The following is a 57,671-nucleotide window of genomic DNA, read 5'->3' as shown; positions in this document are numbered from 1 at the left end:
CCGCTGCCCGAGGATCACGCCCGGCTTGTCCGCCATGATGAAGCTGTTCCGCACCTGTTTACTGTGGAAGGCACGGATATTGGCCGCCGCCTCCTCGAGCACCGCGATGAAGCCCGGCTCCACCTTCGCGAGACCGTCCCGTAAGCGCATGATCTCGTCATGCTTGAACTGGTAGCTTACCTTATTACAGATGAGGCGCGCACTGATCGGCACGACCTCCGTCAGCACCTCGAGGTCGTTCTCCCGAAGTGTGTTGCCCGTCTCGACGATATCGAAGATGACATCGCTGAGGCCCAGGATCGGCGCGATCTCGATCGAACCGTTCAGCTTGATGATGTCGATGTCGCGACCGATGGACTCGTAGTAGCGGCTCGCCACATGCGCAAACTTCGTCGCGACCCGGAGCGTCCGCTCCTCGTTATCATAGAAATCCTTCGGGCCCGCCACGCACATGCGGCACTTGCCGAAGCCGAGGTCCAGCAGCTCGTACACATCCGGCTCGTACTCGAGGAGGATGTCCGCACCGCAGACGCCGATGTCTGCCGCGCCACGCTCGACGTAGATCTCGACATCCGACGGCTTCACCCAGAAGTAGCGGATGCCCTTCTCCGGATTCTCGAAGGTGAGCTTCCGGTTCTTCTCGAGGATCGCCGGACAGTCGAAGCCGGCCTTCGCCATCATCGAGTAAGTCTTATCGCCGAGGCGGCCTTTCGCCAGTGCTACATTGATCATTTTAAGCCGCTCCCTTCTCCGATGTGGTTTTTCATTTCACCGGTCCGCATGGTCGATGCTTCCACGCCCGGCACAGCATCACATGCTGCGCCTAAGACCGCGCCATCCGAAACTGTATCCTCGCGCGTCGCCAGCACCTCCGCGTCACTGAGGCGCAGTGTCTGCCGCGCGGTGATCTTATGCTCGACGCGCGCCTGCTCCTCTATCCGGAGACTCCGCACCCGGAGGCCGCGCGCACTGAGCGCCCGCATGACCGCCGCCACCCGCGTCGCTTCGTCGCCCGCCGCATAGAGCACGAGCACATCGACGTCGGCATCCCGGCGCTTTGGACTATAGTTTGCGACGGTATCAAGGTCGAGGGCGAAGCCGATCGCGCCGACCTTCTTCCCCATCTTCTCCGGGAGACGATCATAGCGTCCACCCGACAGCACGGTGAATGGGATCTCCTCGACCGCACCCTGGAAGATCAGTCCGTTGTAATAATCCATGGAGTTCACCAGGGAGAAATCGAGATAGACGTACTGGAGCACACCGAAGGCCTCGAGGATATCACAGAGCTTCGCGAGGTGATCTGCCATCTGGGCAGAAGCATTGGAAATCGCAAAGGAGTGAAGCTCGGCAGCCCCCTCCCGGAACGGCCGGTACAGATCCGCGAGCGACTTCAGCGTCCGCGCACTCGCCTCCGTGAGCTTCCCCTCGCGCACCAGCGCATCGAAGCCCGCCGTGTTCTTCATCGAGAAGAGACGCAGCGCCTCCGCGATGGTGCTGTCCGTGAGGCCCATCGTCGCGAACATCTCCTGCAGGAAGGCCGCATCCGACACGCGGATCACGAAGCGCTCCCCGATCAGCTTCAGCGACTCCGCCGCGAGCGCGATCACCTCGGCCTCCGAATACGCGTCGATCTGTCCGATGCACTCGATGCCCGACTGCAGGATCTCGCGGTAGTGACTGTCCTTCGGACGGTAGACCGTCTCGTTGTAGTAGACCTTTTCCTCCCCGCCGAGGTTCGACTTGATGATGCTGAGCGTCACATCCGGCTTCAGCGCCAGCAACGAACCATCGAGGTCCGTGAAGGTGATCAGCTGACTGGACTTCAGAAAATCCCGGTTGTCCGCGTAGAGATCATAAGGCTCAAATTTCGTCATCTTGAACTTCCGGTAGCCGAAGTGCTCGTAAAGCTCATTCAGTTTCTGTTCCGTCATCATGTTCATCCTTCCTGCACCGCCCCCATGCGTCCCCTGTGCAGTTGTATCGTGTGGCCAATGCCTCGTCCGCTGCGTAGTCATCGCCCTTGTATCGTGTGGCCAATGCCTCGCTCGCTACGCAGTCATCGCCCGGTCATCCAGTGCAGCGCAGCCATCACTTTGCCTCGATCACATCACTCCCCGGTCGGGCTCGCGAGTACGCCCTTCGTGCTCGGGATATCGTTTGCGAAGCGCGTGTCGATCTCGACCGCCTCCCGCAGCACATGCGCGAGGCCCTTGAAGCAGCCCTCCGCGATGTGATGGCTGTTCTCGCCCGCGAGCTCCCGAATATGCAGTGTGATACCGGCGTTCAGCGCGAAGGCCTGGAAGAACTCCACCACGAGCTCCGTATCGAAGCTGCCGATCTTCTCCGTCTTAAACGGAATTTCACCATAGAAGCCGCCACGGCCGCTGATGTCCACCGCCACGAGGATGAGCGCCTCATCCATCGGCAGCGTCATGCTCGCATAGCGCCGAATCCCCTTCCGGTCGCCGAGCGCCTCCGACATCGCCTGCCCGAGCGTGATGCCGATATCCTCCACACTATGATGATCGTCGACCCAGGTATCCCCCTCGCAGGTGAGATTCATCTGAATCCCCGAGTGCCGGCTGAACAGCGTCATCATATGATCGAAGAAACCGATCCCCGTCTTGATCTCCGACTCCTTGCCATCCCCATCGAGGTCCAGCCACAGCTGCACATCCGTCTCATTCGTCACCCGATTGATCTCTGCTACTCTCATAAGTACTCCCTATTCTTAATGGGGTCAGACCTCATTAAATTTTCTTAATAGGGTCAGACCCCATTAAATTTTTATAAACTCAGAACGTGAGGATGTCCCGCACGGTCTCGATAAACTGCGCCATCTCCTCCTCGTAGCCGATGCTGATGCGGTTGAAATTCGTGATCTTCGGATCATCGAAGTGGCGCACCAGCACGCCGTTATCCTTCAGGCGGAGGTAGAGCTCCTTACCGGAGATCGCCGGGCTCTCTGCGAAGAGGAAATTCGTCTGGCTCTCCAGCACATGGAAGCCGAGCTTCTCCAGCTCTGTCCGCGTCCATGCACGATTCGCCCGGATCTTCGCACAGTTCGCCTCGAAGTACGCCGTATCCCGGAGCGCCTCCACCGCACACTTCATCGAGATGCGGTTCACGTTGTACGGGTTGTTCGAATTCCGGAGCGTCTCCATGTCCTGAATCAGTGCCGCATCACCGATCGCGAAGCCGACCCGCGCGCCCGCCATGCTTCGGGACTTCGAGAAGGTCTGCGTCACGAGCAGGTTCTTATACTTCTTTGTGAGCGGCACCGCACTGATCGCCTGGTCCGCGAAATCCACATAGGCCTCGTCGATCATCACGACGTGGTCTGCATTCGCCTCACAGAGCGCAGCGATCGCGTCGAGTGAAATCGGAATTCCGGTCGGCGCGTTCGGGTTCGGGATCACGATGTTTTTCCCGATACCTGCATGACCCCCGTCCGGCGTCTCCGGCCCGAGATAATCCGCGAGGTCGATCGTGAAGTCCGCCCGCAGCGGCTTCACCTCCGTCGTCACCTGATTCAGCTGCGCGATCACCTTATAGAAGCTGTAGGTGATGTCCGGAAATGCGAAGCCGTCCTCGCCGAAGGCCATAAACGCGTAGTTCAGGCACTCATCCGAGCCGTTGCCAATGAATACATCAGACACGTCCACCTGAAAGCTTTCGCTGAGCTGCGCCTTCAGCGGCTTCAGCTCCGGGTCCGAGTAGAGCCGGAGGTCCATCGCCTCGGAGGCATTGACCGCCGCGATCACCCCCGGCGCCGGCGGAAACGGCGACTCGTTCGTGTTTAACTTGATGTACTTCTTATCCTGCGGCTGCTCGCCCGGCGTGTACGGCGTCAGCGTACGGTATGCACTGCTTAAAAATCTGGACATCTCGAACCTCCCGATGGTTTCCTATAAGTATACAACATGACCGAAAATCCCGATATAACAATTGATGATAGGAGTCGTCACTACACTTTATTATAGTAGCACAGTAAAGTGCCATAGTGAGATGATATAAAACGAAGCTACACATGTCAAGAAAAAAATGAGGACCGGCGTTCCCTCCGGCCCTGAACTTTATGGGGTCTGACCCCCTTACGATCGCCTTAAGACTTTCGTAATGATTTCTTAATGGGGTCAGACCCCATTAAATTTTTATAAACTCAGCTCACTTCGTCGCCTGCGCTGCCTTCAGCAGCTCCATCTTCATCTGGTAGTACGCCGGGCTCATGTCGAGGTAGTGCGTGTGCGGATTCTCGAGTCGCTGCTCCTCCGGCCAGATCTCCCGCTCGAGCTGCTGCTTCACGTAGCTCCGCACCTGCTCGATGGATGGGGACGGCTTCGTCCGCCGCCCGTCGACCATGACGGTCTCCTGCAGCTCGCGCACCGTGCAGTCCGTGAAAGCCATCGACTTCCACGGCTTCTCCGGATCCACATACGGGATCGGCTGCGATGGATCCGGCACCTCGTCCGCCATCGTGATCAGGTCCGCGACCGCGTAGCCATCTGGATTATAGACACGCCATACGCGCTTCTGCCCCGGATTCGTGATCTTCTCGAAGGTCTCGGACACCTTGATCTTCGGTAAGCAGACCTTATCCCTGTTCACCGCCACCAGCTTATACACCGCGCCGAACACCGGATCGCTCTTCGCCGTGATCAGCCGCTCGCCGACACCGAAGGAATCGATGCACGCGCCCTGCTCGAGCAGCGAGTGGATCGTAAACTCATCGAGGCTGTTCGACGCCACGATGATGCAGTCCTCGAGTCCCGCCGCGTCGAGCATCTTCCGTGCCTTCTTCGACAGGTACGCGAGGTCACCGGAATCGAGCCGGATGCCCTTCAGCCGCTTCCCCATCGGCATCAGCACCTCCTTCGCCACACGGATCGCATTCGGTACGCCGGACGCCAGCACATCGTAGGTGTCGACGAGCAGCACCGAATTATCCGGATAGATCTCCGCGAAGCGCTTAAACGCCGTGTACTCGTCATCGTGGTACATCACCCAGCTGTGCGCCATCGTCCCGCTCACCGGGATGCCGAACATCTCCCCGGCCAGCATCGTCGCCGTACTTGCGGCACCGCCAATGTAGGCGGCCCGGGCACCATACACCGCGGCGTCAACATTGTGCGCCCGACGCGCGCCGAAGTCCGCCACCAGCCGGCCCTCTGCCGAGCGGACGATGCGGTTCGTCTTCGTCGCGATGAGGGACTGGTGATTCACCTGCGCAAGAATCGCTGTCTCCACCAGCTGCGCGTCGATGAGCGGCGCCTCCACCGTGAGGATCGGCTCATTCGGATACATGATGCTGCCCTCCGGCAGCGCCCGCACGGTGCCACGGAAGCGAAAATCCCGCAGCCAGTCGAGGAAATCCTCCGCATAGATATGAAGCGAGCGAAGGTACGCGATATCCGCATCATCGAAGTGCATCCCCTCGAGGTAGTCCAGCACCTGCTCGAGCCCCGCGAAGATCGCGAAGCCCGCACCATCCGGATTCTTCCGGTAGAACACGTCGAAGGTCACCAGGTCCTCCGCCCCCGGATCCTGGAAATAACCGTTCGCCATCGTCATCTCATAGAGATCCATCATCATGGAAATATTCCGCTGATCACTCTGATTCATGTCAAATCCTTTCTCTTTGCCAGTTCAGCTCTGTCCTCATCATATAAAAACTGCCCCGTTTTTACAACAGTAGCCCTCCTCGTTTGCCCCGTTTTTCGCAAAAATATCGCCACATAGTGCCCCGTTTTTGCAACCGCAGTTCTCCCCGTTTGCCCCGTTTTTTGCAAAAATATCGCCACATAGTGCCCCGTTTTCATATTTACGGTATCAAAAAACCGGAGTGAACATCACCCCGGCTTCATAACTATAGAGGGAGTCCGTCCCCTTTCTTTCGTCTCAGCATCTCACAGTTTTTCACTGATTGCACAGCACCGTTTCTTACAGAAGGCGATCCCATACAGCCGGATACTCTTCCGATCATCATTCAGAAGATACTCCTGATAACGACGGTCCCGAATCTGATCAAGGGCCTTCTGAGACGCCGCCTTCAACTCGTCAAAGTTCTTCGTATACTTTAGTTCCACGACGATCCCCGCATCCGGATCATCCGTTTCCACGATGATATCTGCAAATCCTTCTCCAGCTTCAACGTTTGACTTCACAAGCCAGTCTGCATTTCCGGTAAGGATCCCGACGAGAAGGTTATGATAGGAGCTTTCCTTTTCTTCCTTTCTTGCTTTCGTATCGAAAACACTGATGGAATTACTGAGTATCCGGTTCAGGTACTGCTCGACACCTTCGGTATCTCCTTCTTCAAAAGCTTTCCAGAATGCAGTCAGGCGCTCTGTATTACTGAAGATGGATTTCTTAAACCATTCGTTGATTTGAAGTCTGAAGACTTCGCGCACTTCCCGATTCGGAATAATCAGGCGATAAGCGCCATCCTTCGGTCTTCCAGTTTGTGTTAAGTACCCCGTCGTAAAAAGTACACTCCAGAGATTCTCTATGCTCTGATCGATCTCTTCATACGTAAGTTCCAGGCGAAGCTCCTTTTCGATGGCTTCCCCGTTGATCAGACGTTCGATCTCACTCTTCGTTGTTTTATTCGCTTTATCGATAAAGCGCTTCACGAGGTCGTTTCCGCTCGTATTGATCCAGTACGCTTCCGGCCTTGCCTCTCGATCATCCTTCGCGCGGTCCACAAAGTTTACAACATCCCATGGACAGTAAACATCTGCATTTCCGAAGTGATAGCCGTCGTACCACTCCTTCACTTCTGCAAAACGATCTTCCATCTGATAATCAGAAAGTAACGTCCGCACCTCCGTATCTGTAAATCCAAATTGTTCATCGAAGCGTGTATCGGTGATCGATAGAATTTTAAAGTTGTTGAGACCGGTAAAGATACTTTCCTTCGAAACGCGGAGGCAACCTGTCAGGACAGCGAACGCAAGCGAGTCATTTGTTTTTAAGACTTCGCCTAACAGCCCACGTATAAAGTGGACCATTTCTCTGTAATAGCCATACTGAAATGCCTTATCGAGCGGTACATCGTACTCATCGATGAGAATGACCACCTTTTTACCGTACTGCTTATACAGGAGATCAGACAATGTTTTGATGGAGGATATGATGATATCCACCTCTTCAGGCTGGTCCTTCATTTCAAGAAGCTCACGGTACTTTTTTTTATCAATATCGAGCAGCCGCTGGCTGTCCTTCAACACATAGAATCGCTCTGCTTCTCTTTTGATCAACTGAATGCATCTCCGTCTGGCTTCCGAAAAACTTAAACCCTCCACGCCCTTTAAAGACAGGAAAATAACCGGGTACTGCCCCAGATGCTGTTTACACAGATCCTGATTTTTCGAAATATAGAGTCCATCAAACAGTGACGAATCCGTACCGATCTCGAAAAAACTCTTCAGCATACTCATATTCAGGGTCTTACCAAAGCGACGCGGACGCGTGAACAGACTTACCTTTCCGAGACTGTCAAACAGCTGCTCAATCAGTTTTGTTTTATCGATATAGTAATACTGGTTTCTTCGAATCTCTTCAAAATTTTCGATCCCCACCGGAAGTTTTAATCTATTTTCCATAAAATCCTCCCGTTTTCATGCCATCAGAACCTCTGTTTTCTTTTATTGTCTCATATTTTTTCTGAAAAATAAAGAGAAAGAAATATCCCCGGAAAAATTCATGGCCTGCCACCGGTCTCCCGACGCAGGCCATATCTCACAGCAACGTCTGCTCGTTAATGATGAGATGGAAATCCATCCCGAGGAAATTCGCCGCCTTCTTGCACAGCAGCATCCGCTCCATGAAAATCTCGAAGTACTCGCCGATCTCGCCATAGTGCGTGTCAATGCTCAGCTTCAGCTTGATCGCACTCTGCTCCTTGTTGATCTTCAGCTTCGAGTCCGTCACCGAGTAGTTCACCCGGTCATGGATGTCGAACTTATGCTCATCCGGCTCCTGCACACGGCTCCGCCGCACATCCGACTTATCCGCCAGGATCAGCGCCGCCGCGATCGCGCTCACGGGCTGTCCGTTACCCTCATCGTGGTTGCCGATCGCACAGATGATCGGGGCAATGTCTTCGGCCGCTACGTTCATGCGGTTCAGAATGCTAAACGCCATCAGCGCACCAGACTGCGAGTGATCCACTCGGTTAACGATATTTCCGAGATCATGCATCCACGCCGCGGTCAGCGCCAGATCCACCGTGTGCTCATCGAAGCCCAGCTTCTCCAGAATATACGCCGTCCGCTCACATACCACGCCCACATGCGCGAAGCTGTGCTCAGTGAAATGCAGCGCCTTCATCGACTTGTTCTGCTCCCCGATGTAGGTCGTCACAGCATGATCCGCCTTCACCTGGGAAAATAAAGGAAAATTTGTTGTGTCCATATACGTCTCCATTTTCATTAACAATGCAATACAACCACTCGTTCTTGATATTATGTTTACCTTTTGAAATTCGCCTATTTGCTTTGAAAAAATTGATTATATTCTTGATCTTGCATTTAAAAAATGTACTATTCACGAAACTAGTTCAAATGTAACCTTTTCATTAACATTGGTTATCTTATATGTGGTTCCTAAGCTATTTTTTATGAAAACAGCATTTCCATTTTTCAAGTCATCAAGTTTCAAATTTGTAAAGCGATAAACATAATAATCTCTTCCCCAATAGTGTAATATTGCTCCCTCCATCGGATCATTATTATTTCCTTCCGCAGTGAAAGACTGATAATTTTTACCATCGGTAGAAAAACTAAATACACTGTTTACAGCATTTCGATCCGTCAAGGTTGTAATAAGTCCAAAACCCTTTGATTCAATTTTCACATTGCTTCTTGACATATGGCCGATAAATGTATACCCATCATAACAAGTGAATTCTGCCTCCGCACTGTAATCATTGTCACGCTTGGTCCGCTTAAAATACATAAATTTTCCATCCAGACTTACAGATGGCCAGTCACCATAGTACGTAATCGGATTTCCTTCAACCTCCCAATCCGTCGTCCAGTTCTTATACGGATACGCATGACCATTCAGCGTTTCATCATAATTATACGTATGATCCGCAGTTGTCAGATCAGATGAATCCGCACTGCCAAGAATCCTTTCCGGAGTGTTAATGATGTTAGCAGTCTTGGGGTTCGATGGTTCTTTTCCGATAATATTTGTATTTTGGTCATTAAAGCAATTCAAATAATAAGCCGAATTAAATGTCACCTTATTAGATGAATCAATTTCGCCGATATATCCACCAGAGATTGTTCCAGCAACATGCCCCATAGAATAGCAATTATTCACCGTTATTTGAGTGCCAATGTTCCTTGCGTAACCAATAATCCCTCCCGCTTGATAGCCAGCCAGTACAGAACCTGTGCTAAAGCAGTACATGAAGTTTATGTTTACATCCATGGTGGATCCTACAAAACCTCCAGCCGATATAGCCCCCATTATATTCGCATAATCACTCATCTGGTCTGGATTTGAAACATCAAAAGATTTTTTCAAAACATATGAGCCATTCTGTGTTCGGCCTGCGTAATACGAATTCGATATCGTTACTGGCTTTGTATAGCTATATCCCGTAGCTTGCATGGCACCAATGAATCCGCCAGCATGCATTCCTCGCGATTGAATAGGTGCAGAAACTGCTGCATTTTTAATTGAAATATCAACATTGTCGAAAGTTCCACATACGCCAATCAAGCCTCCGGACTCATTACGTCCATCGATTATTGTATTCTTACCAATAACCTTTACATTTTGCAGATCTGTATTTCCGGCAGTAATACCAGCCAGACCACCTGCAGAATTCTCAGTTCCAGTTATTTGTGTATTTTCCACGACGCCTCTATCAACTTTGATTGATCCATCGGCACGGCCTATAAAGCCACCAACTTTATCATTCGTCGAAGTAATCATACTTTCTCGTACATTTGAATCCCGTACAGTAACTGTTCTATTTAAATCATTCGATTGATCATATTGACCAATAAAGCCTCCTGTACACCCATAACCAGTAATATTAGACTCCTTAATACTTGTATCTGTGATATTTGTAATCTGATTTGTATATCCTATTAAACCTCCCACAACGCTTTGCATCGACTTAATCGTGCTGGAATTTTGAACATTCGAGTTTTCTATCGTAACAGTTGCGTTTGAAACTCTTCCTATAAAACCTCCCGTAGCCTGAGAACCTGTTATCTCGCATTGATCAAGTGTTATCTGGTCTATGGTAATTGGAATATATTGCTCTACATTACCGATCAAACCACCTGCATAGCTTACACTTGATGTAATCTTCACCTGCTCTAGATTTACATTCTTGATTACTGCATCTTTTCCTGCATTTCCTATAATTCCTCCTGCAGCTTCATTACCTGCGACGATCATCTTATAAAGCTTTACACTATCATTTACTTTATTGGATTGATTCTCTTTGTCATTTACTTTAATCGTAACATATTCAGAAGAGCCAACTAAGCCACCGGCATAACCTTCGCTTGAAGCGATGATAGTGTTCACTGGAGCAAAATTTTCCAGCTCTACATTGCAAGCAGCATAACCGATAATACCACCTGCTGATTTCTTAGCATTGATATTTGCAGTGTACAGCTTCTGTGTAAGACTGTTTTTCTGTTCTTTTATGCCCGCTCCATAATACTGACAATCCTTGATGACAGGCTTTGCGCCCAAACCAGCAATATATCCAAAGAATCCTCCAGCTCCGCCTTTATCCTCCGTACTATCCGATGTCACAAAGGCCGTAACATTAACTGTATCAAGTGTTAAACCACCACACCCCTCCATATAGCCTATTAACCCACCGGCATTTTTCGCGGCAATAACTTCCGTATTCTGGCTTGCTACGGACACATTCCTTATAGTAAAGCTACTATTCTTCGAATACCCGACCAGTCCACCTGCATAATTTCCATCATTTCCATTTATTTCCTTTGAAATAACAGTAATATTGTCAATGTTCGAATTCGTTATGTTTGCCTCGTTTTCCAGGCGTCCAATTAATCCTCCGCTTTCCTCTTTTCCCTGAACTATTGTCTTTCCTGTAATATGAACATTATCAATAACTGTCTTTCCTTGTGCATAGCCAATTAAGACACCAGCTTTGAATTTTTGAGATGTAATTGAAGCATTCTCCATCGTGAGGTTTTTAATTGTCAGCTCATTTCCACGTTGGGCAAATAAGCCAGCGGCGATTTGATCTCCAGTTTCATTCACTTTCAATCCGCTGATTTTAAAATCACTGCCATTATAATATTTAAGTCCATCAAAATACGCAAATGGCTTAAAGCATGAATCAGTTGTTAATTGTCTACCATTACCCCAAATGGCAATATCCGAACTATTTTCTGGATGCAGTTCTTCCTGAATGCTCATTGTAAATGCATCTTTATTTAAAATGTCACCAGTCCAATAAATATTATCCGTTTGAATGGCGCCAGTGATCTTAATCTTGAATCCACTTGTCTCGCCAGAGACCTCTGAAGTCAGATTCTGTAAATGTCTAGAATTGTCTATCTGAGCATAGAATCCGCCATCACTGGCACCGGGAATAAGCCCCCATGAATTATCCTTCATGGCTAAAGCTGTGTTAACTTTATGAACAGCATCAATTTTTCTATTATTATGTTCATCATTCTTGTTCAGCGATGAAGGTACTGAAGAACCATAGATACTATTTGTTAACTGCTCGTTTTTCGCATCAAACTCCGCCACCCAATACGGGTTCTGGTATTGAATATGGATACACTTTGCCGGTGCCACATTCAGTGTGATATCTTCTCCAGGCCATAGACTATTAGTGCACACATTAAGAAAATTACCACCATTTTTCGTAATATCATCAAGACAAAATTCAAGAATCAAACTTTTAGAGCCATTGTTCTTTGAAGTCTTTAGAGTACACACTTCAGAAACAACTGGATTCCATTCATATACTTTTGCCTCATTAACTGATCTGCGAACGGTTACACTATTGTTTTTATTAATATATATTAAAAAGTAGGCATCTTGTTTTGAACTGTTTCCATGAACCTTTAATTCATAATACGTATCGTCCTGTATTTTTTCTATTCCTGTGTCAATATTTACCAGAAGGCGATTTCCGTTATCAACTTCAAATCCTGCTTCTCCTGCTTTCTGTACTACCCAATCCCCGACATGTTCTTTAATAAACCACGGGAGATCGGTATCATTCACGCTTGCATCCTCTTCACACAGGTTCCGTACAGTGCACAGTGGATAGCTGGTTTTATCCATTTTTGGATGCACTGTTTCTTTATTCTTGAGGACCAGTTTCCGGTCATATGGTGTGGCCTGGCGGTGCGCCTGGCCCTGCGCGAGCTCGGCACACACGAGTTCTTCCTTCGTAGCATCTACGCCATTATGCGGGCCAAGGGCATAATAATACTTCTTCGTACTGCCATCCTTTTCCGTCTTCGCTGGAATACTTAACGTTCCAGTTCCGGCGAATGATCCGGAACACTTATTACTATCAGAATAACTTGAAGAATACACTGACGTCGTCGCATAGACGTTATCCATTTGAACTTGATTTGTGGTTACTCCAATAAAGCCACCGGCATTGCCGCTCGCCTGAACATTATATCTTCCTGGGCCTTCAAGAACCGGCTTATTTGTTGTTGCATCCGTCGTGCTGTACGCGCCATCCCTGGTATGCCCACCGGCATAGCTCTGCACGATGGTGGAGTCAGCTGACGCGCCACTCACACTTCCGATGAATCCGCCGGCGGCACTTCCGCCTTTTACATAAACGGCGGCGGCTGAGTTCTTGACATCGAGCTTACCACCACTCACCAGACCGATGAGTCCACCGGCGTTCTCGCTTGCCGTTACTTCTACGCTCGAATCCTTGGTCTCATCATAGGTATCCTCGTGATAGTACGCGAGGACGCCATCCACGGTCAGGTTCTTCGCCGTCTCGCCGACCAGCATGCCCGCGTTCTTGACATTCGTCCCCGATACACGATTATTCCGCAGAATCAGATCACTGACGGACAGTGATGCATTCGCCGCACCGCTCGCCGGATCTGCAACCTGCCCAAAGATACCGGCAGCTGTATGATCTTGCTGAGCGCCAATGCTTACATCATGGATCTCATGCTGATTGCCGTGATAAACGAGCGGGTAGTTGACATCAATGGCTGCGAAGGTAGCTTCCTGCCCCATTCCATAAATTGCTGAACCACGAAGATTTTCGAAGTGATTTCCGCCCGCGGAGCCGCTCGTACTCATCGAGAACATCGTGATATCGTTTTTCTGTTCCGCGGTGATGTTCACTACCTTGGAGCTGCCACTCGTCGTTCCGTTTCCGAGCGTAGCTGTAAAGCCAGAGACATTGGCACCGAGGTTCTCGAGATGACGCAGATTTCGGATATAGACCGTCGTATTTCCAGCATCCTTCGTTTCGTTCACATCGCCGAACAGACTGCTGACGGTGTATTTCGCGGATTCCTTCGGTGTCGCGAAGCCCGTTGTGGAGCTGACACGTGCACTGATCTCGATGTTCTCACCCGGGATGAATGCAGTACCTGTAGTTGGCTTAAAGCGCCCAGACAAAATGATATTTACAAAGCGATATGAGCCATCATCCCCTGTGATATCGTCAAGGGTGACATCAAAGGTGCCGGTACCGGTATGTCTGCTACGTTCGAGTATGCGCTGTGCGACTGTACCACTCTGCACACCACGAATGATTAAAGTAACATTATCTGTACCTGCCGTTTTATCTGTATCACTCACGATAACATGCAGCTTATTCTCGTTCTTCACTTCCAGCTTCGGTGCTTCGAGTGTTTCGGTCGGGATGGCTGCGCTGCCTGCCGTACCGGTGTAGCAGCCGACGATAGCGGTGACGCCGCCCTTCTGATAGCTCTTGCGTGCCGATTTGTCATTGTACAATGTTGGAAGAGCTTTCACGTCGTCATCACCGAAATTGACCACCGCTGCATTGCCGAAGGAGGCATTGCCCGCGCCGGAATAGAGGACAGCGACGACGGAAGCGGATTTCAGCTCATAGACGATGGCATAGTTTCCGCCGGTGGCGACCGTTTCATCGAGCGCACCGAACGGCAGCATCATCTGAAGGATCGCACCACTGCCCGAGGGCGTACAGCTCTCGATGCCGCTCGTCACATTATGAATCACATAATAGTATTCACCGCTGGTGGTATCACCTGCATACGCCGAGACCAGGGATGGGTCCAGCTTCGTGCCGATCGTCGAGTCCGTCGTGTCGGTCGCACTCTTCGCTTTTTCCGCGAGGCGGTCGAGGTCCCCGGAGGCCTTCGCGACGCTGAGGTGATTCTGCGCGGCGATGAAGATTTCCTTCGCAGTGCCGTCCATCTCCATCAGTCGGAGATTCTTCTGGTACTGCACCACCGAAACGAAGGTGACACCCGCGAGGATGAGGAGGATCGCGACGGTGACCAGCACCTCCGCCAGCGTGAAGCCTTTTCTGTCAAGTCTTTTCTTTATTGCATTTGTCATTGAAGTCTGTTCCATTCCGTGTTTTATATTGAACGCATCGCAGTGATGCGGTCGCATACGTTTTCCACTTTATTTTAAGTTATTTTCTTCTAATTACAATCAAAAGAAGCCGAAATGCAAGATTTTACCAGAATTTCACTGATGCTTTACTTCCATAGAAAAAGGATGCCCGATTTCTTTCCTCCATCCTGCATCGGTCGTTTATCGCCATTAGAAAAGGATGCCTGATTTCATTCAGACATCCTGTATCGATTGTTTATAATTATTTGCCGTTCACGAGGAGAACCTTGAAGCTGGCGTGCGCCTGCACGGTATCGGTGCGTGTGTCCTTCGCGACGAGATTTGTCACGGTGATGACCTTCGTTGCCGGATCCCAGGAAAAGCCGCTGCCATCGCCATCAAAACATACACAGAGGTCGCTGGTGATCGCGCTGTCGCTGAGGAGCGGCAGGGTCGTGCTGCTGGTTCCGGTCCCGTCACCTGTGGTATAGGTCAATGTAAATCCCCGGTTCGCTGTACCCGTTCCGTTTGTGCCATTGCCCCCACCCGTCGTGCCGGCATCTGCTGCGCCCCCGGTCGTTCCATTCGTACCGCCGGCTGTTACATCGACTCCGGTCGTTCCATTCGTACCACCGGCTGCTGTGCTTGGGTCGATCGCCGCTGCGCCCGATGCGGTGCCCGGATTCAGCGTGATCGTCTGCTCGCCGCTGTTCAGATTCTTAAAAACGATCGTCTGGCTGTTTCCGAAACCTGTTCCTGTCTCAGAACCATTTCCTACGCTCTCCGGATCCGCAAACGCGAGCTGATCCTTCATCAGGGTGATGGTGGTGGTCAATGCTGTCTGCGCGTTGGCATGTGCGACGACTTTACGGTACACCCGCTGTACAGTTGCGGCACCGGTCGTGATGATGATGCCGACGAAGCCCATGATGAGCACCGTGGCGAGCATCTCCGTGAGCGAGAAGCCCTCCCGCTTATTCAGTTTATGAAGGAGTTTCTGCTTCATCTGTTCTGCTCCATCCACTTCCATCAGTTCTGTGATTTGTATTCTGCGATCGCGAAACGCTCGATGCCGCTCGTGCTGGTGCCAGTGTTCGTCGGCTGATTTGTGGCATAATCAACATAGATCTGTCCATTTGCGTGCTTATAGCTAATACCATAAGACAGCTCACCATTTGCCGGCTTGATGGTTACCTTGTTGTCAGTTCCGCCTGTCGTACCACCGGTGGCCATCGCCTCTTCCATCTTCGTTTCGCCGTCATAATAGGCGTCCATGATACTCTCGCTCTTCTGCAGTATGCGCTGAGACGAGGTGATCATGCTGGCGAAGAGGATCATTGCAGCTGCGGCGATCAGAACGGATACCAGGGTTTCGGTGATGGTTTCACCCTTTTTACTTTTCAGTTTGTTCTTCAACTTACCAGACATCTTTACTCGTATCCTTCGTGATCTGCGGGTTTCCCCATGTGACATAGCTGTGACGCGTTACGGAAGTGCTTTCCGTGCTTTCCGTGCTTGTCGTTGTATCTCCTGCTGTGTTGCTTTCTGTGGTCGTGTTTTCAGTTCCTTCCTCGGATGTTCCGCTCGAGCTGTCTGCCTGTACAGCGCCTTCCTTCGCATCCAGTGTGAGCATTAGGCGATATTCATTGCCCTGCTTTTTCGCACCGGCGTCCAGGTGGTTTTTGATATAGGCCTTGATATTTCCCTGCCCGTTCATGACGATACGGACATCGACTGGAAGGGAGCTGGCGGCACTCTCTTCAAGAGTAAATCCCTCCAGCGATGCCGTCATGGTGAAGCTGTCGGTATACACACGATCGGTTCCATTCATCAGTGGCGATGCGAAGGCCTCCTGCGAATCTGAATACTCCTGAGCGGACTCACTCAGTTCCTTCTTCGAGATATAACTGTCGGAACCGTTCAGCGTTTTATAAACATTCGTGAGTGAACCGCTTCGTTTCTGCGCTGCACCCGCTTCATTCTTAGAAGTACACTTCAATGCAGCCAGAAGATATACGTTCCCTGTCGCATCTACAAATTCCAGCTTGTTCGTATGCTCGTCTTTTGTTCCATAAACAAATGTCGGATCGGAATAGGTATACGTGATTTTCGTTTCTTCGACGATCGTATCATCCGATGTGTCGTCTGGCGTGCCACCATTATCCGTCTTTGTCGTAACGGTCGTGGTTTTCATCTCCGTCTGCTTCACGCCGATCGTCTGTCCGTTGATTTCATCCCGGATCAGCTTCGCCGCTGAAACCACCGCGTAGTAGTTCTGGTCGCTGGCCTGTAGCTCACTTAAACGTCCGGTGCTGGTCGTGGCCGCGGCGAGGATGACGGAGCCGGCGGCTGCGCACATGATAAAGAAAAGGAGTGCAACGGTGAGGGTTGCGCCGCTTCGATCCTGTAATTTCCGCTGCACTGCTTTCATCGCTGCTCTCCTTTCTGTAAAGTTCTTCTGTTCACTTCTTCGATGCGCACACATTCCTTCACTTCTCCCGCCCGGCGATTTCTGTCCACCGACCGTCACCGAACACCTGAGCAGCACTTAGAATCCTGCGCCTGCGGCGATCGTATCTGCCGCATCACCGGCGAGGGACTCGGCCATGGTTTCCAGGCTGCTCTGTGCGAGGTCGAGCGAGGAATTACCGAGGCCGACAGAGCTGCTCTGCACCGCGCTGCCGTCACTCGTGGTGAGGCCGTTCGTGGTGGTCGCACCGTTCAGGGTCTCGTAGAAGGTGACGCTCATGCTGCCGCTGATCGTCGAGTTCTCGAGGTTCGCATACTGCTGCATCTTATCAGAATCCGCACTGACGCTGATGTCCGTGATGAGGCAGCGGTAGGCACAGTCATGCACCTGCTGGATGATCCGGCGCGCGATCTGATAGTTCGTCGCAGTGAAGCTGATATTGATCGTCCGACGCACAGCGTCATCCGTCGCCACCGGCTGCTCGAAGCTGAAATTGAAGCTCGTCGCCTGCGCGAAAATTGTATTGAGCGCGGCCGACTCGGCCTTCAGATTATCATAGGAAGCGACGATGCCGTTCACTTCCTTCTGTCCGTTTTCGATATCCTCCTGCATCTGCTTGATGATGGCGGATTTCTGCTGCTCCATCTCCATCTGCTGCTCGAGCACCGTCGTGTCCGCCGCCGCGATGCGTTCCTGCACCGGAAGCCGCACGAAGCGGTAGTACACGAGCCCCAGCAGGATCATCACCAGTACGAGAAGAAGGACTTTCTCACGTTTCGTAAAAGCTCTGTTTAACATTCTGTCCTCCCTCAGCCTAACGGGCTTCCGCCCTGGATCGTGATGCTGCCGCCGGTAAACGGGTGTTCCGTCGGTGTGTCAATGTTGGCGGACTGCTGCTGTACGGCGACGGTCTGCGGCACGGCTGCGGTCGGCTGCGGTGCGGCGGCCTGCGCTGCCTGTGTCGCCTGGCGCTTCGCCGCTTCCTCTGCGGCGCGCTGCGCTGCTGCACGCTCTGCCTTCGCCTGAGCGGCCTCGGCACTCGTGCTCCCGGTGCCTGCATTGGCCGAAGACGTGGTCGTGCTCAACGCCGCCTCGGTCTCACCGATCTGGTCCGGGCGTGCGTTCTGAATGCTCGGGATATAAGCGTTCTGGCCGGTTGCGGAGCCGTTCTCGCCGGCATCGAGGGCCTGATCGCCGGTCGCGGATACCTCACCGGAGTCGAGGGCTGCACGGACCTCCTCCGGGGTACGGAAGTAGATCGTCAGCTGACCGGTCACGAAGAGCGGCTGATCCGGGGTGCCATCCGCAGAGAGCGACAGCTTATCCTTGTCCTCGTCGGTCGCAGCGGTCTGGGCCGTCACGTAGCTCACGTACTCGGAGCCCTCGAGCGAGAGGATGATATCCGGGAGACGCTGCGCGTCGGTCACACCGACGGTGATCACGGCGATGTTGTCCTGGATCTGGATGGTCTGGATGCCACCCGCCGCATGCACACGCTCGTCGATGACGTTCAGCATAGTGACGCGGTCCTGACGGGAAAGCTCCTCGTCGTTGAGATAGCCGTTGCCGTAGTGGGAGTAGTCGGCACGCACACTCGCGTACTGGCTGTTCGCCTCCTTCATCTTCTCGAGGTTCTGCTCCATCCGGCTGTAGTTCGCCTCCGCGGCATCGGCACGCGCGAGCTGCGCTGCCACGCCGTAGCGGGAGAAGAAGTACAGGAAGATCATGAACAGTGCGAAGAGAACGAGCGTGAAGACGCGGTCCTGCGTGTCGTGCTCGCGGTACATGAGGTTGATGGTTTTCTTCGACGGGTACTTTCCGCTCCGGCCGATCTGCACTTTGCCTAGTTCTTTTAAGTTCGTCAAACCGGTACCTCCTGTCTCGCCAATGTCTCCTTGATTTCATCGTCACTGAGCGCGCGCACCTTCGCCTCCGGATCGAGCGCGACGCCGTAGCTCTGCGGGCTCAGGAGAAGCGCGGCCTCGAGGCCCGGCTCGGTATACGGCATCAGGTCGGTGAGTGGGCGCATCGGGAGGTTCATCGTCTCCTCGATGGTCGTGAGAAGCGCAGGATAGTTCGCGGCACCACCGCAGTAGTACAGGGTGTCGATCGTGTTGTTCGTGTTACTGTAGCTGTAGAAGTTCATCGCACGCATGATCTGTACGGCACTGCTCTCGTAGAGAGCCTCCATGTTCTCGTGCGCGAGAACGTCGTCCTGATTCGACTCGGCGGCGAGCTGGCCGATGTGGACATCGGTACCGCGGATCTCTGCAGCGATCTCCGCGATGCGTCGTGCGCCCGGCTCGAGCGGTCGAGTGACCTCGTAGACACTGTTTCGGAAGAAGTGGAGCTTGAAGCTGCGATCGCCCATGTCGAGAATCGCATAGTCCTTCGTATCCGGCACACGGAACAGGGCGTTATAGCGGCGGAGTACACGCTGGAAGCCAAGCACATCCGGCACGAGGCCGACGGCGTTCAGCTTCACATGCTTCGCGAGCGTCCGGTAGCGGTCGATCAGTTCACGGCTGCATGCCACCGCGAGGAGCTTCATCGTCTTCTCACCCTCCTCGATCACGGCATAGTCGTAGAAATACTTCTCGGTCGGCTCACTGATGTAATCATGGAACTCGAACGGAAGGTTCAGCTGGAGCTGCTTCACGGTCATGCGCGGCAGATCGACGACACGCATGTAGACGCCGCTCGACGGCAGGGTGAAGATGACATTCCGACAGTGGATGCCGTGGCTCCGAAACGTTTCCTTCAGAAAATCCGCCATCGCATCCCAGTACTGGACCATGCCGTCCTTCACGATATTATCCGGGAGCGTCTCGACGAAGACGTCCTTCAGCTCTCCCTTTACGATGTATGAAATCTTGATTCGGTAGTTTCCGATGTCGATACCGACGACTTTCGTGATTTTCATATATTCCTCATCTGTTATAGGCAAATTTTTTCACAATATGAGTCCAGTATACCACGCCACGAATTCACTTCCAAATAAAACAGAGAGGAAAACGGCGATGGAAATGGACGGGCCGAATGGAATCTTATCCTTTTTGAGCCCGAGCGCGATAAACAGCCCCACGAAGCAGCTGAGCATCAGGTTAAAAAGTGTCACACCCGGTCGCATATAGAGCCCAGTCATGAACAGCAGTTTGATATCTCCGCCACCGAGGCTCTCTTTTCCCGTGAGCTTATCGAAAACGAGCGAGATCAGCAGCATCAGGAAGCCGACGCCGAAGGCGCTGACGAGCCCCCACTTGAGATCCGTAAGGATCCACTGGGTGATCGGGATGTGGGTGGTGAAGACAGAGCCGGCACCGGCGGCGAGTGAAGCGCCGCCGGGCGAAAGCTCTGCCGCAGCCAGCATGATCCGGCCGAGCCCATCCTGGAGGCCGGGAGCATTGGCCAGCGGTAAACGTGCGCCTGTGATACTGAGCGCCTCGGTGAGACCCCGGCCCTGCGTGCACGCGATGAGCGGCAGGGTGAGGAGCCACCAGAGGATGCCCGCGACGTGGAAGCGATCCGGGATGAGGAGGGTCTTCTGGTCCACGAGACTGAGCCCCATCAGGATCACGAGAAGCCCGAGATAGCGAAGTGCCACGAAGGAGAGATCGAATTTATAGACGATCGCTGTGAAACCAAGCCCGAGCACGAGCTCCACCCAGGTCGACTCCGCGCTGAACTTCGCCCCGCAGTAGCGGCAACGGCCGCCCGAACGAAGATACGAGATGATCGGGATCAGATCGCCGGCCCCGAGCGCATGCCCGCAGACATCACAGTGCGAGCGGCCACGCGCGACCCGTTCATGATGCACGAGCCGCCACGCCACACAGTCGATATAGCTCCCGAATACCGCCCCGAACAGGAACGCGAGGATGAGGATGTAAAGCATGATAAGCGGCGTAGTCTGGTACATGAGGCCCCGTTTCTGAAATAATTCTGTATACATTAAAACCGAAGTGATTATAACATGCACCGGCGGATATATAACAGTTTTTTTGATGGATCACGACATAGATTTCTGATTTTTCGCTGTTTTGATACCGCATCGCGCCCTTGACTGTATAGTAGCTATATGGTTTAAACTAGAGTCAGCATAAAAAAGATAAGGAGTGCTTATCGAGGGCACGGCACTGTACCACTGGACCAGATTCGATGCGGTCCAGACAGACGCCGCGGAGAGCCCACGAAGAACACGATAAGCAGAAGAATGATGAACTGTTTTGAAAATAAGATGACCTACCCGCAATTCCTGAAGTATCTGATCCCGTCGGTGCTGACCATGATCTTTCTGTCCTTCTACACAACGATCGACGGCTACTTCGTCTCGAAATACGCAGGCTCCGACGCACTCGCGGGCATCAATATCGTGATTCCGGTGACCTGCGTCATCTTCGGAACCTCTGTGATGCTCGCCACCGGTGCGGGCGCCATCATTGGCGAAAAAATGGGACAGAAAAAGGACCACGAGGCGAATCAGATTTTCACCTTCATCACCCTGGTCCTGCTCGTCCTCGCGACTTTCTTTACGATTTTCGGTCTCGTCTTCCTGAAGCCGGTCTGCCGCTTCCTCGGCAGCAGTGAGCGTCTGCTCGCGCATGTCCTGCCGTACGCGAAGGTCATCTTCCTCGGCAGCATCCCGATGTCCTTCAAGCTGTTTTTCGAGTACCTCGTGCGGACCGACGGCAGTCCGAAGGTCGGGCTCTGGATGTCGATGACCGGCCTCGTGCTGAACGTCATCTTCGATTACATCCTCGTCGGCGTGTTCCGTCTGGGTACGTACGGCGCGGCCTGGGGCACCACCCTGTCGATCACCGTCAGCGCGCTGATCGGCCTTATCTACTTCCTCCGCTTCAGCCATATCCGCTTCTGCCGCACCCGGATGCACGCCGACGTGCTTGTGAAATCCTGCACGAACGGCAGCAGTGAGATGCTCACCGAGATGTCGACCGGCATCACGACCTTTCTGTTTAATATCATCATCCTCCAGCATTATGGTGAGGACGGGGTCGCGGCGGTCACGATCATCATGTATCTCTACTACTTCTTCATCGCGTTTTACATGGGCATCGCCGTGGCGGCCGCACCGATCGTGAGCTTTAACGTCGGCGCCGGAAATCCCGCGAAGATCCGGGAGACGCTGCGCTACAGCTTCCGGACCATCGCTCTCACCTCCGTGGTCGTCATTTCCATCTCGCTCGGCCTCGGGCAGCCGCTCATCCACCTCTTCGCCGGACCCGGTCACGTGTTTGACCTCACCTGGGAGGGGCTCCGGCTTTTCAGCCCGGTCTTCCTCTTCATCGGATGGAACGTCTTCCTCTCCGGCTACTTCACCGCCCTCGGAAACGGCTTCCTCTCCGCCCTGATCTCGACCCTCCGCTCGCTGATCTTCGTGGTGCTCTTCATCCTGCTCCTTCCGAAGCTCATCGGCGTGAACGGCATCTGGCTTACCATGCCATGCGCCGAAGCCGTCACCATCTTCATCTCCGCATACTGCTACCGGGCGCACGGCCGCGCCTACCTGGCATGAGGAGCAGATACAGCCAGAGCCCCGCAGGTCCGGCACCAGAAGCCATACGAAGAGGTCGTGAAGAATCAAAATTCTGCCCCTTAGAAGTACTTGGGGTATCTCTCCTTGGAACCCTCTGTCAACGCTGAGTTTTCATCAAGAAAACTCAGCGATTGCAGAGGGCCTAGTACTTCTTAGGGGCAGAATTTTAGAGTCTTCCGAGCTCGCAGTACTGTGCTCCTGGTGCCGGCCCTCCGGGACCCTGGTTGTTTCACATCCCGCTCAGTACTGCGAGTTCCAGAAGAGCGTTTCACCTTCCGGGGCGTCCTCGGCGATGTGCTCGCGCTCCTCGCCGGTGAGGGCCGCCTTCTCTTCCGCGGACATCATCGTATAGTCATAGTAGTAGAGCACCGGGCCGCGCCAGCGTACCATCGCGAGCTGCCCGTCCTGCGAGAAGCTGATGGCGAGGAACTGCGCGCCATCCGGATCACCGAGACCCGTCACGTTCTGACGGATGTTGTCGAAGAAGCTCCGGTTGTGTGTGACATCGTTGCTCGTGGTCGTCGTACCGTCATCGAGGCGGCCGATCGCCTTCCGGTAGCGCTCGTCGCCCCGGTTCGGCACGCCGCTGGCCCCCGTCTGCGCCTGCCGGTTCTGAAACGCCAGTGAACGCCCATAGCCCTTCAGGTCTACACGATCCTTCGCCGGGAAGTGATCCCGTGTATACACCTGCTTCGTCTCGGCATCATAGTAGTACACTACGGCCCCCGGTGCCCCGTCCATCAAGTACTGCGTCTTCGCGCAGGCCACTGCCTCATCGACTTCCTCGCAGTCGTAGGTCATCGCGATATCCTGCAGATGCCGCATATAGCCCTCTACCACAAACATCAGAAGCACCAGCGCGATCAGCACCATCAGGATATAGTGCACCGCCGCCAGGCCCCGGCGGTCACGAAGCCGCGCGCGGAATTCTGTCTGAATCATCTAAGCCTCTTTCCTTTTTACCTTTTTACTTTCTAAGTATACCGTCCGAAGAGACATACAACAACGGAATATTTCGGTTGAACCGAAATGTCTCTAGACTGATTTCGTTTGAAACGAAATGTTACTGTTCTTAGCGAAATGTATCGCAATTCATTTCGCTCGAAACGAAATTCCAGCAGAGTTAAGCGCTTCGTTTACCGCAAACAGCGTTCCACCACTTCCTCCGGCAGCTCCGGGAAGGAAATCATCGCCTCCGGTTTCGCCGGGTGCGGCGCGATCCACTTTTCCATCCAGATCATGTCGTACCAGCGGTCGAACTTATAGGCGCAGGCATGGAAGTGCCCGACGAGCTGATAGCCGAGGTGCGCATGGAAGTCCGGACTGTTCGTGTTCAGGTACGGATCTTCGCCAATGTCGACGCCGCTGTCTGCAGAGCCCTCCCGGAGGTCTTTTCGTGTCCGGTCAGCCGTGTTCGGGTCGCCGATGCCTATATGTGCATCCTGCAACCGATCGGCAGCTACTACTGTGTTCATCGTCCCCGGGTACGCGATGCAGGCATTCACGCTGATGATGTTCATCGCGCGGAGAATCGCCTCCAGCCGCTCGTACAGCTGCCGCCCGAGCCCGTGCTTCCGTGCACGCCGGTCGACGTAGATCGAGGTCTCCACGCTCCAGTCGTAGGCCGCGCGCTCATGCAGACGTCCGACATAGGCATAGCCAATGATGCGCTCGGAAGTCCTGTGTGTCCCGGTAACATCACCGGCACCAGCACCGGAAGCCGGCGCAGACGAAACCGAAGCGCCATCGACGTGCGCAGTGTCTGCATTGGCCTCTGCGCGGTCTATACACGAAACCGAAGCGCCATCGACATGCCCGGTGCCTGCATTGGCCTCCTGCTCCTCTACCGCGACGATGTACGGATAGGTCGCCAGCGTGTGCGCGATCCGCGCACGGAACGCCTCGACGCTCGGCACCTCATACTCGAAGGTGATCGCCGTCTCCTCGACATACGGCGCATAAATCGCCAGCAGCGCCTCCGCATCCTCCGGACGCGCCACACGAAATGTCCGTTCTCCCATGCTGTCTCCTCTCCTCGCTTCCCCGGGGTCTGACCCCATAAACTTGAGTTTAGAATCTGTTTAGAAAAATTTAATGGGGTCAGACCCCATAAACTCAGAAGCTGTTTAGCGCTCGTGCTTTTCGTCGCGATCATCCTTCAGGATCCCGCGGTCGGCGAAATCCTCCATGACAGCTCTTGAAAACGCTGCGAGTGCCTCGGAGCCGCGGGCGGTCTTCTGCTGCCGGCCCCACACAGTGTTGAACGACACACCGTGCGTCTTCCAGTCGTCGCCCTCGTTCGAGGCATTGAGCAGGAGCGGCTGGAGGTTGTCCATCGCATGCGCATACTTCGCCTCCGGCGTCTCGTAGGCCTCGAACTCCTCGAAGAGTGCCCGGAGCTCATCGCGCTGATCCGCCGGCAGCAGTGCGAAGATACGGTCCGCCGCCTTCTCCTCACGCTCCCTCTGCGTCTTCAGCCCCTCCTCGTCGTAGGCGTAGGTGTCGCCCGCGTCGATCTCCACGATATCATGGATCAGGCACATCATCATGACATGCGCGATGTCGACCTCGGTGTTGCTGTACTCGCGAAGCAGGTACGCCATGATGGCCATGTGCCACGCATGCTCCGCATCCCCCTCGCGACGCCCGTGATTTGTCAGATGCGTCTGCCGGTAGATTTCCTTCTCCTTATCGATCTCCAGGATGAACTCCCGTTGCTTCTCGAAACGTTCCTGATTCATTTACATTCCTTTCCTGCGTCTCTTTATGGGGTCTGACCCCATAAACTTCAGTTTAGATTTAGTTTAGAAAAATTTAATGGGGTCAGACCCCATTAACTCCCGGCTGCGTTACGCCAGGCGGCGCTGCTTTCGGAGCGCCCGGTAGTACATGGCGATCAGCGTGCCGCCGGTGAGCACCCACGAAACCGGGTAAACGCTCATCAGCACCTCGTAGGTCGGCACGACGCGGAAGGCGGTCAGAAGCCAGATGATCCGGAAGACGACGGTGCCGAGGATCGTGATGACGGACGGGCTGATCGCGTAGCCCATGCTGCGAAGGACGCCGGACGGGGTGTCGAAGAGGGTGCAGAGCCCCTCAACCGCCATGACGTGGTACATGCGACTCACGGCGTAGTCGATGGCAACCGGATCCGTCGTGTAGAGTCCCGCGAATTCGCGCGCCCAGATCGTGAACGGCAGCGCCAGCAGCTGCGTGAACAGGATGGACTGGAGCATCGTGAGGCGGAAAACGCGACGGCAGCGGCCATGCTCGCCCGCGCCGAGGTTCTGACTGTAAAAGGTTACCGCGGCCTGCGCGAACGCGGCGCAGATGTCATAGGTGAAGTACTCGAAATTGAGGCCCGCGGCCGCACCTGCGATGGCCTGCGCGCCGAAGCTGTTGACGCCCGCCTGGACGAAGATGTTCGAGACGGAGAACACCGACTCCTGCACGCCCGCCGGGAGGCCGACCTGCAGCACACGCTTCATGTACCTCGGGTGCAGGCGAATGCAGTCGATCCGGAGCCGAAGTGGCCCTTCTTCATGGAGCAGCGTGCGGAACACCAGCGCCGCCGAGGTGAAGTTCGCGAGGGTGGTCGCGAGCGCGACACCCGCCACGCTCATCCTGAAGACGACGACAAACAGAAGATTCAGGATGACGTTCAGGATACCGGCGAAGATCATGTACATCAGCGGGCGCTTCGTGTCTCCGATCGAGCGGAGGATCGCGGCGCCGAAATTGTAGAGTGTGATGAACGGGAGCCCGAGCATGTAGATGCGGAAGTACAGCACCGCCATGTCGAGGACCTCCACCGGCGTGCCGATGGCTTCGATGAGCGGGCGCGCGATGACGAGGCCGATGCCCATCAGCAGGAGACCGCCCGTAATGGCCATCGCGATGACCGTGTGGATGGCATCCGACACCTCGTCCATGCGCCCGCTACCGATCAGCGTCGCCACGACGACATTCGGACCGATCGACGCACCGACCAGGAAGTTCACGAAGACACCCACGTTTGCAACATTGGCACCGACCGCCGCGAGGGCATCGCCACCCGCGAAACGGCCGACCACTGCCACATCCGCCGAATTAAAAAAATGCTGCAGGATACTGCTCGCTGCCAGCGGTAGCGCGAACAGTACGAGCTTCCAGAAAAGCCCGCCATGCAGCATATCGATCTTGTTTGGATTTGTTTCCACCGGCACACCCCCGAAATTTTAAAACTTCGTTGATGATACTACTTTTCCGGACGGATAGGAATAGTCAAATGCATGGGGCCGCCCCAAGCGTTTTACAGCAGTCCTCTCGCCATCAGCATTTCCTCGACGATTTCCACGGCTTCGTACACCATGCCGTCGCAGTGTGGCTTTTTCTCCGCCGGGCTGTGTACCTCCTTGCGGAGCAGGTCACGGCAATCGGAGAGTCCGTCGTGAAGGGCCTTCATGCGGCGCATGAATTCTGCGGATGCTTCTGCGTCGCCGGCGCCATAGAGGCCGAGGGCCATGAGTCCGCCGGTGATGGCACCGCAGGTGAGGCCTGCACGCATGCCGCTTCCGAAGTTGGCGGTGATGGCGGTGGCCTGCGCTGCACTTATGCCCTTCTTCTCGGCAAACGGGATGAACACCGCCTGCGCACAGTTGTAGTGTGTCGTCGTATCATCGCGAAGCGCGTGGCTCCGCTTCATCATTTCAGTCATCTTATTTCATCCTCCATACAGAACATCGAAATCATTTCAGCACATTCATGCTGTACTTATGGCTCTCCGGAATCTCGCGTTCTGCATACACCTCGTCAGTCTGTCCGAGGATGATGGAGCCGGTCGGCACGAAGCCCTCCGGGATATGCAGCTTCGCCACGAGTTCCTCGTTCTTCACGAGCGCACGGATGGCACCATAGATGTCGCAGTGACCGACGCCCTCCTCGACGGCAGCGAGGGACATATTCTGGATGACAATGCCTACATTGGCGCTTGCCACGTTACTGGTCTGGCTCGAGGACACGAGGATCATCAGCGGCGCGCCATAGAGCGGGTGGCAGGACGGGTCTCCACTCGCGGCAGCTGCATTGGCATCGATCTCATGAAGAAGCTCCGGATTCGTAATCACGGTGAGATGGATGCTGTCGTAGCGTTTCATACCGATCGGCGCCTCGTAGGCCGCGGTGAGAATGCGCTCGAGCTGCGCGTCGGTGATGCCTTCACCCGTATAAGAGCGGATGGACTTTCGAATATTCAGTGCCTTATATAATTCCATGATGATAGCCTCCTTTTGTTTGTGCTTCCTATATCATAGCAGAAATGGAGGACTTCCAATCCTGTTTATAAAAAAATAATGAGGTGTTCCTTCCATCCGTCTAAGAATGGAAGGGACGCCTCACTGTCCATCGTACGCAAGTTGCTTGCCGTTTACGCATATTTCACGCGCTGCGCAGCTCTCTGCCCTCCTGTTTCAATGCACATATTTCTCCAGAAAGCGAACGCTCTCACTTCCGGCTGTCCGTGCATCCGGCTTTGACAGTGCTTCGACCGCCACTGCGCCTGTATAGGAGATTTCATCCAGCGTTTCAAATATTTCCTTGAAATCCATATGTCCATGTCCATACTTCATATGGCACTGTCTGATCTCGATGTTCTCCGACGGTGTCACATAGGTATGTCCCATGTAGCGCTTTCCAGACTTGATGGCGATACAGTCATCTCCCAGTGAGAAGTGTACGCCGACAATTTCCAGATTTTTCACAGATTCAGGATCGATACCATCGGTATTTGGAGATACCTTCGGATTGTTGAGTGCGATATCCAGAATTCGAATATTTTCAGAGAAGTACGGATGAACCGTCCACGCCGGACTGTTTTTTATGCTGATTCCCTGGATGGTCACGTCCTTACATCTGTTCAGGAAAATCGACCTCGGACGGAACGCTCCGCCTGTTTTCTTACGACCTTCACCTTCCCACCAGTTTTCATAGGTCGCATTGCCTTCGATACTGCCTTCTCCACAGATCGTAACATCTGAAACACCGATACCCGTGATGATGGATGCGAAGGAATCGAGCGGATTTCCTTCCCAGCTCGCCAGGTTGTATTCCGACGCTTCGTCATAGCTCTGAATCAGTCCCGGAAGAATCGGGAAGTACGTACGGTCCGTATAAGCCGACAGCACGGCTCCTTTTCCAAGCTCGAAGATGATACCGCTCTTCATGAAAAGACTGCTGACTTTATAGATGCCCTCTGGAACATACACACGGCTGTGCGGAGGGCAGCTCAGGATCGCTGCCTGTATGGCCAATGTATCATTATGTACATCGTCACCCATCGCACCGAAATCGCGAACGTTTAACGTGACAAACTCCGGTTCCGTCCGAAATGTCATCTCCGCCGATGTCTGATCTCCTCTGGACAGTGTCAGCCGATACTCCGTGTCCGGCTTCAGCCCATAGATGGACTGCACCACGCGATCAGATGTCAGCATTGGCTCCCCATCGATGAAAACCGTATAGTTATCCGTGTAGACGATGCCTTCCTCTACGAGCTCGATACAAACCGCTCTTGAAGATTTCCATATAATCTTAAACTTCATCTCACATCTCCCAGTTTATGGGGTCAGACCCCCTTACGAAATTCTTAAGATACAACTTCAAACGTCCCCGGCACCAAAATATGCCAGGGACGTTTCTCTTTTGCTTCTTTATTTGTTATGGGGTCAGACCCCCCCCTTACGAAATCCCTCAGCCGCGCTTCGCGTGGAGGCCGAAGTCGATGATCTTCGCGACGAGCTCCGGAAAGCTGATGCCGGCGACGCGGGCCGCGTCCGGGACGAGGCTCATCGCGGTCATGCCCGGGAGGGTGTTGACCTCGAGGACGATCGGGCCGCTCGCGCCGACGATGAAGTCGATGCGGGATACGCCGCAGAGGTTCAGCTTACGGTAGACCTTCTTCGCGATCTCGATGGCCGCCGTGCGATCCGCCTCACGGATCCGCGCCGGGATGATGTGGTGGCAGAGCCCCTGCGTATACTTCGCCTTATAGTCGTAGAACTCACGTTCTGAAGTTATCTCGATCTCCGGCAGCACCTGGAGCTCCTCGTTGCCGATGATCGGCACCGTGATCTCCGTGCCCGCCACGAACTTCTCCGCGAGCAGCTGGTCCTCATAGGAGAAGATGTCCTCGATGGCCTGCGGCAGCGCCGACGCCTCCTTCACGATCTCGACGCCGATGCTGGAGCCCTGGCATGGTGCCTTCAGCACCGCCGGCAGTCCGATCTTCTCGACGATCCGCGCCGCGATCTCGTCCACCGTCATCTCGCTCTTATGCACCGCGATATACTCCGACGTCGGAAGTCCCGCCGCCTTCAGCATATTCTTCGTATAGATCTTATCCATGCCGACCGCACTCGCGCCGACACCCGGACCGGTATACGGAATCCCCGCAAGCTCCAGCACACCCTGGATGCAGCCGTCCTCGCCGCCCTTGCCATGCAGCGCGAGGTACGCGATCTCCGGTTTCATCGCGAGGAGCTCGCCGATGTTGTCATGGTGCAGATCAAACAGCGTCACATCCGTGAAACCATACTCCTTCAGCGCCTCAAACACCGCCTGTCCACTCCGAAGCGAGATCTCCCGCTCCGTCGAAATCCCGCCATATACCACCACGATCTTCAGATCCTTATTCATAGCTTCATCTCCTTCAGAATATTAAGCCGATTATAGCGCACGCCCATTCATGCGTAAAATGATTTATATCTCTATTATTGATGCGGCAGGCGCATAAGCGTGCTCACGGATTACACCGTTTGCACGGCGCATAGCCCTCGCTGATGATCTGCTCCCGTGACTCGTTCACATCTTTCCGATTTTTCGGGCTGATCGTTTCCACACTCGAGCAGCTCGGCAGGTGGAACTTGTGGCTGTTCGTGTTCAGCACATAGCTCCCCGCCGTCGTGCCCACACCCGCTGCGCCATCTGCGTTCCCGCCGCCTACATTGGCCGACGCGATGGCCACGGCGTTCTTCGCAGTGCTGAAGTTGATCGTCTGGCCGTCACTGACGGCAGTGATTTCACCCTGCATATCGGTGCGGAAGGTCGTGACACCTGCATCCCGCAGCCGCGACAGCACCGCCTCCGTAGGATGACCGTAGCTGTTGCCGGCACCGACGGAAATCACGGCATACTGCGGAGCGACTGCCCGCAGGAACGGATAGGAGGTCGAGGTATCCGAGCCGTGATGGCCGACCTTCAGCACGGTACTCTGAAGGTTCACACCGCTATTCAGAAGATCCTGCTCCTCCGCGCGCTCCGCATCGCCCGTAAAGAGGAAGGAGGTCGCACCGAAGCTCACTTTCAGAACGATCGAGTTATCATTGCTGTCCTCCGCACGGTGTAGCGGCCCGAGGATCTGAATCTGCGCACCGCCGAGTGCGAAGGTCTCGCCCGCCGTCGGCACCGTGATCTGCTTACCCCGCTGCGCCAGATACTTCACGAAGCTCTGGAATGTCTCCGTCGTGCCTGTCGTCTCCGGGCAGTAAGCTGTCCCGACCGACGCATAGTTCAGCGCACCCGAGAGCCCGCTGATGTGGTCGGCATCTACATGCGTCGCCACGATCACATCGAGATAGCTGAGGCCATGCTGCTGCAGCCACGCATATATATAGGAAGATTTCTCCGGCTTGCCGCCATCGATCAGCATCGACTGACCGCCGCACTGAATCACCGCCGCGTCGCCCTGCCCGACATCAAGCCAGGTCACCGTCAGCGTCCCCGCCTGCGCGATCCCTGTGTTCCCGGTCGCCTGCGCTGCCCCGGCACGGCCACTATCCTGCCCGCCGCCTGCATTGCCCGCCTGCGTGGCGGCTTCCTCCGAAGCCGGCGATGTCGCCGCCTGCGCCACATGCTCTCCACTCTCCGGCTGTCCCGACGTCTGCAGGACCAGCACCGCTGCGAGCACACAAAAAACGGACAGGAGCACTGCACCCATCCGCTTCATCCGATTTCTACCCCTCTGTTTTTTCATACCATGATGCCTTCTTTCTTCTGCTGCACATATTCTAGCGCAACCATCCCCTCCATGTCCACGTGTTTTCAGACACACCACTGCATCATTTCCCCTCTTGTGTTACTGTTCGCTCGTGGCTCGGCGGACAGCAGCCGGAATCCGAGCCACGCCTGCACATCATCGATTCTGCACAAATACTGATACAATTTTCACATTTTATTTATAATATTAGCCGAACCGGTTTATAATTTTTTCATCTTAACTTTTTCGCAGGGAACAGAACCATGGACACAGACGACGCTTCCATTTCACAATCAAACAGACGGCCTCACGCCAGCGGCATGTTCCTCTATCTGCTGCCGCTGTTCGAGCTGATCCTCGGTGCCTTCTTTCTCGGGATGCTGGTATCACATATCCAGCAGAGCGACCTCGAGGAGCAGCGTCACCGCACCGACGTCAGCTGCATGACCTACACGGATCGCATCATGGCGGACCTCAAGTCCGGCATGGCCATCACCGACAGTCTCGAGCAGATCGTCATCAGTGAGAATGGACGCTGCGACAAATTCTACCAGGTCGCGAAAAATCTCACGAATCCCTCCATCGAGAGCATACATCTCGCACCCGCGGGCTTCGTCAGCTACATCTATCCGGAGGCGAGCAGCGACCTCTCCCGGATCGATCAGCTGGACGAGGAAGCCCAGGGCGAGTATGCCCGCTATGCGAAGAAAAACGACGTTACGAGCCTTCAGGGACCGTATGATCTAAAGGACGGCAGCCATGGCATCGTGGCGCGGAACCCGATCTTCCTCGAGAAGCATGGTCGCAGGATCTTCTGGGGCTTCGCCATCGTCATCATCCGCGTGCCGGATATCTTCTCCGATTCCATGCGCTCCCTCGACTTTTTCGGGTATCAATATCGTCTGCTGAAGTCCGCTTCCCCATGGGATCCGACCTACGTCGAGTTCTATCGCTCTGAGAAGACGCTCGTGGATCCGGTCTCCCACTGGTTCTCTCTCGGTGGCGATCTCTGGGAGCTCCAGCTCATGCCGAACAGCGCCTGGGCGGCGAGCACAGCAGCTACGGACGCCTCTTCTATGTGCTCATCGAGGATGAAGCGAAGCACCAGAAGTACTATACGCTATGATGTAAAAGGTAGGGACCCGGAGGGCAGCCATCGAATACACTGTGTATTCGGTGCCTGCCCTCCAGACTCCTGTCTTTTCTGTAACTTACAGGCTCTTCAGCTCTGCGCTGAGCTCTTCATTCGCGGAGTAATCCACCGGCGTGTCGATAATCACCGGCACCTTCTCCTCGAAGCCCTTCCGAATGGCTTCAGAGAGCTCCGCCGCGGAGTTCACACGCACACCCTTACAGTGCATCGCTTCCGCGAGCGCCACGAAATCCGGATTCGTGAAGTCGACGAAGGCCGCACGACCATACTGCTCCTCTTCCTTCCACTTGATGAGGCCGTACTCGCTGTCATGGAAGATCACGACGACGAAGTTCACACCGAGCCGTACCGCGGTCTCCAGCTCCTGCGAGTTCATCATGAAGCCGCCATCGCCCGTCGCCACCAGCACACGACGCTCCGGATAGACCAGCTTCGCCGCGACGGCACCCGGCACGCCGATCCCCATGCTTGCGAAGCCGTTCGAGATGATACAGGTCTCCGGCTTGTAGCAGCCATACAGACGACCGATCCACATCTTATGCGCACCGACATCCGAGATCAGGATGTCCTCCGGATCGGAAAGTGCCTTTCGAATATCCGCCACGATGCGCTGCGGCTTCATCGGGAAGGCATCTGACTGCACCGCCTCCTCGATGGACTCCTCGAAGCGCTCCTTGATAGCGAAGGCCCAGGTCGGCTCCTCCTTCGCCTCCAGCAGCTTCCCGAGACGCGCGAGCGAGGAATCGATCTCGCCATTCACCTGGACCTCGCACTGGTAGTACTTACTGATATCCGCCTGCCAGTTCGAGATATGCACGATCCGATGATTCCGCTCCGCGTTCCACTTCGACGGCTTCAGCTCCATCAGATCATAGCCGATACAGATGACGAGATCCGCCTCCTCAAACAGCCGGTTCACATAATCCCGCTGCGGGATACCGATGGTCATCATCGAGTAACGGTTGTCCGCCGAGACGATGCCCTTCGCCATCATCGTGTTCACCACCGGAATGTGCAGCTTCTCCGCAAACTCCGTGATCACCTGGGACGACGCATAGTGTACCGCATTGTTGCCGACGAAAATCAGCGGCTTCCGCGCCGTGCGGATCGACTCCGCCGCCATCTGGATCTGCGACTCCTCGGCCTCTTGCTGGCAGACCACATCCTTCATCAGCGGCATCTCGAGCCCGCTCACCTGCATCTTCGCGATATCCACCGGGAGGTCAATGTGGGCGGCCCCCATGCGGCCGGCACCACCCTCCGCGTACTTGAAGGCGAGACGGACGATTTCATTGACCGTATCCGGACGCATGACCAGCTTCGTACGCTTCGTGATCGGCTCGAAGATCTTCGCAAGGTCGAGATTCTGATGGCTCGTGAGATGCATCTGATCCGAGCTGACCTGACCGGTGATCGCCACGAGCGGCGCACCATCGAGATTCGCATCCGCCACGCCCGTCACGAGATTCGTCGCGCCCGGTCCCAGCGTCGCAAGGCACACGCCCGCCTTCCCAGTGAGTCGCCCATACACATCCGCCATGAACGCTGCGCCCTGCTCATGCCGCACCACGACGAAATGGAGCCGCGGCTCGTCCGCGATCGCCTGCACAAGCTCCAGATTTTCCTCCCCCGGGATACCGAAGATGTACTTCACACCCTCCGTCACCAGACACTCCACCATCAGTTTCGCCGCTGTACGCATAACGCTCTCCTCCATCCAGCATCACAAAAAGGCGCTCCAGGAAAAACCTGAAGCGCCCTTGCTTAAAATCACTTTATCATCTTCATTTTATGCCTGATACATCATCAAGCATTTCTGAATTATAGCATGCGCATACGGATAATTCCATGCGTGCACAATTCAATTTCGATATCGGAGTCATAACAGGGCGTTGCTTTTCTAATTTCTGCTTTACAGAAATTGAACTCACTGATATATTTGATTCCAGCAAAGGGGAGTAAAGGGCAGTCATCTCGGATCGGTTTGGGGCGCGACTGCTGCATGGCAGCGTCAGCACGGCGGAAACGCCCGATGTCATGTGTTCGCTTGAGACTTTTGTCACAGTTTAGGTCTGTGGCAGGGTCTCTTTTTTTCTGCCACGATGTTTTTCAGGAGGTAGAACATGAACTTTTTGAACACATTCGCTGCACTGTTTGCCAATGCAGGCAACCTGCACTGGCAGATGGTGGTCATGTGGGCCATCGGCGGCCTGCTGATTTATCTCGCCATCGTGAAGAAGATGGAGCCGAGCCTGCTGCTCCCGATGGGCTTCGGTGCGATCCTCGTAAACCTGCCGCTGTCCGGCGCGATCACACAGGGCGACACCGTCGGCCCGATCACGGCACTCTTCGACGCAGGTATGTCGAACGAGCTCTTCCCGCTGCTCCTCTTCATCGGCATCGGTGCGATGATCGACTTCGGACCACTGCTTGAGAAGCCGTGGCTCATGCTCTTCGGTGCCGCGGCCCAGTTCGGTATTTTCTTCACACTTTTCGCTGCCGGCTTCTTCTTCGATCTGAAGGATGCGGCATCCATCGCCATCATCGGTGCGGCGGATGGCCCGACCGCGATCTACGTCGCAAACGTCCTGAAGTCGAAGTATCTCGGTGCCATCATGGTCGCAGCCTACAGCTACATGGCCCTCGTACCGATCGTGCAGCCGCCGGTCATCAAGGCACTCACCACGAAGAAGGAACGTCAGATCCGTATGCCATATCAGCAGGGCAGCGTCAGCCAGCTGACGAAGATCCTCTTCCCGATCGTCGTAACCATCATCGCTGGCATCGTCGCACCGACCAGTGTCGCCCTCGTCGGCTTCCTCATGTTCGGTAACCTGCTTCGTGAGTGTGGTGTACTGAATTCCCTCAGCGAAACAGCGCAGAGTGTGCTCGCAAACCTCATCACCATCGTGCTCGGTCTCACCGTCGCAGGCCAGATGACCGCCGACCAGTTCGTTCGTCCGGACACCCTGCTGATTCTCGCCCTCGGCCTCGTGGCCTTCGTCTTCGATACCGCCGGTGGCGTGCTCTTCGCGAAGCTCCTGAATCTCTTCCTTCCGGAAGGCAAGAAGCTGAACCCGATGATCGGTGCCGCCGGCATCAGCGCCTTCCCGATGAGCGGCCGTGTCGTGAACAAGCTCGGCCTCGAGGAGGACAATCAGAACTTCCTTCTGATGTACTCGATCAGTGTCAATGTTTCCGGCCAGATCGCATCCGTCCTCGCAGGTGGACTGATTCTGACCCTGATGGCGTAAAGAGAATTTCGTTTCGTGACGATGACTCACGAACAACGAGCAGCTCCATTCCTTCTTTTCAGGTTTTCGGAGCTGCGTAAATACAGAAAGGAGTCCTTATATGTTACATCTTTCTTCATGGACACAGACCCTTCCGATGATGGCTTCCGGCATGCTCGGCATCATCCTCGTCATGGGTGTCATCGTACTGGTCGTCATGCTTCTTAACAAGCTGACCAGCCGTAAATAAATTACATACGAATAGCAGAACAGCCGGGTGAAGAAATCACCCGGCTGTTTTGCTTATTCGCTTTCATGTTTCACTTCAGATATCCCCGAACTTCAGCTTCGCGGCGTGCTGGATCAGCTCTGCGGCCTCCTCGATGCTGTAGCAGGCGCTGTTGATGCAGAGGTCACTGTACTCCGTGTTTCCAGGGAAATTCGGGATGTACTTCCGGTGGTAGCTCTCCCGCGCCTTATCCGCGTCATGTACCGCCTTCACCGCTTCCTTCTCGTTCATGCCGAAGTAGTCGATGCAGTTCTTCACGCGGACCTCATACGGCGCATACACGTACACACGCAGCAGCCGTGGCTCGTTTCTAAGGTAGTACGCACCGCAGCGGCCCACGATGATGCACGAATCCTTCTTCGCGAAGTCCTGGATGATGTTCTCCTGCACGAGGAAGATTTCATCCTGCATGTCGGTCGTGCCGACACCGAACGGATACAGATGATAGGAGAATTTCGAACGGATGTCCTCTTCCTTCCGGCTGATTTCCTTCACGGAGGTGTTCATACGCTTCGCGGTTTCCTCCACGATGTCACGGTCCATGAACTCGATGCCGAGCTGCTTCGAAAGCGCACGTGCCACCAGGCTGCCGAATGAACCAAACTGTCTCGAGATCGTGATCACATATTTTTCCATGCTGTCCCTCCGCTCTTAAATTTTAGTAACGCAGCTCTCCTGCGCCCGCCGCATCCTGCTGCCAGGAGCCACCGGGGTCTGACCCCGCGTACCGCCGACGACCACCTTAAGGATTTCACAAGGGGGTCTGACCCCTTTCACTCCCGTCTACAGCACCTTCTGGATGAAGCTGATCGTTCTTGCCTCCTTCGGATGTACGATCACCTCCTGCGGTGTGCCCTCCTCGACGACGTAGCCACCGTCCATGAAGATGACGCGGTCTGCGACCTCACGGGCGAAGCCGATCTCATGGGTGACGATGACCATCGTCATGCCGTCCGCCGCCAGCTGCTTCATGACGGCCAGTACCTCGCCGACCATTTCCGGGTCGAGGGCCGAGGTCGGCTCATCGAAGAGCATGATGTCCGGCTTCATGCAGAGCGCACGCGCGATCGCGACACGCTGCTTCTGTCCACCCGAGAGCTGGGACGGATATGCCTCGGCCTTCTCGGCGAGATCCACGCGCTGAAGCATCTCCATCGCGCGCTCCCTGGCCTCTGCCTTACTGCACTTCTTCAGTTCCACCGGCGCCAGCATCAGATTATGCAGGACATCCATATTATTGAAGAGATTGAAATGCTGGAACACCATACCGATGTTCTCGCGGACCTTATTCATATCCACCTTTTTATCGGTGATGTCGACCCCATCCACATGGATCTTTCCGGCCGTCACCTCCTCGAGCCTGTTCAGACAGCGAAGAAAGGTCGACTTACCGGAGCCGGACGGGCCGAGGATGACGACGACCTCGCCCTCGTGGATCTCGGTCGAGATGTCCCGTAAGACCTCGAGATCACCGAAGCACTTCCGAAGGTTTTCTACCTTTATTTTAACATTTTTATCGCTTGAAATCACGGTTTTTCCTCCCTTCTTCGAACATCGCACTGCGGCATCTCTGCCCACACACGCTGTTCCGCAACGAGACGCACTGCCGATCTACCGCCGGCAAAGCCCGTACTCGTTCATGTCTTCACTTCCACTGTCTCAGCGCTTTACGCCGCGATTCATTCTCCCCTCCACGATCTTCGCGATATAGGACAGGATCGTGATGACGACGAGGTACATGACGCCGACGATGGCCCAGGTCTGGAAAGACATGAAGGTCTTCGCCTGTACGTTCTTCGCGGTATTGACGAGCTCCGGAAAGCCGATGACCGACAGGATGGAGGTATCCTTCACGGTGATGATGAACTGGTTGATGATGCTCGGGATCATCGTACGGATCGCCTGCGGCATGATGATCTTCCGCATCGTGGTCCAGTATGGAAGACCGAGGGACCGTCCAGCCTCCATCTGCCCGACGTCGACCGACTGGATACCGGCACGGATGATCTCCGCCATGTACGCACCACAGTTCAGTGCGAGACAGATGGTACCAGCCTGCAGTGCCGACATCGTGAAGCCCTGACCGATCTTCAGTATATTATTCAGCAGATACGGTACACCGAAGTACACGAAAAACGCGAGGACGATCATCGGTACGCCTCGGATGATGAAGACGAAGATCTGCGCGATGATATTGCATACCTTATTCTTCACGACGCTCATAAGTCCGAAGATCATACCGAGTATACATGCGAACAGCAGTCCCAGAAATGCCAGCAGGAGCGTGCGGCCCATCGCCAGCACCAGCAGTCTTCCGTAGGCCGAAATAATTTTTGCCATAGTGTCTCACCCTTCTATAATCTGCATCCGCTTATCCGCACCGTTCAAACCGATGTAGATCTTCGGATGTCACCAACCGTTCCATTTCCATCTTCATGGAAATACGCCGCAGCGCACCAGTCTGTAGGGGTCAGGCTGATGTACTGCGACGATATTCTGTATTCTGCTCTATGAAGTCAAGTGATCGCATCATCCGGCGGGATCCTGCTCGGATCCCATCGCATCATCGATCAGACGACATGCCCGAATCAGCCGAGATATGTCGCGATGATCTCATCGTACTTGCCATTTGCCTTGATGTCCTTGAGACCTGCGTTAAACATATCGACGAGCTCCTGCTTGCTGGAATCGAAGATGGCGAAACCATACTCTGCAGGATCGTTGCCGGTACCATCGACGATCTTCATGCCGAGGCCGGTATCCTTGATGTTGGACGCCATGATCGGCGTATCATCGAAGCAGGCTGCAACCTGACCGCCGACGACAGCCTGGTACATGGTCGGTGAATCCTCGAAGTAGGTGATCTCGAAGCCATACTGATCCTTGAGACTCTCTGCGTAATCTGCACTCATGGATGCGGTCTTGACAGCGACGCTCTTCCCCTTTAAGCCATCGAAGCCGGTGATGTCGGAGTTCTCCGCAACGGCCATGCTCTGGTTTGCATCATAATATCCATCCGAGAAAATCCATCCAGAAGACTTGCGCTCATCGGTGATAGACGCACCGGCGATCATACCATCTGCCTGACCTGCCTGACATGCGGCGATGGAAGCATCCCAGCCGATGGACTTGATCTCATACTTGAAGCCCTGATCCTCAGCGATGGCTGCGACGATATCCACATCGATACCGACGAGCTTTCCGCTGTCATCGGTGTACTCAAATGGCTTAAATGCGGTATCGGTTACGATCTGCCATATCTTATCGCTGTCTGAAGCGGCTGCCGTGGTCTCTGCTGCGGCTGCGGTCGTATCTGCGGCTGCCGTGGTGTCAGCAGCTGCTGTGGTTGCGGCTGCGGTCGTCGCTGCGGTATCGGAACCTCCACATGCGGTGAGGCCCAGAACTGCCATCGTTACTGCCATTACAAGTGCACTCTTTTTCATAATTTTCTCCTCTCATCTTTCTGCTGTGAAGCCTCGCTTCACGAGATCTATCCTAACGGCTCTCGCCGGTAGAAACATGTTTGTTAAGGCTTCCGACATGCATCGACGAAGGCCTGTACGAGCTTTCGCGATTTCGGATCCGTCATGTAGGCGAATTCCGGGTGCCACTGCACGCCGACGATGAAGCGTCGATCCGGCACGCCCAGGGCCTCCACCAGTCCGTCCTCCGAGTACGCCATCGCGACGGCCTTCGGGGCGAGCTGCTTCACTGCCTGATGGTGATAGCTGTTCACCGCATAGGGGCCCGGGCCGACGATGTCGGCGAGCAGGGTGCCCTTCTTCACGTCGACCGTGTGAATCGGTCGATCATACGGCGGGCTCATGTGGTGCTCCACGCTGGACGGATGCTCCGTCGGCAGGTCCTGATAGAGCGTACCGCCGAGGAGGGCATTCATCAGCTGGATACCGCGACAGATACCGAGCACCGGCTTGTCCTCCCGGTAGCAGCGATCGAAGAGGTAGCTTTCCATCTGATCGCGCCGGCTGCAGCTCACACCACAGCTCGCTTTTGCTTCCTCGTGGTAGACGCTGGGATCCACATCATGACCACCCGTCATCAGGATGCCATCACAGAGAGAAAAGCAGGCATCCATCTCTGCCCGATCGATCGTCAGCGGAAGCATGATCGGAAGTGCGCCACAGGCCTCGAGGGCTTTCATGTAGCCCGGAAGCATCCAGTAGCTTTCCTTCTCGTCATCATACAGCGGGATCAACCCGATTATTTTCTTCATATCTTCTCGCCTCCGCTCCCTGTCTTCGTTACCGACATGTGACTCCCGTAAAGTAAAAAGACAAAGAGGTCTGAATCCTTTCGGACGCAGACCTCTTTGTCTTGGCTCGTATGTTAGCACTACAACGTGTAAAAGTCAAGCATTTACATCGCCGGACATTTGATTCTTCTTGTTATTCCTTCACTTTATGAAAGACCCTCAAAAAATCACATATCCTCGTGTCGCATATTTGAGGCCGTAGCTAAAAGACTTTATTGTCTGCGTCTTTTTCTCTCATGGGCTATATGATACGACGATGTAAAAGACATGTCAATCATGTCTTTTATTCCATTTCCGGATATGTGCTATAACTGAACGCCGGGTCATCGCCGTCCCGGTCCCCACCTGTCTTCTCCCCCCTGCGGCGGGTGCAGCCCGCAGGCCGGTGCCACGCAGACGGGCACAACAGAAAACCGCCGTATGCATCGTCACATACGACGGTTTTTCAGCGACCGATTTGGTCATGTTCGCTCAATGCTTCCGACGTGCGATCATCGCTCCGCCGTTCACATCGGCACCGTGAGGTGGTGCTGCCCGCGCAGGTATGTGCGCTCCGGCCGCCTGCATTGGCCGCGTCACAGAGTATCAGCTCGCGACGGTGAGCTCCTCGAGGGTCCGTCCCTGCGCCCATGCACGCTGGTAGATCGTGGTGCAGCGCCGGAATCTGCGGAAGGACGCCTCCGCCTGCTCGACATCGCCGTACACCTTCCAGGTGCCGACCGTCTTGCAGCCCTCTTCCTTATGGTTGATGAAGCCCTCGACATCCTCGAGCGGATAGCCGAGGAAGATGCCGATCTCATGCGGAAACTCGTCCGACGATTTCCGGGCGTGGATCCGACGGTTTCATCCCCGCCAGCGTCGGCGAGCAGTTCTCGATTAAAAGCTGTTCCGGCATATCGCTCTCCTGTCTTCGGTCTACTGCGTCTGGTGCCTGTCCTCTCACAGCCGAAATCAGTATCAAATGCTCGAGGTCTCCTGCCTGATGAGCGGAGCCGGATGTCTGGTGCTTGAATCAAACATCCGGTATCGCTTCAAACAGATTCTTGTCGTTGTCTCGGTTAGGCTTTACTAACCATGGCTGTATATTACTATATACGTTCGTTAGTGTCAACTAACTTTTTGAAAATTTTTCGTATTCCTGGAAGCTGTCAATAACAGCTCAGCCATCATCATGCAGACCTTCAGCTTTCGCGTATACTTCTACGTACCCGAAAAAAATCAGTGACTCTGTAAAATCTATGTTATAATTATACCGCAAAACAGTCCATCACGACCGGACAGGAGGAACATCATGCTGCAGGGAAAGACCGTGCTTCTCGGCGTAACGGGAAGTATCGCTGCCTATAAAATCGCATATCTTGCGAGCGCGCTTCACAAGCTTCATGCCGACGTGCATGTGCTGATGACGAAGAACGCCACGAACTTCATCAACCCGATCACCTTCGAGACCCTGACCGGAAACAAGTGCCTGATCGACACCTTCGACCGAAATTTCCAGTTTGAAGTCGAGCACGTCTCCATCGCGAAGAAGGCAGACGTCGTGATGATCGCCCCGGCGAGTGCCAATGTCATCGGCAAGATCGCACATGGCCTCGCGGATGATATGCTCACCACCACGATCATGGCCTGTCGCTGCCACAAGATCATCTCACCGGCGATGAACACCGCCATGTACGAAAATCCGATCGTGCAGGATAATCTCCGAAAGCTGCAGTCCTTCGGCTATGAAGTGATCAGCCCGGCCTGCGGCTACCTCGCCTGCGGCGACACCGGTGCCGGCAAGATGCCGGAGCCGGCCGAGCTTCTCGAGTACATCCTTCGGGAAGTCGCCTGTACGAAGGACCTCGCCGGAAAGAAGGTGCTCGTCACCGCCGGCCCGACCCAGGAAGCCCTGGATCCGGTGCGTTATCTTACGAATCACTCCTCCGGCAAGATGGGCTATGCCATCGCGAAGATGGCCATGCTTCGAGGAGCGGAGGTCACACTCGTCAGTGGACCGACCGCGATCGAGCCGCCACACTTCGTGCACTTCGTTCCGATCACGACCGCACGCGACATGTTTGAGGCTGTGACCTCCGTGAGCGATCAGCAGGACATCATCATCAAGGCTGCCGCCGTCGCGGATTACCGACCGACGACCGTCGCCGACAACAAATTAAAGAAAAAAGATGATCAGCTTTCCATCCCGCTCGAGCGAACCGACGACATCCTGAAGTACCTCGGCGAGCATAAGCACCCGGGGCAGTTCCTCTGCGGTTTCTCGATGGAAACAGAAAATATGATCAGTAATTCCAGAGCCAAGCTTGAGAAGAAGCACGTGGACATGATCGCCGCCAACAACCTGAAGGTAAGCGGCGCCGGCTTCCAGGGCGACACCAATGTCCTGACTCTGATTACACAGGATTCGGACGTATCACTCCCGCTTATGAGCAAGGAGGATGCAGCCATGGCGATCCTGGATAAAATTCTTCAGCTTACACACTAAGCTGCGGGCAATGCTGACGACCGGACACATCATCACCGTGCCGGTACCTCATCAGAGCTCTCTCTTTCATGTAACTGAAGGCAATGTAAACCGCCGACACATCGTCATGATGCCGGCACCTCTTCAGCACTCGCATCGTGCGACGCTGAAGGCAACGCAAATCGCCGGATCTCCGGCACCACTATGTGAAGCGGACCAGAAAACGCTCCGCTTTCCATCACCGTATTGTATCCGTGTACGATTGATCTTCATCGCATCTGAAACGGAACGGTAACAAGGAGGAAACAAAAATGAAAAACAACAAGTTCACTACTGCACAGCTCACCTTACTCGGCCTGATGATCGCCATCCTGCTGGTGATGTCCTACACACCGCTCGGGTACTTAAACATTGGCCCACTCGCGATTTCGTTTAACGTGATCCCGGTAGCGATCAGTGCGATCGTACTCGGACCCGTCGGCGGCGCAGTGGCCGGTGGCGTATTCGGTCTCACCAGCTTCCTGCAGTGCATCGGCGTCGGCGGAACCAGTGCGATGGGCGTCATGCTCTTCAGCATTAACCCGTTCCTTGCCTTCGTGCAGCGCTTCATCCCGCGTCTTCTCGACGGCATCTGCCTCGGCTACATCTTCCGTGGCGTACGGAAGGTCAGCAACACCTATGTGGCGTGCGCCGTCACCGGCTTCTTCTCCGCCTTCCTGAACACCCTCTTCTTCATGTCTGCACTCGTCGGACTGTTCGGAAACACCGAGTATGTTCAGAACCTGATGGGCGGCCATAACGTCATCATCGGCTGCTGCCTCATGGTCGGCATCAACGCGGTCTGCGAGATGGTATCTTCCACCATCATCACCGGCGCGATCGGCGCGGCTCTCTCCAGAGCGCACCTCATCACTGCCGCACAGATCAGCACCGAAGCAGCGTAAGTTTTCAGCTGTGCTGCGATAAGGGGCCCGGAGGGTCGTCAAATGAGGCACAGTACTCCGAGATCGGTTCAATCTAAGCCGGGGACCCTAAGCGGCACTAGGCCCTCTGCAATCACTGAGTTTTCTTTATGAAAACTCAGCGTTGCAGAGGGTTCCAGGGAGAGATAACACCAAGTGCCGCTAAGGGGACCCGACTTGATTTCACTCGATCTCTCCGTATGGCCTCATTTATCGGCCCTCCGGGACTTCTTTTCCATTTACATCTAAAATAACATTGAGAGAATATTATGATTTTAGCGATTGATATCGGAAATACGAATATTGTGGTCGGCTGCATCGATGATCAGAAGACCTATTTCATCGAGCGCCTCTCGACGGTTCGGACGAAAACCGAGCTTGAGTACGCCGTCGACCTGAAGACCGTCCTCGACATCTACCACATAAAGGGGCGCGACATCGAGGGCTGTATCATCTCCTCGGTTGTGCCACAGATCACCAACACTGCGAAGCTTGCGGCGGAGAAGATTCTGAAGAAGGAAGTCATGGTGCTGGGTCCAGGCGTGAAGACCGGGCTCAATATCCTCATGGATCACCCTGGTCAGCTCGGTGCCGATCTCGTCGCTGACGCCGTCGCCGGCCTCAATGAGTACCCGGTGCCGTTCATCGTGATTGACATGGGCACCGCGACTACAGTTTCTGTCGTTAACAGTAAGAAGCAGTACATCGGCGGCATGATTCTGCCGGGTGTCCGTGTTTCCCTCGATGCCCTCACCGCCCGTGCCTCCCAGCTCAGCGGCATCAGCATCGACGCACCGAAGCACGTCATCGGTAAGAACACCGTCGAGTGCATGAAGAGCGGTGTCCTCTACAGCAGCGCAGCTGCCCTCGACGGCATCATCGACCGCGTCGAGGAAGAGCTCGGCGAGAAAATCACGGTCATCGCCACCGGCGGCCTCGCAAAGAAAATCGTCTCCCACTGTAAAAAGGACATCATCCTCGACGAGGACCTGCTCCTGAAGGGACTCCTCGTGATCTACGAAAAGAATAAGGCATAATTTCCGGCGGGATGAGCAGAGGGCGCGCGCCCGAAGCACAGTACTCCGAAGCCGAAAAAAATCAGAAATCGACCCCTAAGAACCAAACGGCCCTCCGCAAACGACTGCGTTTTCTTAATGAAAACGCAGGGTTGCGGAGGGTGCTAAGGAAAACAGTACTCCAACTGGTTCTAAGGGGTCGATTTTGATTTATTCACGGCTTCTACGTATGACTTCGGGCACTTACCCTCTGCGCATCCAGCCGAAGTGATCGATTTAATAAAAATTTAATGGGGTCTGACCCCATTAAATTTTTCTAAACTCACAGTGATGCGCGGAAGATCGCGGCGATGTCAGCTTCCTGGAGCGGAGCCCAGGCTTCGTCGAGGCCCTCGAGTTCGGCGACGTGGTGCGCCATCTCGTCGATGCGGCTGTCGTCGATGCCGACCTCGCGGAGGTGCATCGGGATGCCGAGGGAAGCGAAGAAATCATAGGTCGCCTGGATCGCCTGGTTTGCAATGTCGTAGCGGTCCTGTGCTGCGTCGAGGCCGAAGACATTGACGCCGTACTTCGCGAGACGGTCGACGGTGTGATCGTTCAGGATGTGCTTCATCCATCTCGGCGTGATGATCGCGAGGCCCTCGCCGTGCGTGATGTCATAGTACGCGGACAGGGCATGCTCGAGGCCATGGCACGGCCACAGGGAGCGGCTGTTGCCGAGGGAGAAAATACCGTTGCAGGCGAGGGTGCAGTCCAGCATCATCTCCGCGCGGGCGGTATAATCCTCCGGATTTTCGATGCACTTGCGACCGTTCACCATGAGGCTCTTGAACGCTGCCTCCATCATGCCGTCATTGAGCTGTGAGGACTCCTCGCAGAAATACTGCTCCATGATGTGGTTGATGGCGTCTGCGCATCCAGCTGCGGTCTGCTTCTTCGGCACCGTAAAGGTATAGGTCGGATCGAGGATGGAGGCCTGCGGGAAAAGATGCGGATCCATGTAACCGATCTTATCGTTGGTCTCGGTTCTCGAGATAACGCCTCCACAATCGTACTCACTGCCGGTCGCGGCCAGCGTCAGGATATCTACCATCGGCAGTGCGTCCTGTGCGAGCACCTGACCGCTGATCAGATCCCACGGCTCACCCTCGTACTTCGCACCCGCAGCGATCGCCTTCGAGCAGTCGAGGACGCTGCCGCCGCCCACCGCGAGGATCACGTCGATCTTCTGCTCCTTACAGATCTTCACACCCTCCAGCACGCTCGGATCATACTTCGGATTCGGCTGAATGCCCGAAAGCTCATAGATCTCGAAATCCGCGAGCAGCTCCTTCACCTTATCATAGAGTCCCATCCGCTTGATACTGCCGCCACCATAGGTGAGCAGCACCCGCTTGCCGAACGGCTTCATCACCGCAGGAAGCTCCGAAATCACACCCTCACCGAAAATCAGCCTCGTCGGCGTTACATAATCAAAATTTCGCATATCTGTTACCTCTTCTCTTCGTACGTTCTTTTAAAACAGGACTGCCTGTGGATGACCGTGCTGGACCTCGCTCAGCTTGATCAGACAGTCGGTGCAACATGACTGCCAGTGGATGGCCTGTCTACCTCTATCCTTACTCGCAAGGACAGGGTGTGTGCCGGCGACGAAACCACCGGCTTTCCCGGCACATAGTCCCCCGTGCGCCGACGGGAGATATCACAGGCATGCCAAAGTCTACTTTCTATATAGTAGCATTTTCGGAGAGAAAATCCTACTGCGGAGGTCCAGACTTGTTTTCGCGATTTATTATCACCCCCGGTTGCTCGCCCCGGTCACAGATGCATGGCACCATAGCCAGTTATGAATAAAAGAGCATTACTCTTCCTCACTTTCACACCGCCAGCACCTCCATGTCTCGAACCTGTGATACAGCATCGTGTCTCGGACTAAAAAGGCATTACCTTTCCTCGCTCTTGCCCCACTCACACTTCCATGATTCGACTCCAGTGACGCTATAGCATGCTTGGGATTAAAAGGACATTACTCTTTTTTGCTATATCACTCTCATATTCAAAAAGGCATTATTTTTTCCAGCTTTTGCCCGGCTAAGACACCTCATTTTTGCGTTTATGACACAATAGTCCGCTTCGAATAAAAAGGGCATTACCGAAAATAATGTCCTTTTATCTATGGAAGCTGTATTGCGTCACTTTTCCGAAAAAGATAATGCCTTATTTTTTCATACCCATCTACTGCGAAATATCATAATGCCTTATTTTTCAAGAACCCTCTATAGCAAATCTCGATAATGCTCATTTTTTCGAAAGCTTTCTATAGCAAATCTCGATAATGCCTTTTTCTCTGCATCCCGCTTATTGCGTCAACTCCCACAACGCCTAATGCCCACGAGCGTGATTTTGCGACATTTGCGAAAATCCGCGCTGTCATCACACTGCCCCGCAGCGATCCGAATCCTGGTTAACACAGCAATGCGCGCAGTGACCTTTCCACGATGCATCAAAGAATTATTCTGTGAGACGATTCTTTATATCCAGGACTCGCAAATTTTATCTACGCAAAGAAATAATCGATCATATGATCCACGAGTCCAAGATCCAGTGGGCGCTCTTTCGTCTCGCTCGTGATGATCAGGTCCATCATCGGATAGTACCCAGAGACTGCATACTCATGAAGCTTCTTTATCGCATGCTCTTCATAGCGCTCATCATCCATCAATCCTAGATGCTCCCAGTAATAAATCTTCCCCGTTCTGGGATCCATAATAGTGAAATCCGGATATATCTTACGATTATTGAGCTGCAGTTCACACTCATAGCGCACCGCCAGACCTCGCGCTTTTAATCTCGATGCAATATATGCTTCTGATTTTGACCGAACCTCGACGCCGAGCACGCTCTTGATTCCCACCTCATTTGGAAATGGATTGGTCGGAAACTCTGCCCTCTCCCACTCTTGATATTTCGTCGGCAATGCTGTAAGCCTGTCTGTGTACTCCCGAATTTCAGGTACTTCTGCAATTCTCCTGTCTTTTCGCGACTCCACGTTCTTACAGACATTCAGATACATTTTCAGGCCTCTATACTCTTCCTTTTTATCGATGAGCGCTTCTACACATAGCGTTTTTTCAATCATCCGCTGAATCTTCGTCCTGTCCCGACTTGAAATATATCTTCGAACCTTCTTATTCGTCATCGGATCCTTATATGCCTGATAGCAGCGACGATGCCCATTCACGTTGTACACTACAAGTTTTCCTTCTGGAAGCAGTTTGATTTTATTCTCCAGCCTTTTAATTTCCTTATCCAGATACTCAAAATCTCTCCTGGCAAGTTCTCTCGTTGTTATAGCCATAGTCCATGTTCCTTTCTTTGAGATGATCTCCGTGAACTCTGAATGAATTGTACCCCTTGTCAAGGACACAAGAGATTTTTGTTGCCTCATTTTTTAGACAGCTATGAATCTCGTACCCCCGTCCAAGCTGAGTTCCATTTACAATTTCATGTGACATTTATCCACCGAAAAGAGTCTGAATTGATTGTTTTCCAAATTGAACCGTTCAGAATCTCCCAGTGTTGTCTCGAGTATCTATGAGTGTAACGTGCCTTGTCGATTTTGAAAATGTCCGAAAACAGACCATAGTCCCGAAACAGACTATAAAAAAGAACGAGTTCCAGCCGAGAAAGCAGCTTTTTGCCTCGTTAAAAAAATTTTTATGATGCCAACAATCCAGGTAGTCAATAACACCTCCGAGCAGCCTTTATTCACCTTCCCGATCTAGCTGGAAGCTGATTTCGAAGGCTCAAAAGAGCAGGCACCATTCCGGTCACCTGCTCCCACATACTCATAATCATATTCCTTTTCCGTCATCCTCTTCCAGCGACTTCAAGGTCTTTCCATCTTTCGTTTTCCAGCTTGTAAGCCCATTTGCGCTCTTTCCGATCACAAACACGGCCGCAGAGGATGGACTCGTAAAAAACACGTTTTCCAGAAGAACGCCATTCTCGTCGACCCGGGCTGTCTTTCTTTTCTCTTTAATCGTAGCAGAGACGGTATGATCATCCGTAGGTGAAATATGGCTTCCCTTGTAGACCACAAATCCATCTGCCGTCTGCTTTCCATCCGCCGTAACCGTTCCGACATCCTTAACCATTCGTTCCAGATGAAGAAGAACGCCCTTTTCAGCCTGTGTTCCTGGAGACGATTCAGTATCCCCTCTCCATTTTTTCTAGCACCCGCCTGGCCGATATATACCACATTCTTTCCTGTCGTATCCGATGTGCCAAACAGGAAATACACGCCGCGCAGATATATGCTAAAGTGACGCGACAGACAATTTCACAGGTTTATATTGGAAACGCACACTCCTCCCGGATGATAACGAACAACACTGGTTTCATCACAGGAGGATTTTTTATGCCGAAAACCCAGTTTCAGAATGTCGTATTCACCGCCATCATGGCCTTCGTCATGGTTTATGGGATGATCGTCTATAACATCTCCCTCAATACCGGCGGTGTGTCCACGATGTGTTTCCTCGCCGCTTTCCATGAGGTGCCGATCATGGTCCCGATCGCCTTCGTCCTCGAGCTCTTCATGGTCGGTCGCATCGCCCATATCCTGGCTTTCCAGGTCATGCGCCCGGATGACCGCCCGGCCTTCATCACCTACGCCATCTCCCTCTGCATCTGCACCATGATGTGCCCGATCATGAGCCTCATCGCCACCATCCTCTTCAAGGAAGACAAAACCTTCGGTTCCTTCGTCCAGACCTGGGGCATGAACTTCCCGATGGCCATCTTCTACCAGATGTTCTACTGCGGACCGTTCGTGCGCTGGCTCTGCCGCCACATCTTCACTGAGAAATAACTTCCACGGTCGCCAATGCTGGCGGCCGTTTTTTATATCTCTTCGCGGGAAGACTGCAAGCGTGCATTTTCACAATCAGCACTCTCCGGAAGCCTGTGACATTACCCTTTTCGCAAAATGTGTCACTGTGTCGCCTGTGACATTATCTCCGGCTCTTCCGCGAGCCTGTATATTAAGTGATTTTCCGGATTTTGACGCAAAGCAGCCCTGTTTCAGCGCTATGACTTTAAGTCAGCTCTGCCCCTCACTGAAACACCATTGCAGTCTCATCTCCGTCATTCCGGTCATTTCTTTTTAGACAACGAAAAAGCGCCGACTATAACACCGACGCCTTCATTTCATTCATTATGCTGTTTTGCTTTTGTTTACTTGATCTTCCAGTAACCCGTTCTCGTTGTTCCGATGCGCTCGATAGCGCCTTTCTCTTTCAAGGCTTTCAAATATCCCGCTATTGTTTTTCGGCTGACATTCATCATTGCAGCAAGTTGTGTTACCGTGTAGCCGGGATCTTGAACGATATAATTTAACAGGGTACTTTCCCGATCATTCACGTGAACATTCACCCTATCATTCACCTTATTATTCACCCTGACAATTCTGTCCTCTGGCCCGGTAAACTTTATCATGATATCGCCGGGATGAACGGTATATTCTGGCATCGGAAGACTGTCTGCTTTCAGAGAATCACAGATCTTTTCGATACCTCGGCCCCAGCTTTCAATGAAGCCTGCCAGGTAAAAGATATGCGCAATATCAGGATTATACGGCAAGGACGCATGCTTACCCATCAGATTTCCCAACGTCCAGTTTTCAGGCAGACGTCCCACATTTGCCACGTAAAGCCTGTCATTATAAACGCTGACCTGAATCGGAATTCTCGACTCGTACTGCTTATGACAAATAGCATTGAGCAATGCTTCTCTTAGTGCTGCCTCCGGTACAAAGTAACGTTCTCGCCTGTAAATCCCTTCATATGTAATCTTAGCGCGCATATATTTGAATAAAATCAATTCAATCGCTTTATCGACCTGTTCCAAAATAGAGCCGTGGACTTCATCCTGATAAAGCAGATCGGAGTCGCTTTCAAAATAGCCAATCTTGATATAAGCGCCCAACTGATACTTATCCGGGTCCTTACAGAAGAGAAGCATAGCCGCATTCGTCAGATAATCACCATTCGTAAGACGCAGCTTTTCCATCAGGACTTCTTTAGATTCATTCAAAAGAGCCGGATCGATTCTGCCCTTGTCTGCCGCAAGCTTCTTGAAATGCTCAACGATTTGGTCATCCACTTCCTCAGCCCTGAAAACAGGAAGAGGTGAATGATCCCATGTTGCGCCATGCTTTCGCATCAGGAAAGCTTCCAACGCCGGTCCGGTTAGGACCTGCTTCGTACTGCCGCTACGATAATGGTATACGCCTTTGCAGGAAATGCCGATCGGATACGGCGGAACATCGATCTCAATATACTCCCTGTCTCCCTCTGTGAGCCGATTGACATCAACAACGATGCCCATAGCATCTCTTATCTTGTTCGGAATGTCTTCCATCAGCTTTTTGGAATCACTGACCCCGACGACCTTTCCGCTATCATCACAGCCAATATAAAGCTTGCCGCCCGAAGCATTCGCAAAGCCGCATATCCACTTCAGGTATTCATCCCTCCAGGATTCTTTCCATTCAATATTCTGCTGTTCAGGCATAGCACACCACCTTCCACATTACTCTTTTTCCTTGATTTCCGTGACCCGGATGGGAGTCACAGTTCCAACTTCTCCACCAGTTCCTGATACATCTTCATGAGTGCAGCGACGCAATCTGCTTCCGACATCTTCGTGCTGAAGCCGTACGCCTGCATCACGGCGATGTCGTTTTTCGTATGTGCTTTGCGAAGCTCCGGCGGCATGGTCAGCGGGTCATAGAGATCTGCCAATGAAGAATCCGGATACAACGCTCTCGCATCGAGAATCCCCTGCGCCGTTTCTTCGATCTTCTGCTTCTGCGCATCTGTCGGAGAAGGCCATGGAAAGTTATTGTAAACGATAGTATTAGAATATCTATAATCCGATTTTAATCGCCCACATACAACTCTCATCCATGCCATATGAACATTTGATTCCAGCACGCCAAAATTATACAAAGTTGCATTCGGAATCAAAAAGACCAAGTCACTACATAATATATCTGGCGTCATAAACCCCATCGGAATATATCTCCGCCGTTCCGATGACACTTTAGGAACAACGATATAATCACTATCGGGAATATTGGTTGCACCAAATCGAGTAGGCGTCAATGCGCTCTTTTTGGTACTTGCTCTGTTACTCTGATTACGAAATTCTTGTACGGCCTTAACTCTTTCTAAGCATTTCGGCATACTTTTCAATTCTGACGGCGTACAATCCGCCAAATACAAGCAGTATCGTGGTTTCTGTGTGATGAATTCTTTAGACCCATAAAATAAATGTATATAATCTCTGGCTTTTGGTTCATCCGCAACAAATTGCTCCATGTCCTCTTTGGTATCAAATAAGTACTGCCCGTCGTCGATAGGTTGACTTCCGATTCCCATTGATGGAACACTGCACAAAGGTTTACTGGTATTTGAAACAAATGTATCTACTGCGTCGATTAAATATGCATTGATATGTGAAACTAATTTCACCTCATTTTCACTGTATAATTTCAGATGTTGCACCGACTTACCTTTACTGAAACCGATAATGACACAATGAACGTGTGCCTTATCAGATGCTTCACTATCCCAAATAAAAGTCCTGTAGGCATAATCGATATGAATTCCATCTTCGAATAATGGTTTCCATAACGTAGGAACAGCATCCCCTTGAGATACCGAATTTGTAGATACGAGCGCCGCTCTGATATCCGTTTCTGTCATTAAGTCCGCCGCTTTCTTATACCAGCCACATACATAATCTAGATTTCCTGCGTTTTTCCATCCTTCGAATATAGTACAGATATCATCTTTTTGTGAAGCACTCATAAGTCTCGCCCCGACAAATGGCGGATTCCCCATGATATACTTCAGCTTTTCTTTCGGTACGACCTCATTCCAGTCGATTCTCAGCGCATTTCCTTCTGTGATGTTCACATAGGTTTTCAGCGGGAGGAAATCCTGGTTGAAGCCGTAGACGATGCTCTTCGTTTCTTCGAGCATCTGGGATTCCGCGATCCAGAGCGCGGTCTTCGCGACCGTCACGGCGAAGTCATTGATCTCGATGCCGTAAAACTGCTGGATAGAGACTTGAATCGGGTTCAGTTCTTCATCGCCAAGAGTCATCTGTCCGTCGAGTCTTTCCTTGAGGACCTGATTCTCGAGTCGGCGAAGGCTGAGATAGGTTTCGGTCAGGAAATTACCGGAGCCTGCTGCCGGATCCAGGCATACGATGGTCGCGAGCTTATGCTGGAAGGCATCGAGCTTGTTCCGCTTCGTTTTCGGCTGCGCGATCTTACAGATGTCCTGAAACTCTGCTTTCAGATCATCGAGAAACAGCGGGTCAATGACCTTGTGAATGTTCTCGATGGATGTGTAGTGCATACCGCCGGCGCGGCGCGTTTCCGGATTCAGCGTCGACTCAAATACGGCGCCGAAGATCGTCGGGCTGATGTCCTTCCAGTCGAAGCCCTCCGACGCTCTCTCCAGGATCAGCGCCCTGATCTCAGCATTGAACTGCGGTATCTCAATCGACTCGTCCGCAAAAAGGCCGCCGTTCACGTATGGGAACTGCGCCAGCTCCGCCTCGAGATACTCGTCACGCTCCGCGATCGGCGTGTCGAGCACACGGAAGAGCTCGATGAGCGCGCGCCGTGAGTCCTTCACCGAATAGCCGGCGAGGTAATCGTGGAACATGCCATGGCGTCCGAAAATGCCGGCGTCCTCGGCATAAAGACAGAATACCAGACGCACGCAGAGGGCATTGAGGCTGCGTAACTTATGCTCGCGCTTCGCCTTTTCCTCCTCCGTCTCCTTCTTCGGAATCGTGTCCGAAATCCCGTACTGCTTCAGGAAGGCACTATACAGGAGTCCGACAATGTCTCCGGCCTGAATGGATACCTCCATCTCGTGGGACAGTTGCTTCATGTCTTTCTTGATGAGAAAATCCAGCAGCGTGTACTTATTCTGGAGCTCCGGAAGGCTGAGCTTCGTCGGCTCCGGGACGGTCGCTTCCATATCATAGATCCAGATTTCGAGGAAGTTGGACGTAACGATCCACCGCGCCTTCTCCGACAGCGGCAAGTTATCGTTATAACGCTTCGCCTGCTCATACGGCGTCAGCTGCTCGCCACCCGACTGATACTCCTTCTCGTCCAGCTTATGCGTGGAGCCCTTCTGCTCGATCAGCACCTTCACATCCGGGATGTAGGCGTCGATGTATCGGGTATGTACCTTACCATCGCCCTCCGGCAGCTTGACCGGCTTCTCAAACAGGACATACTTCATCACATTCTCAACACCGAGCACATCCTGCAGCAGCTGCATCCAGTACATATGGCAGTCCTGCTTCTCACCGCCGCCCTTCCGCCAGCTGTTTATAAACTGCCGCGCCGCTTCTCTCTGCTCTGCATCTGTCATATCAAAACCCTCATACAAAAACATGGAGCCGAAGCCCCATGACACATTATCAGCTAAGTTATATTTTAGCATAGAATGGAGTACGGCGAACGGAATATATAGAAAAAGGCCGCCTCACGGCAGCCTGAATCCGACATCATCTACTCATTACTCAACGTCAGCGCACATTGTGGGTGATCTATCTTATTACATGTATATGCCACAGAATAGCCAAAGCCCTCTTTAAAACCGACCACGCATCTTCCCGCCTTCATAGATACTACTTTTCCATCTAAAAATGTGATTGAACTATATGAACCGGTATATTTTTCCTCCCCCCCACCAATTAGGAACCTTATTATTATACTTTCCTGTCGAAATGTAGTCAGCTTGAATTTCAGCATAATATGCTCTTACATTCGCCCAATCTGTCGCCACCTCTGCTTTATGTAGCTGCGAGGTGAAAATAGGAATCGATATCGCAACAAGTACACCGATGATTGCAACGACGATTAAGAGCTCCGAAAGTGTGAATCCTTTTTTATTTCTTATCGTTTTTCCTCCTGGCTTTAAGTTTTATCGGCTGTGAATGAAACAGTCGAATGTCTTCTAACGTGAACGCTTGATATTTTCAATGTCAAAATCAGTGTTCGAGACGATAAGAACCCACAAAAACTTGTCTTATCGGTTCACGAAATTCAGCGCCATCACGAGCCCGAGCATGTGCACCGGATAGAAGGCGTAGCAGGCGTACTGAAACGGCCTGCTGTGGTAGCCCTGGCGGCCACGGTAGATCCAGATCGGGATTAGGGCGAGGAGGGCGAGGCCCTGCTGACACAGCTCGATCTCGGTGCCGAGGATGTGCACGGGATACATCAAACCACTGAGGAGCTCGACATTGACCCAGTACAGGGCGAGGAGCTGGCCCAGGAAGCACCACCACTTACGGCCACGGAAGAGATAGAAAACGAACATCGTGAGCACGCCGGCACCGTAGTAATCCACCATGCCGAGGGTGCCGAGTACGGCGCCGAGCACCACAACCAGCACCACCGTTAGCACGTAGAGCGCCCTCTTCTGGTTCTTTCGCGCCTTCTCCATCCGGTGGATGCCGAGAAGACCGAGCAGTAGTGTCCAGATGACGTTCTGGTGCACCGGGTAGAACCAGGTGCCGCCGTACATGAGATCAAACGGAATCTCGGAAAGCAGTGCAAACACAAGCATGCGGCGCAAGTACTTCCGTAAATCGTGCGTGTGGAAGTAGCCCTCGACGGTCATGAAGGCGAAGATCGGGAAGGCGAGGCGTCCCACACAGGTCAGCCACTCCTGCGCCGGCAGAAGCGTCGCCCAGAGGTGATCCATAAGCATGAAGGTCATGGCGATGATGTGAAGTGCCGCCGCACTCAGGTCGAAATGTCTGGTCTCATTCAAATGTCCCCTCCCTGGCCGATTTCTTCGTACCATATGTTTTATGCGAGTTCTTCGAAACTTACGATCTCAGCCTTCCGCGTATACTCATCATATCGCAGGCCGCGATCTTCCGTCTCGATCTCACCGTACTGGTTATCGTACGGGTCGGTACGGAAATAACGCTTGTCCACGGTGAATGGTGCCTGGAAGGCGCGGTTGGCAACCATGCGGTACGGGTCGAGGTTACCGAAGTAGAACTGGCGGCGCTCTTCGTTTTCATTCCGACGGGCACCGATGCCGAAGGACGGGTCTGCGAAGAGCCATCCGAATGGCTCGGCGTAGAAGCGTGCCCAGTCGTGTCCGCCGACGAATTCCGGCTCGGCTGCAAAGCCGCTCTGCCACTCAGCCGGGATACCGGCGCAGCGGCACATCGTGATGAAGAGCAGGGCGAAGACCCCACAGTCGCCGGTGAAGCTGCGCGCGCAGTTCTCCGCGATGCTGTCCAGCGTGAAGTACGCCGGCATGTAGGTGTATCTGAAGTTCTTCGTGATGAAGTCGTAGAAGCTCTTCGCCTTCTCAAGCGGGGTCGTGCAGCCCTGTGCGCAGGCTTCGGTGAGCGCCCGGATGTACGGTGTAAATTCGATATGCGGCGCCAGCTCTGCAGTATCCTTTACGTACTCTGCAAGCGCCTCCGGCTTCAGGCAAGGCAGCTCCGGCACGCCACTCGGACGCTGTGCTGCTTCACAGCACGCACTGCCCGCATCCTGCATCGTGCCCTGAGACATTGGCATCCCGTGCAGTACCGTCTCCACGTCATGCCACTTCGCGGTGTGCACATAGGAGTAGGTCACGCTGAACTCGTGGTTTTCCTGCATGTTTTCTTCCCAGTAAACCGTGCGCTGCTCGGCGTCCTCTGGCGCGATCTGTCCGTTTTCCGGGAACATCGACTCGATGCGGATGTCGCTCTGCTGCTCGCAGGCTGCGGCGATCGGAACGTGCACGCGCACCAGCATGCCCGGCTTGAATGCCGCATCCTCTACCTTCACGGTAGCGCGGATGGTGATGCGGTTCGCGAGCGCTCCCTGCTCCTTCATGATGCGCATCGAGCGGTTCAGGCGCAGGTCGCCCTTGCTGCCACGGCCCGAGCTCTCGCCGCCGTTCAGTGCCACCTTCGTTCGATCACGGAATTCCGGCACGGATTTGCACATGCTCGAGAAGAAACGGTTGAAAATCCGCATCTCGCCATGGAGATAGATGAAACGGATCTGGCCGCACGCGACTGCCGCGTCGAACTCCTCCTCCGTGTACGACGGAATCTCCGCACGGATGATGTCCATCGCCTCCGCGCGGGTGTACGGGAAGTCAGCCGGCATACGGCGGATCATCTCGCGCTCCGCCAGCAGGCAGTAGCGGAGGTTCTCCGGCAGATTCGTGCACGCGAGGCGCTGGTCGATACAGTCAACCGCAGCTTCGAGCTCTCCGCAGAGCTTCATCTTCTCTACCGCCTCCGGCAGCCCGACATCCAGATAGCTGAAATACTGATTCTCGTTCATAGATAAAATCCTTTCGTTTTTCGTATGCAACACTCACCACCTTCCGGTGATGAGCAGCAGACGTATTTAAGCAGATGTTTCCCCGACGATCTGCGCTGTAACACAGCAGTTTCACCCATTATACCGCGTGCCGGCAGTAAGCGCCACCGCGGGGTCTGACCCCATTAAATTTTTCTAAACTGAATCTAAACAAAAGTTTATGGGGTCAGACCCCAATGTCGTCAACCCAACGTCAACTTAAGATTGGTTGCTAGAAGGATGATATCACAAAGG

General features: G+C 53.6%; 49 protein-coding genes (1 of these 49 running past the window's edge). 7 read left to right on the top strand and 42 right to left on the bottom strand.

The genetic code is table 11. From position 1 onward, the window contains the following. From hisD to ACK8P7_RS08630, 15 genes are all read right to left on the bottom strand, one after another. A protein-coding gene (gene hisD / locus ACK8P7_RS08700; RefSeq protein WP_410043817.1) for a histidinol dehydrogenase crosses the window boundary here: on the bottom strand, positions 1-732 show its beginning. Its footprint begins 948 nt before the window's first position; only the first 732 of its 1,680 coding nucleotides appear in the window; the start codon lies at positions 730-732; the stop codon falls past the left edge of the window. Beyond that, positions 729-1,937, bottom strand: coding sequence for an ATP phosphoribosyltransferase regulatory subunit (locus tag ACK8P7_RS08695; RefSeq protein ID WP_410043816.1), 1,209 nt, complete (start codon positions 1,935-1,937; stop codon positions 729-731). Before ACK8P7_RS08695 ends, hisD begins: the two co-directional genes overlap by 4 nt. Before the next feature lie 173 nt (positions 1,938-2,110). After that, positions 2,111-2,719, bottom strand: coding sequence for an imidazoleglycerol-phosphate dehydratase HisB (gene hisB / locus ACK8P7_RS08690; protein ID WP_410043815.1), 609 nt, complete (start codon positions 2,717-2,719; stop codon positions 2,111-2,113). A 79-nt stretch (positions 2,720-2,798) separates the two neighbouring features. Next, positions 2,799-3,890, bottom strand: a complete 1,092-nt coding sequence (hisC, locus tag ACK8P7_RS08685; protein ID WP_410043814.1) for a histidinol-phosphate transaminase — start codon at positions 3,888-3,890, stop codon at positions 2,799-2,801. Positions 3,891-4,170: 280 nt separating this feature from the next. Then, on the bottom strand, positions 4,171-5,625 hold the full coding sequence (locus tag ACK8P7_RS08680; protein ID WP_410043813.1) for a nicotinate phosphoribosyltransferase: 1,455 nt from the start codon (positions 5,623-5,625) through the stop codon (positions 4,171-4,173). 284 nt (positions 5,626-5,909) lie between these two features. Beyond that, a complete protein-coding gene (locus ACK8P7_RS08675; protein WP_410043812.1) occupies positions 5,910-7,607 on the bottom strand; it encodes an AAA family ATPase in 1,698 nt (565 codons plus the stop codon). 136 nt (positions 7,608-7,743) lie between these two features. Further along, entirely contained in the window at positions 7,744-8,418 is a 675-nt protein-coding gene (locus tag ACK8P7_RS08670) for an HD domain-containing protein (protein WP_410043811.1), read from the bottom strand. 132 nt (positions 8,419-8,550) lie between these two features. Then, positions 8,551-14,565, bottom strand: a complete 6,015-nt coding sequence (locus tag ACK8P7_RS08665) for a prepilin-type N-terminal cleavage/methylation domain-containing protein (RefSeq protein ID WP_410043810.1) — start codon at positions 14,563-14,565, stop codon at positions 8,551-8,553. A 262-nt stretch (positions 14,566-14,827) separates the two neighbouring features. Then, positions 14,828-15,571: a type II secretion system protein J gene (locus tag ACK8P7_RS08660; RefSeq protein WP_410043809.1), complete on the bottom strand. Its 744-nt coding sequence runs from the start codon at positions 15,569-15,571 to the stop codon at positions 14,828-14,830. 23 nt (positions 15,572-15,594) lie between these two features. Continuing rightward, a complete protein-coding gene (locus tag ACK8P7_RS08655; protein ID WP_410043808.1) occupies positions 15,595-15,993 on the bottom strand; it encodes a hypothetical protein in 399 nt (132 codons plus the stop codon). Next, positions 15,983-16,996, bottom strand: coding sequence for a hypothetical protein (locus ACK8P7_RS08650; protein ID WP_410043807.1), 1,014 nt, complete (start codon positions 16,994-16,996; stop codon positions 15,983-15,985). Before ACK8P7_RS08650 ends, ACK8P7_RS08655 begins: the two co-directional genes overlap by 11 nt. 117 nt (positions 16,997-17,113) lie before the next feature. Next, positions 17,114-17,833: a hypothetical protein gene (locus ACK8P7_RS08645; protein ID WP_410043806.1), complete on the bottom strand. Its 720-nt coding sequence runs from the start codon at positions 17,831-17,833 to the stop codon at positions 17,114-17,116. 11 nt (positions 17,834-17,844) lie between these two features. Further along, complete coding sequence (locus ACK8P7_RS08640; protein ID WP_410043805.1) at positions 17,845-18,900, bottom strand: hypothetical protein; 1,056 nt, start codon at positions 18,898-18,900, stop codon at positions 17,845-17,847. Next, positions 18,897-19,958, bottom strand: a complete 1,062-nt coding sequence (gene pilM, locus ACK8P7_RS08635; protein WP_410043804.1) for a pilus assembly protein PilM — start codon at positions 19,956-19,958, stop codon at positions 18,897-18,899. Before pilM ends, ACK8P7_RS08640 begins: the two co-directional genes overlap by 4 nt. A gap of 30 nt (positions 19,959-19,988) precedes the next feature. Further along, entirely contained in the window at positions 19,989-20,954 is a 966-nt protein-coding gene (locus ACK8P7_RS08630) for a prepilin peptidase (protein WP_410043803.1), read from the bottom strand. A 297-nt stretch (positions 20,955-21,251) separates the two neighbouring features. Here ACK8P7_RS08630 and ACK8P7_RS08625 point away from each other — a divergent pair, with 297 nt between their 5' ends. Beyond that, positions 21,252-22,568, top strand: coding sequence for an MATE family efflux transporter (locus ACK8P7_RS08625; RefSeq protein ID WP_410043802.1), 1,317 nt, complete (start codon positions 21,252-21,254; stop codon positions 22,566-22,568). A 261-nt stretch (positions 22,569-22,829) separates the two neighbouring features. On the opposite strand, the gene ACK8P7_RS08620 is transcribed toward ACK8P7_RS08625, so the two are convergent. The 11 genes from ACK8P7_RS08620 to ACK8P7_RS08570 form a co-directional block, all read right to left on the bottom strand. After that, positions 22,830-23,531, bottom strand: coding sequence for a hypothetical protein (locus ACK8P7_RS08620; RefSeq protein WP_410043801.1), 702 nt, complete (start codon positions 23,529-23,531; stop codon positions 22,830-22,832). A gap of 194 nt (positions 23,532-23,725) precedes the next feature. After that, positions 23,726-24,610, bottom strand: coding sequence for an N-acetyltransferase family protein (locus ACK8P7_RS08615; RefSeq protein ID WP_410043800.1), 885 nt, complete (start codon positions 24,608-24,610; stop codon positions 23,726-23,728). Positions 24,611-24,715: 105 nt separating this feature from the next. Further along, the gene (locus tag ACK8P7_RS08610; RefSeq protein WP_410043799.1) at positions 24,716-25,330 is read right to left on the bottom strand and encodes an HD domain-containing protein; all 615 of its coding nucleotides are present in this window, start codon (positions 25,328-25,330) and stop codon (positions 24,716-24,718) included. Between the two features lie 108 nt (positions 25,331-25,438). After that, positions 25,439-26,788: an MATE family efflux transporter gene (locus ACK8P7_RS08605; RefSeq protein WP_410043798.1), complete on the bottom strand. Its 1,350-nt coding sequence runs from the start codon at positions 26,786-26,788 to the stop codon at positions 25,439-25,441. A 92-nt stretch (positions 26,789-26,880) separates the two neighbouring features. Next, positions 26,881-27,285 (bottom strand): C-GCAxxG-C-C family protein, encoded by a 405-nt coding sequence (locus ACK8P7_RS08600; protein ID WP_410043797.1) that lies wholly within the window; start codon positions 27,283-27,285, stop codon positions 26,881-26,883. A gap of 31 nt (positions 27,286-27,316) precedes the next feature. Continuing rightward, positions 27,317-27,841, bottom strand: a complete 525-nt coding sequence (locus ACK8P7_RS08595; protein ID WP_410043796.1) for a nitroreductase family protein — start codon at positions 27,839-27,841, stop codon at positions 27,317-27,319. A 195-nt stretch (positions 27,842-28,036) separates the two neighbouring features. Next, complete coding sequence (locus tag ACK8P7_RS08590; RefSeq protein ID WP_410043795.1) at positions 28,037-29,167, bottom strand: glycosyl hydrolase family 28 protein; 1,131 nt, start codon at positions 29,165-29,167, stop codon at positions 28,037-28,039. Positions 29,168-29,315: 148 nt separating this feature from the next. Continuing rightward, positions 29,316-30,260 (bottom strand): D-alanine--D-alanine ligase, encoded by a 945-nt coding sequence (locus ACK8P7_RS08585; RefSeq protein ID WP_410043794.1) that lies wholly within the window; start codon positions 30,258-30,260, stop codon positions 29,316-29,318. 103 nt (positions 30,261-30,363) lie between these two features. Beyond that, complete coding sequence (locus tag ACK8P7_RS08580) at positions 30,364-31,596, bottom strand: ComEC/Rec2 family competence protein (protein WP_410043793.1); 1,233 nt, start codon at positions 31,594-31,596, stop codon at positions 30,364-30,366. A gap of 389 nt (positions 31,597-31,985) precedes the next feature. Then, complete coding sequence (locus tag ACK8P7_RS08575) at positions 31,986-32,195, bottom strand: hypothetical protein (protein WP_410043792.1); 210 nt, start codon at positions 32,193-32,195, stop codon at positions 31,986-31,988. Between the two features lie 615 nt (positions 32,196-32,810). Further along, positions 32,811-34,454, bottom strand: coding sequence for an acetolactate synthase large subunit (locus ACK8P7_RS08570; RefSeq protein ID WP_410043791.1), 1,644 nt, complete (start codon positions 34,452-34,454; stop codon positions 32,811-32,813). A gap of 421 nt (positions 34,455-34,875) precedes the next feature. Between ACK8P7_RS08570 and ACK8P7_RS08565 the strand changes: the two genes are divergently transcribed. Both ACK8P7_RS08565 and ACK8P7_RS08560 read left to right on the top strand, forming a co-directional pair. Continuing rightward, on the top strand, positions 34,876-36,006 hold the full coding sequence (locus ACK8P7_RS08565) for a sodium ion-translocating decarboxylase subunit beta (RefSeq protein ID WP_410043790.1): 1,131 nt from the start codon (positions 34,876-34,878) through the stop codon (positions 36,004-36,006). A 100-nt stretch (positions 36,007-36,106) separates the two neighbouring features. Beyond that, on the top strand, positions 36,107-36,235 hold the full coding sequence (locus tag ACK8P7_RS08560; protein WP_410043789.1) for a hypothetical protein: 129 nt from the start codon (positions 36,107-36,109) through the stop codon (positions 36,233-36,235). A 75-nt stretch (positions 36,236-36,310) separates the two neighbouring features. Here the strand turns inward: ACK8P7_RS08560 and ACK8P7_RS08555 are convergent, their stop codons facing one another. The 7 genes from ACK8P7_RS08555 to ACK8P7_RS08525 form a co-directional block, all read right to left on the bottom strand. Then, on the bottom strand, positions 36,311-36,910 hold the full coding sequence (locus ACK8P7_RS08555) for an AAA family ATPase (RefSeq protein ID WP_410043788.1): 600 nt from the start codon (positions 36,908-36,910) through the stop codon (positions 36,311-36,313). Between the two features lie 147 nt (positions 36,911-37,057). After that, positions 37,058-37,801 (bottom strand): amino acid ABC transporter ATP-binding protein, encoded by a 744-nt coding sequence (locus ACK8P7_RS08550; RefSeq protein ID WP_410043820.1) that lies wholly within the window; start codon positions 37,799-37,801, stop codon positions 37,058-37,060. Positions 37,802-37,933: 132 nt separating this feature from the next. Then, positions 37,934-38,614 carry an amino acid ABC transporter permease gene (locus ACK8P7_RS08545; RefSeq protein WP_410043787.1) on the bottom strand — a complete coding sequence of 227 codons (681 nt, stop codon included), beginning with the start codon at positions 38,612-38,614 and terminating at the stop codon, positions 37,934-37,936. Between the two features lie 248 nt (positions 38,615-38,862). Beyond that, complete coding sequence (locus ACK8P7_RS08540; RefSeq protein ID WP_410043786.1) at positions 38,863-39,717, bottom strand: transporter substrate-binding domain-containing protein; 855 nt, start codon at positions 39,715-39,717, stop codon at positions 38,863-38,865. Between the two features lie 83 nt (positions 39,718-39,800). Next, entirely contained in the window at positions 39,801-40,508 is a 708-nt protein-coding gene (locus ACK8P7_RS08535) for a gamma-glutamyl-gamma-aminobutyrate hydrolase family protein (protein WP_410043785.1), read from the bottom strand. A gap of 624 nt (positions 40,509-41,132) precedes the next feature. Continuing rightward, a complete protein-coding gene (locus tag ACK8P7_RS08530) occupies positions 41,133-41,336 on the bottom strand; it encodes a DUF3793 family protein (RefSeq protein ID WP_410043819.1) in 204 nt (67 codons plus the stop codon). A 7-nt stretch (positions 41,337-41,343) separates the two neighbouring features. Then, entirely contained in the window at positions 41,344-41,490 is a 147-nt protein-coding gene (locus tag ACK8P7_RS08525) for a hypothetical protein (protein WP_410043784.1), read from the bottom strand. Between the two features lie 348 nt (positions 41,491-41,838). On the opposite strand from ACK8P7_RS08525, the gene coaBC reads away from it, so the two are divergent. From coaBC to ACK8P7_RS08510, 3 genes are all read left to right on the top strand, one after another. Next, complete coding sequence (gene coaBC, locus ACK8P7_RS08520; RefSeq protein ID WP_410043783.1) at positions 41,839-43,032, top strand: bifunctional phosphopantothenoylcysteine decarboxylase/phosphopantothenate--cysteine ligase CoaBC; 1,194 nt, start codon at positions 41,839-41,841, stop codon at positions 43,030-43,032. Positions 43,033-43,322: 290 nt separating this feature from the next. Then, positions 43,323-43,955, top strand: a complete 633-nt coding sequence (locus ACK8P7_RS08515; RefSeq protein ID WP_410043782.1) for an ECF transporter S component — start codon at positions 43,323-43,325, stop codon at positions 43,953-43,955. A gap of 287 nt (positions 43,956-44,242) precedes the next feature. Then, positions 44,243-45,010, top strand: coding sequence for a type III pantothenate kinase (locus ACK8P7_RS08510; protein ID WP_410043781.1), 768 nt, complete (start codon positions 44,243-44,245; stop codon positions 45,008-45,010). A gap of 301 nt (positions 45,011-45,311) precedes the next feature. On the opposite strand, the gene ACK8P7_RS08505 is transcribed toward ACK8P7_RS08510, so the two are convergent. The 3 genes from ACK8P7_RS08505 to ACK8P7_RS08495 form a co-directional block, all read right to left on the bottom strand. After that, the gene (locus ACK8P7_RS08505) at positions 45,312-46,475 is read right to left on the bottom strand and encodes an iron-containing alcohol dehydrogenase (protein WP_410043780.1); all 1,164 of its coding nucleotides are present in this window, start codon (positions 46,473-46,475) and stop codon (positions 45,312-45,314) included. A gap of 1,071 nt (positions 46,476-47,546) precedes the next feature. After that, complete coding sequence (locus tag ACK8P7_RS08500) at positions 47,547-48,347, bottom strand: hypothetical protein (protein ID WP_410043779.1); 801 nt, start codon at positions 48,345-48,347, stop codon at positions 47,547-47,549. Positions 48,348-48,843: 496 nt separating this feature from the next. Further along, positions 48,844-49,146, bottom strand: coding sequence for a DUF4357 domain-containing protein (locus tag ACK8P7_RS08495; protein WP_410043778.1), 303 nt, complete (start codon positions 49,144-49,146; stop codon positions 48,844-48,846). Between the two features lie 263 nt (positions 49,147-49,409). Here ACK8P7_RS08495 and ACK8P7_RS08490 point away from each other — a divergent pair, with 263 nt between their 5' ends. Beyond that, on the top strand, positions 49,410-49,862 hold the full coding sequence (locus ACK8P7_RS08490; RefSeq protein WP_410043777.1) for a DUF2798 domain-containing protein: 453 nt from the start codon (positions 49,410-49,412) through the stop codon (positions 49,860-49,862). A 365-nt stretch (positions 49,863-50,227) separates the two neighbouring features. Here ACK8P7_RS08490 and ACK8P7_RS08485 read toward each other — a convergent pair whose 3' ends face one another. From ACK8P7_RS08485 to ACK8P7_RS08460, 6 genes are all read right to left on the bottom strand, one after another. Next, on the bottom strand, positions 50,228-51,565 hold the full coding sequence (locus tag ACK8P7_RS08485; protein ID WP_410043776.1) for an ATP-binding protein: 1,338 nt from the start codon (positions 51,563-51,565) through the stop codon (positions 50,228-50,230). 56 nt (positions 51,566-51,621) lie between these two features. After that, positions 51,622-54,456, bottom strand: coding sequence for a DNA methyltransferase (locus ACK8P7_RS08480; protein WP_410043775.1), 2,835 nt, complete (start codon positions 54,454-54,456; stop codon positions 51,622-51,624). 140 nt (positions 54,457-54,596) lie between these two features. Then, a complete protein-coding gene (locus tag ACK8P7_RS08475; protein WP_410043774.1) occupies positions 54,597-54,839 on the bottom strand; it encodes a hypothetical protein in 243 nt (80 codons plus the stop codon). Next, positions 54,745-54,987 (bottom strand): type IV pilin protein, encoded by a 243-nt coding sequence (locus tag ACK8P7_RS08470; RefSeq protein WP_410043818.1) that lies wholly within the window; start codon positions 54,985-54,987, stop codon positions 54,745-54,747. Before ACK8P7_RS08470 ends, ACK8P7_RS08475 begins: the two co-directional genes overlap by 95 nt. A 129-nt stretch (positions 54,988-55,116) precedes the next feature. Further along, positions 55,117-55,866 (bottom strand): TraX family protein, encoded by a 750-nt coding sequence (locus ACK8P7_RS08465; RefSeq protein WP_410043773.1) that lies wholly within the window; start codon positions 55,864-55,866, stop codon positions 55,117-55,119. Positions 55,867-55,904: 38 nt separating this feature from the next. Continuing rightward, positions 55,905-57,398: a transglutaminase-like domain-containing protein gene (locus ACK8P7_RS08460; protein ID WP_410043772.1), complete on the bottom strand. Its 1,494-nt coding sequence runs from the start codon at positions 57,396-57,398 to the stop codon at positions 55,905-55,907. Positions 57,399-57,671: the final 273 nt, after the last annotated feature.

It is taken from the genome of Oribacterium sp. P9 (assembly GCF_046365365.1).
Lineage (GTDB): Bacteria > Bacillota > Clostridia > Lachnospirales > Lachnospiraceae > Oribacterium.
This window is presented reverse-complemented; position numbering and strand designations above follow the sequence as displayed.

Excerpts from the sequence above, each read along its gene's own strand:
- ACK8P7_RS08695 (WP_410043816.1), bottom strand. The coding sequence starts at position 1,937 with ATGATGACGGAACAGAAACTGAATGAGCTTTACGAGCACTTCGGCTAC.
- hisB (WP_410043815.1), bottom strand. The coding sequence starts at position 2,719 with ATGAGAGTAGCAGAGATCAATCGGGTGACGAATGAGACGGATGTGCAG.
- hisC (WP_410043814.1), bottom strand. The coding sequence starts at position 3,890 with ATGTCCAGATTTTTAAGCAGTGCATACCGTACGCTGACGCCGTACACG.
- ACK8P7_RS08680 (WP_410043813.1), bottom strand. The coding sequence starts at position 5,625 with ATGAATCAGAGTGATCAGCGGAATATTTCCATGATGATGGATCTCTAT.
- ACK8P7_RS08675 (WP_410043812.1), bottom strand. The coding sequence starts at position 7,607 with ATGGAAAATAGATTAAAACTTCCGGTGGGGATCGAAAATTTTGAAGAG.
- ACK8P7_RS08670 (WP_410043811.1), bottom strand. The coding sequence starts at position 8,418 with ATGGACACAACAAATTTTCCTTTATTTTCCCAGGTGAAGGCGGATCAT.
- ACK8P7_RS08665 (WP_410043810.1), bottom strand. The coding sequence starts at position 14,565 with ATGACAAATGCAATAAAGAAAAGACTTGACAGAAAAGGCTTCACGCTG.
- ACK8P7_RS08660 (WP_410043809.1), bottom strand. The coding sequence starts at position 15,571 with ATGAAGCAGAAACTCCTTCATAAACTGAATAAGCGGGAGGGCTTCTCG.
- ACK8P7_RS08655 (WP_410043808.1), bottom strand. The coding sequence starts at position 15,993 with ATGTCTGGTAAGTTGAAGAACAAACTGAAAAGTAAAAAGGGTGAAACC.
- ACK8P7_RS08650 (WP_410043807.1), bottom strand. The coding sequence starts at position 16,996 with ATGAAAGCAGTGCAGCGGAAATTACAGGATCGAAGCGGCGCAACCCTC.
- ACK8P7_RS08645 (WP_410043806.1), bottom strand. The coding sequence starts at position 17,833 with ATGTTAAACAGAGCTTTTACGAAACGTGAGAAAGTCCTTCTTCTCGTA.
- pilM (WP_410043804.1), bottom strand. The coding sequence starts at position 19,958 with ATGAAAATCACGAAAGTCGTCGGTATCGACATCGGAAACTACCGAATC.
- ACK8P7_RS08630 (WP_410043803.1), bottom strand. The coding sequence starts at position 20,954 with ATGTACCAGACTACGCCGCTTATCATGCTTTACATCCTCATCCTCGCG.
- ACK8P7_RS08625 (WP_410043802.1), top strand. The coding sequence starts at position 21,252 with ATGAACTGTTTTGAAAATAAGATGACCTACCCGCAATTCCTGAAGTAT.
- ACK8P7_RS08620 (WP_410043801.1), bottom strand. The coding sequence starts at position 23,531 with ATGATTCAGACAGAATTCCGCGCGCGGCTTCGTGACCGCCGGGGCCTG.
- ACK8P7_RS08615 (WP_410043800.1), bottom strand. The coding sequence starts at position 24,610 with ATGGGAGAACGGACATTTCGTGTGGCGCGTCCGGAGGATGCGGAGGCG.
- ACK8P7_RS08610 (WP_410043799.1), bottom strand. The coding sequence starts at position 25,330 with ATGAATCAGGAACGTTTCGAGAAGCAACGGGAGTTCATCCTGGAGATC.
- ACK8P7_RS08600 (WP_410043797.1), bottom strand. The coding sequence starts at position 27,285 with ATGACTGAAATGATGAAGCGGAGCCACGCGCTTCGCGATGATACGACG.
- ACK8P7_RS08595 (WP_410043796.1), bottom strand. The coding sequence starts at position 27,841 with ATGGAATTATATAAGGCACTGAATATTCGAAAGTCCATCCGCTCTTAT.
- ACK8P7_RS08590 (WP_410043795.1), bottom strand. The coding sequence starts at position 29,167 with ATGAAGTTTAAGATTATATGGAAATCTTCAAGAGCGGTTTGTATCGAG.
- ACK8P7_RS08585 (WP_410043794.1), bottom strand. The coding sequence starts at position 30,260 with ATGAATAAGGATCTGAAGATCGTGGTGGTATATGGCGGGATTTCGACG.
- ACK8P7_RS08580 (WP_410043793.1), bottom strand. The coding sequence starts at position 31,596 with ATGAAAAAACAGAGGGGTAGAAATCGGATGAAGCGGATGGGTGCAGTG.
- ACK8P7_RS08575 (WP_410043792.1), bottom strand. The coding sequence starts at position 32,195 with ATGTATGCTCTCGATGGAGGGATTCGTGAGATTTTTCGCGACCTGGTA.
- ACK8P7_RS08570 (WP_410043791.1), bottom strand. The coding sequence starts at position 34,454 with ATGCGTACAGCGGCGAAACTGATGGTGGAGTGTCTGGTGACGGAGGGT.
- ACK8P7_RS08565 (WP_410043790.1), top strand. The coding sequence starts at position 34,876 with ATGAACTTTTTGAACACATTCGCTGCACTGTTTGCCAATGCAGGCAAC.
- ACK8P7_RS08560 (WP_410043789.1), top strand. The coding sequence starts at position 36,107 with ATGTTACATCTTTCTTCATGGACACAGACCCTTCCGATGATGGCTTCC.
- ACK8P7_RS08555 (WP_410043788.1), bottom strand. The coding sequence starts at position 36,910 with ATGGAAAAATATGTGATCACGATCTCGAGACAGTTTGGTTCATTCGGC.
- ACK8P7_RS08545 (WP_410043787.1), bottom strand. The coding sequence starts at position 38,614 with ATGGCAAAAATTATTTCGGCCTACGGAAGACTGCTGGTGCTGGCGATG.
- ACK8P7_RS08540 (WP_410043786.1), bottom strand. The coding sequence starts at position 39,717 with ATGAAAAAGAGTGCACTTGTAATGGCAGTAACGATGGCAGTTCTGGGC.
- ACK8P7_RS08535 (WP_410043785.1), bottom strand. The coding sequence starts at position 40,508 with ATGAAGAAAATAATCGGGTTGATCCCGCTGTATGATGACGAGAAGGAA.
- coaBC (WP_410043783.1), top strand. The coding sequence starts at position 41,839 with ATGCTGCAGGGAAAGACCGTGCTTCTCGGCGTAACGGGAAGTATCGCT.
- ACK8P7_RS08515 (WP_410043782.1), top strand. The coding sequence starts at position 43,323 with ATGAAAAACAACAAGTTCACTACTGCACAGCTCACCTTACTCGGCCTG.
- ACK8P7_RS08510 (WP_410043781.1), top strand. The coding sequence starts at position 44,243 with ATGATTTTAGCGATTGATATCGGAAATACGAATATTGTGGTCGGCTGC.
- ACK8P7_RS08505 (WP_410043780.1), bottom strand. The coding sequence starts at position 46,475 with ATGCGAAATTTTGATTATGTAACGCCGACGAGGCTGATTTTCGGTGAG.
- ACK8P7_RS08500 (WP_410043779.1), bottom strand. The coding sequence starts at position 48,347 with ATGGCTATAACAACGAGAGAACTTGCCAGGAGAGATTTTGAGTATCTG.
- ACK8P7_RS08495 (WP_410043778.1), bottom strand. The coding sequence starts at position 49,146 with ATGGTTAAGGATGTCGGAACGGTTACGGCGGATGGAAAGCAGACGGCA.
- ACK8P7_RS08490 (WP_410043777.1), top strand. The coding sequence starts at position 49,410 with ATGCCGAAAACCCAGTTTCAGAATGTCGTATTCACCGCCATCATGGCC.
- ACK8P7_RS08485 (WP_410043776.1), bottom strand. The coding sequence starts at position 51,565 with ATGCCTGAACAGCAGAATATTGAATGGAAAGAATCCTGGAGGGATGAA.
- ACK8P7_RS08480 (WP_410043775.1), bottom strand. The coding sequence starts at position 54,456 with ATGACAGATGCAGAGCAGAGAGAAGCGGCGCGGCAGTTTATAAACAGC.
- ACK8P7_RS08475 (WP_410043774.1), bottom strand. The coding sequence starts at position 54,839 with ATGCTGAAATTCAAGCTGACTACATTTCGACAGGAAAGTATAATAATA.
- ACK8P7_RS08460 (WP_410043772.1), bottom strand. The coding sequence starts at position 57,398 with ATGAACGAGAATCAGTATTTCAGCTATCTGGATGTCGGGCTGCCGGAG.